The organism is Bacillus sp. TH22, from assembly GCF_016651015.1.
Taxonomy (GTDB): Bacteria; Bacillota; Bacilli; order Bacillales; family Bacillaceae_G; genus Bacillus_A; species Bacillus_A mycoides.
This window is the reverse complement of sequence record NZ_JAEKER010000001.1, coordinates 57,672-115,342: the sequence shown is the minus strand read 5'-3', so window position 1 is coordinate 115,342 and position 57,671 is coordinate 57,672. Positions and strand designations below refer to the sequence as shown.

The 57,671-nt window shown below is 34.2% G+C and carries 59 protein-coding genes, 8 pseudogenes and 1 other annotated feature (2 of these 68 cut by a window edge); of the genes and pseudogenes, 22 read left to right on the top strand and 45 right to left on the bottom strand.

Features of this window, described 5'->3' with window-relative positions; all coding sequences use genetic code 11:
* Positions 1-302, bottom strand: partial view of an ABC transporter permease subunit gene (locus JFU18_RS00635; protein ID WP_201033971.1) — the 5' end (the start) only. It extends 667 nt beyond the left edge of the window; 302 of the gene's 969 nt are visible here — the first part of the coding sequence; its start codon is at positions 300-302; its stop codon lies beyond the left edge, outside the window.
* Complete coding sequence (locus tag JFU18_RS00630) at positions 299-1,792, bottom strand: sugar ABC transporter ATP-binding protein (protein WP_201033972.1); 1,494 nt, start codon at positions 1,790-1,792, stop codon at positions 299-301. Before JFU18_RS00630 ends, JFU18_RS00635 begins: the two co-directional genes overlap by 4 nt.
* A 350-nt stretch (positions 1,793-2,142) precedes the next feature.
* Between JFU18_RS00630 and JFU18_RS00625 the strand changes: the two genes are divergently transcribed.
* From JFU18_RS00625 to lsrF, 4 genes are all read left to right on the top strand, one after another.
* Positions 2,143-3,075 (top strand): sugar-binding transcriptional regulator, encoded by a 933-nt coding sequence (locus tag JFU18_RS00625; RefSeq protein WP_201033974.1) that lies wholly within the window; start codon positions 2,143-2,145, stop codon positions 3,073-3,075.
* Complete coding sequence (gene lsrK / locus JFU18_RS00620) at positions 3,075-4,637, top strand: autoinducer-2 kinase (protein WP_201033976.1); 1,563 nt, start codon at positions 3,075-3,077, stop codon at positions 4,635-4,637. Before JFU18_RS00625 ends, lsrK begins: the two co-directional genes overlap by 1 nt.
* 177 nt (positions 4,638-4,814) lie before the next feature.
* Positions 4,815-5,177 carry a cupin domain-containing protein gene (locus JFU18_RS00615; protein WP_000909986.1) on the top strand — a complete coding sequence of 121 codons (363 nt, stop codon included), beginning with the start codon at positions 4,815-4,817 and terminating at the stop codon, positions 5,175-5,177.
* Between the two features lie 6 nt (positions 5,178-5,183).
* Positions 5,184-5,966: a 3-hydroxy-5-phosphonooxypentane-2,4-dione thiolase gene (lsrF, locus tag JFU18_RS00610; RefSeq protein ID WP_201033978.1), complete on the top strand. Its 783-nt coding sequence runs from the start codon at positions 5,184-5,186 to the stop codon at positions 5,964-5,966.
* Between the two features lie 166 nt (positions 5,967-6,132).
* On the opposite strand, the gene JFU18_RS00605 is transcribed toward lsrF, so the two are convergent.
* The gene (locus tag JFU18_RS00605) at positions 6,133-6,915 is read right to left on the bottom strand and encodes a class I SAM-dependent methyltransferase (RefSeq protein ID WP_201050186.1); all 783 of its coding nucleotides are present in this window, start codon (positions 6,913-6,915) and stop codon (positions 6,133-6,135) included.
* Between the two features lie 233 nt (positions 6,916-7,148).
* On the opposite strand from JFU18_RS00605, the gene JFU18_RS00600 reads away from it, so the two are divergent.
* Positions 7,149-7,751 (top strand): chorismate mutase, encoded by a 603-nt coding sequence (locus JFU18_RS00600; protein ID WP_201031282.1) that lies wholly within the window; start codon positions 7,149-7,151, stop codon positions 7,749-7,751.
* Positions 7,752-7,789: 38 nt separating this feature from the next.
* Here the strand turns inward: JFU18_RS00600 and JFU18_RS00595 are convergent, their stop codons facing one another.
* From JFU18_RS00595 to JFU18_RS00575, 5 genes are all read right to left on the bottom strand, one after another.
* Positions 7,790-8,497, bottom strand: coding sequence for a nucleotidyltransferase family protein (locus tag JFU18_RS00595; RefSeq protein ID WP_201033980.1), 708 nt, complete (start codon positions 8,495-8,497; stop codon positions 7,790-7,792).
* 181 nt (positions 8,498-8,678) lie between these two features.
* Positions 8,679-9,116, bottom strand: a complete 438-nt coding sequence (locus tag JFU18_RS00590) for a VOC family protein (RefSeq protein WP_078176498.1) — start codon at positions 9,114-9,116, stop codon at positions 8,679-8,681.
* A gap of 184 nt (positions 9,117-9,300) precedes the next feature.
* Positions 9,301-9,627, bottom strand: coding sequence for a heme-degrading monooxygenase HmoA (gene hmoA / locus JFU18_RS00585; RefSeq protein WP_000469495.1), 327 nt, complete (start codon positions 9,625-9,627; stop codon positions 9,301-9,303).
* A gap of 97 nt (positions 9,628-9,724) precedes the next feature.
* Positions 9,725-10,939: an MFS transporter gene (locus tag JFU18_RS00580; protein ID WP_201050185.1), complete on the bottom strand. Its 1,215-nt coding sequence runs from the start codon at positions 10,937-10,939 to the stop codon at positions 9,725-9,727.
* A gap of 57 nt (positions 10,940-10,996) precedes the next feature.
* Complete coding sequence (locus tag JFU18_RS00575) at positions 10,997-12,040, bottom strand: ArsR/SmtB family transcription factor (RefSeq protein WP_201033982.1); 1,044 nt, start codon at positions 12,038-12,040, stop codon at positions 10,997-10,999.
* A gap of 351 nt (positions 12,041-12,391) precedes the next feature.
* On the opposite strand from JFU18_RS00575, the pseudogene JFU18_RS00570 reads away from it, so the two are divergent.
* Positions 12,392-12,883 (top strand): annotated as a pseudogene (locus tag JFU18_RS00570) (DinB family protein).
* 237 nt (positions 12,884-13,120) lie between these two features.
* On the opposite strand, the gene JFU18_RS00565 reads toward JFU18_RS00570, so the two are convergent.
* A complete protein-coding gene (locus JFU18_RS00565) occupies positions 13,121-13,270 on the bottom strand; it encodes a hypothetical protein (protein WP_165497923.1) in 150 nt (49 codons plus the stop codon).
* Here JFU18_RS00565 and JFU18_RS00560 point away from each other — a divergent pair.
* The 3 genes and pseudogenes from JFU18_RS00560 to JFU18_RS00550 form a co-directional block, all read left to right on the top strand.
* A pseudogene (locus tag JFU18_RS00560) lies at positions 13,227-13,423 on the top strand (helix-turn-helix domain-containing protein); the annotation flags it as partial. The gene JFU18_RS00565 and the pseudogene JFU18_RS00560 overlap by 44 nt on opposite strands.
* Positions 13,424-13,637: 214 nt before the next feature.
* Positions 13,638-14,831, top strand: a complete 1,194-nt coding sequence (locus JFU18_RS00555; RefSeq protein WP_002084844.1) for a NupC/NupG family nucleoside CNT transporter — start codon at positions 13,638-13,640, stop codon at positions 14,829-14,831.
* Between the two features lie 326 nt (positions 14,832-15,157).
* A complete protein-coding gene (locus tag JFU18_RS00550; protein WP_088039634.1) occupies positions 15,158-15,640 on the top strand; it encodes a DUF4367 domain-containing protein in 483 nt (160 codons plus the stop codon).
* A gap of 372 nt (positions 15,641-16,012) precedes the next feature.
* Here the strand turns inward: JFU18_RS00550 and JFU18_RS00545 are convergent, their stop codons facing one another.
* Together JFU18_RS00545 and proB are read right to left on the bottom strand one after the other, a co-directional pair.
* Positions 16,013-17,260, bottom strand: a complete 1,248-nt coding sequence (locus JFU18_RS00545) for a glutamate-5-semialdehyde dehydrogenase (RefSeq protein ID WP_201033983.1) — start codon at positions 17,258-17,260, stop codon at positions 16,013-16,015.
* An 82-nt stretch (positions 17,261-17,342) separates the two neighbouring features.
* Positions 17,343-18,446 (bottom strand): glutamate 5-kinase, encoded by a 1,104-nt coding sequence (gene proB, locus JFU18_RS00540; protein ID WP_088039636.1) that lies wholly within the window; start codon positions 18,444-18,446, stop codon positions 17,343-17,345.
* A gap of 296 nt (positions 18,447-18,742) precedes the next feature.
* Positions 18,743-18,953 (bottom strand) — a binding site (T-box leader).
* 381 nt (positions 18,954-19,334) lie between these two features.
* Here proB and proC point away from each other — a divergent pair.
* Entirely contained in the window at positions 19,335-20,153 is an 819-nt protein-coding gene (gene proC, locus JFU18_RS00535) for a pyrroline-5-carboxylate reductase (RefSeq protein ID WP_201033984.1), read from the top strand.
* 477 nt (positions 20,154-20,630) lie between these two features.
* Here proC and desA read toward each other — a convergent pair whose 3' ends face one another.
* Entirely contained in the window at positions 20,631-21,662 is a 1,032-nt protein-coding gene (gene desA / locus JFU18_RS00530) for a Delta(5) desaturase DesA (protein ID WP_201031290.1), read from the bottom strand.
* Between the two features lie 599 nt (positions 21,663-22,261).
* Between desA and JFU18_RS00525 the strand changes: the two genes are divergently transcribed.
* Complete coding sequence (locus tag JFU18_RS00525) at positions 22,262-22,852, top strand: hypothetical protein (protein WP_201031291.1); 591 nt, start codon at positions 22,262-22,264, stop codon at positions 22,850-22,852.
* 169 nt (positions 22,853-23,021) lie between these two features.
* Here the strand turns inward: JFU18_RS00525 and JFU18_RS30615 are convergent.
* Positions 23,022-23,096: pseudogene (locus JFU18_RS30615) on the bottom strand (IS6 family transposase); the annotation flags it as partial.
* A 520-nt stretch (positions 23,097-23,616) separates the two neighbouring features.
* Here JFU18_RS30615 and JFU18_RS00520 point away from each other — a divergent pair.
* Entirely contained in the window at positions 23,617-24,099 is a 483-nt protein-coding gene (locus tag JFU18_RS00520; RefSeq protein WP_002013525.1) for a DUF2975 domain-containing protein, read from the top strand.
* A 10-nt stretch (positions 24,100-24,109) separates the two neighbouring features.
* Positions 24,110-24,325, top strand: a complete 216-nt coding sequence (locus JFU18_RS00515) for a helix-turn-helix domain-containing protein (RefSeq protein ID WP_000974615.1) — start codon at positions 24,110-24,112, stop codon at positions 24,323-24,325.
* A 42-nt stretch (positions 24,326-24,367) separates the two neighbouring features.
* Here JFU18_RS00515 and JFU18_RS00510 read toward each other — a convergent pair whose 3' ends face one another.
* The 11 genes and pseudogenes from JFU18_RS00510 to JFU18_RS00465 all read right to left on the bottom strand — a co-directional run bounded on the left by JFU18_RS00510 (position 24,368) and on the right by JFU18_RS00465 (position 29,234).
* Complete coding sequence (locus JFU18_RS00510) at positions 24,368-24,679, bottom strand: hypothetical protein (protein ID WP_201033985.1); 312 nt, start codon at positions 24,677-24,679, stop codon at positions 24,368-24,370.
* A 106-nt stretch (positions 24,680-24,785) separates the two neighbouring features.
* A pseudogene (locus tag JFU18_RS00505) lies at positions 24,786-24,950 on the bottom strand (DUF3887 domain-containing protein); the annotation flags it as partial.
* Positions 24,951-25,148: 198 nt separating this feature from the next.
* The gene (locus tag JFU18_RS00500) at positions 25,149-25,733 is read right to left on the bottom strand and encodes an SMI1/KNR4 family protein (protein WP_016101155.1); all 585 of its coding nucleotides are present in this window, start codon (positions 25,731-25,733) and stop codon (positions 25,149-25,151) included.
* Between the two features lie 210 nt (positions 25,734-25,943).
* The gene (locus JFU18_RS00495; protein ID WP_016101154.1) at positions 25,944-26,132 is read right to left on the bottom strand and encodes a hypothetical protein; all 189 of its coding nucleotides are present in this window, start codon (positions 26,130-26,132) and stop codon (positions 25,944-25,946) included.
* A 22-nt stretch (positions 26,133-26,154) separates the two neighbouring features.
* Positions 26,155-26,598 (bottom strand): hypothetical protein, encoded by a 444-nt coding sequence (locus JFU18_RS00490; protein WP_002032882.1) that lies wholly within the window; start codon positions 26,596-26,598, stop codon positions 26,155-26,157.
* A 23-nt stretch (positions 26,599-26,621) separates the two neighbouring features.
* On the bottom strand, positions 26,622-26,984 hold the full coding sequence (locus JFU18_RS00485; RefSeq protein ID WP_002032883.1) for a hypothetical protein: 363 nt from the start codon (positions 26,982-26,984) through the stop codon (positions 26,622-26,624).
* A gap of 42 nt (positions 26,985-27,026) precedes the next feature.
* Positions 27,027-27,296: a hypothetical protein gene (locus tag JFU18_RS00480; protein WP_002032885.1), complete on the bottom strand. Its 270-nt coding sequence runs from the start codon at positions 27,294-27,296 to the stop codon at positions 27,027-27,029.
* 321 nt (positions 27,297-27,617) lie between these two features.
* Positions 27,618-27,719 (bottom strand): annotated as a pseudogene (locus JFU18_RS30610) (DUF3887 domain-containing protein); the annotation flags it as partial.
* Entirely contained in the window at positions 27,709-28,293 is a 585-nt protein-coding gene (locus tag JFU18_RS00475; RefSeq protein WP_201033986.1) for a kinase, read from the bottom strand. The gene JFU18_RS00475 and the pseudogene JFU18_RS30610, both read right to left, overlap by 11 nt.
* Positions 28,293-28,835: a GNAT family N-acetyltransferase gene (locus tag JFU18_RS00470; RefSeq protein ID WP_002032891.1), complete on the bottom strand. Its 543-nt coding sequence runs from the start codon at positions 28,833-28,835 to the stop codon at positions 28,293-28,295. Before JFU18_RS00470 ends, JFU18_RS00475 begins: the two co-directional genes overlap by 1 nt.
* A gap of 15 nt (positions 28,836-28,850) precedes the next feature.
* Positions 28,851-29,234, bottom strand: a complete 384-nt coding sequence (locus tag JFU18_RS00465) for a VOC family protein (protein WP_002190017.1) — start codon at positions 29,232-29,234, stop codon at positions 28,851-28,853.
* 280 nt (positions 29,235-29,514) lie between these two features.
* Between JFU18_RS00465 and JFU18_RS00460 the strand changes: the two genes are divergently transcribed.
* Positions 29,515-29,763: a hypothetical protein gene (locus JFU18_RS00460; protein WP_002013535.1), complete on the top strand. Its 249-nt coding sequence runs from the start codon at positions 29,515-29,517 to the stop codon at positions 29,761-29,763.
* A 144-nt stretch (positions 29,764-29,907) separates the two neighbouring features.
* Positions 29,908-30,140: pseudogene (locus JFU18_RS30290) on the top strand (hypothetical protein).
* Positions 30,141-30,249: 109 nt separating this feature from the next.
* Here the strand turns inward: JFU18_RS30290 and JFU18_RS00455 are convergent.
* Together JFU18_RS00455 and JFU18_RS00450 are read right to left on the bottom strand one after the other, a co-directional pair.
* Entirely contained in the window at positions 30,250-30,786 is a 537-nt protein-coding gene (locus tag JFU18_RS00455) for a DUF2812 domain-containing protein (RefSeq protein WP_002137004.1), read from the bottom strand.
* A 7-nt stretch (positions 30,787-30,793) separates the two neighbouring features.
* Positions 30,794-31,111 (bottom strand): PadR family transcriptional regulator, encoded by a 318-nt coding sequence (locus JFU18_RS00450; RefSeq protein WP_000991891.1) that lies wholly within the window; start codon positions 31,109-31,111, stop codon positions 30,794-30,796.
* A gap of 204 nt (positions 31,112-31,315) precedes the next feature.
* On the opposite strand from JFU18_RS00450, the gene JFU18_RS00445 reads away from it, so the two are divergent.
* Genes JFU18_RS00445 through JFU18_RS00435 form a run of 3 tightly spaced genes read left to right on the top strand, consistent with a single transcriptional unit; the run spans position 31,316 to position 34,489 of the window.
* Positions 31,316-32,245, top strand: a complete 930-nt coding sequence (locus JFU18_RS00445) for an AAA family ATPase (RefSeq protein ID WP_061674891.1) — start codon at positions 31,316-31,318, stop codon at positions 32,243-32,245.
* A complete protein-coding gene (locus JFU18_RS00440; RefSeq protein WP_002142295.1) occupies positions 32,242-33,405 on the top strand; it encodes a DUF58 domain-containing protein in 1,164 nt (387 codons plus the stop codon). The genes JFU18_RS00445 and JFU18_RS00440 overlap by 4 nt, the downstream gene beginning before the upstream one ends.
* Positions 33,380-34,489 carry a DUF4018 domain-containing protein gene (locus JFU18_RS00435; protein WP_201033987.1) on the top strand — a complete coding sequence of 370 codons (1,110 nt, stop codon included), beginning with the start codon at positions 33,380-33,382 and terminating at the stop codon, positions 34,487-34,489. Before JFU18_RS00440 ends, JFU18_RS00435 begins: the two co-directional genes overlap by 26 nt.
* 68 nt (positions 34,490-34,557) lie before the next feature.
* On the opposite strand, the gene JFU18_RS00430 is transcribed toward JFU18_RS00435, so the two are convergent.
* Positions 34,558-36,009 (bottom strand): MFS transporter, encoded by a 1,452-nt coding sequence (locus JFU18_RS00430; protein ID WP_012261183.1) that lies wholly within the window; start codon positions 36,007-36,009, stop codon positions 34,558-34,560.
* A gap of 303 nt (positions 36,010-36,312) precedes the next feature.
* Entirely contained in the window at positions 36,313-37,530 is a 1,218-nt protein-coding gene (locus JFU18_RS00425) for an aspartate aminotransferase family protein (protein WP_137057706.1), read from the bottom strand.
* Between the two features lie 270 nt (positions 37,531-37,800).
* On the opposite strand from JFU18_RS00425, the gene JFU18_RS00420 reads away from it, so the two are divergent.
* Positions 37,801-39,180 (top strand): catalase, encoded by a 1,380-nt coding sequence (locus JFU18_RS00420; protein WP_201033988.1) that lies wholly within the window; start codon positions 37,801-37,803, stop codon positions 39,178-39,180.
* Positions 39,181-39,246: 66 nt separating this feature from the next.
* On the opposite strand, the gene JFU18_RS00415 is transcribed toward JFU18_RS00420, so the two are convergent.
* The 9 genes and pseudogenes from JFU18_RS00415 to JFU18_RS00375 all read right to left on the bottom strand — a co-directional run bounded on the left by JFU18_RS00415 (position 39,247) and on the right by JFU18_RS00375 (position 46,562).
* Positions 39,247-39,408: a hypothetical protein gene (locus JFU18_RS00415; protein ID WP_176126993.1), complete on the bottom strand. Its 162-nt coding sequence runs from the start codon at positions 39,406-39,408 to the stop codon at positions 39,247-39,249.
* On the bottom strand, positions 39,405-39,725 hold the full coding sequence (locus tag JFU18_RS00410) for a hypothetical protein (protein ID WP_002137020.1): 321 nt from the start codon (positions 39,723-39,725) through the stop codon (positions 39,405-39,407). The genes JFU18_RS00415 and JFU18_RS00410 overlap by 4 nt, the downstream gene beginning before the upstream one ends.
* 288 nt (positions 39,726-40,013) lie before the next feature.
* Positions 40,014-40,535, bottom strand: coding sequence for a hypothetical protein (locus JFU18_RS00405; RefSeq protein ID WP_085311770.1), 522 nt, complete (start codon positions 40,533-40,535; stop codon positions 40,014-40,016).
* A 117-nt stretch (positions 40,536-40,652) separates the two neighbouring features.
* Positions 40,653-42,396, bottom strand: a pseudogene (locus tag JFU18_RS00400) (adenine deaminase C-terminal domain-containing protein).
* 329 nt (positions 42,397-42,725) lie between these two features.
* Complete coding sequence (locus JFU18_RS00395) at positions 42,726-43,901, bottom strand: serine hydrolase domain-containing protein (protein ID WP_201033990.1); 1,176 nt, start codon at positions 43,899-43,901, stop codon at positions 42,726-42,728.
* 423 nt (positions 43,902-44,324) lie between these two features.
* Positions 44,325-44,831 (bottom strand): DUF3902 family protein, encoded by a 507-nt coding sequence (locus tag JFU18_RS00390; protein ID WP_201050184.1) that lies wholly within the window; start codon positions 44,829-44,831, stop codon positions 44,325-44,327.
* Positions 44,832-45,136: 305 nt separating this feature from the next.
* The gene (locus JFU18_RS00385) at positions 45,137-45,430 is read right to left on the bottom strand and encodes a putative quinol monooxygenase (RefSeq protein ID WP_000583822.1); all 294 of its coding nucleotides are present in this window, start codon (positions 45,428-45,430) and stop codon (positions 45,137-45,139) included.
* Between the two features lie 46 nt (positions 45,431-45,476).
* Positions 45,477-46,115, bottom strand: a complete 639-nt coding sequence (locus JFU18_RS00380) for a nitroreductase family protein (RefSeq protein ID WP_088292137.1) — start codon at positions 46,113-46,115, stop codon at positions 45,477-45,479.
* Between the two features lie 18 nt (positions 46,116-46,133).
* Positions 46,134-46,562, bottom strand: a complete 429-nt coding sequence (locus JFU18_RS00375) for a MarR family winged helix-turn-helix transcriptional regulator (RefSeq protein ID WP_000204168.1) — start codon at positions 46,560-46,562, stop codon at positions 46,134-46,136.
* Positions 46,563-46,825: 263 nt separating this feature from the next.
* On the opposite strand from JFU18_RS00375, the gene tet reads away from it, so the two are divergent.
* Positions 46,826-48,769, top strand: a complete 1,944-nt coding sequence (gene tet, locus JFU18_RS00370; RefSeq protein WP_201033991.1) for a tetracycline resistance ribosomal protection protein — start codon at positions 46,826-46,828, stop codon at positions 48,767-48,769.
* Between the two features lie 51 nt (positions 48,770-48,820).
* Here the strand turns inward: tet and JFU18_RS00365 are convergent, their stop codons facing one another.
* Positions 48,821-49,465, bottom strand: a complete 645-nt coding sequence (locus JFU18_RS00365) for an alpha/beta hydrolase (protein WP_201033992.1) — start codon at positions 49,463-49,465, stop codon at positions 48,821-48,823.
* Between the two features lie 21 nt (positions 49,466-49,486).
* Positions 49,487-49,954: an NUDIX hydrolase gene (locus JFU18_RS00360; RefSeq protein ID WP_061674859.1), complete on the bottom strand. Its 468-nt coding sequence runs from the start codon at positions 49,952-49,954 to the stop codon at positions 49,487-49,489.
* Positions 49,955-50,160: 206 nt separating this feature from the next.
* Here JFU18_RS00360 and JFU18_RS00355 point away from each other — a divergent pair, with 206 nt between their 5' ends.
* Positions 50,161-50,952 (top strand): DUF4240 domain-containing protein, encoded by a 792-nt coding sequence (locus JFU18_RS00355; protein ID WP_201031304.1) that lies wholly within the window; start codon positions 50,161-50,163, stop codon positions 50,950-50,952.
* Between the two features lie 59 nt (positions 50,953-51,011).
* Here JFU18_RS00355 and JFU18_RS00350 read toward each other — a convergent pair whose 3' ends face one another.
* Complete coding sequence (locus JFU18_RS00350; protein WP_201033993.1) at positions 51,012-52,049, bottom strand: SDR family oxidoreductase; 1,038 nt, start codon at positions 52,047-52,049, stop codon at positions 51,012-51,014.
* A 221-nt stretch (positions 52,050-52,270) separates the two neighbouring features.
* Here JFU18_RS00350 and JFU18_RS00345 point away from each other — a divergent pair, with 221 nt between their 5' ends.
* A complete protein-coding gene (locus JFU18_RS00345; protein WP_201033994.1) occupies positions 52,271-53,440 on the top strand; it encodes an MFS transporter in 1,170 nt (389 codons plus the stop codon).
* 199 nt (positions 53,441-53,639) lie between these two features.
* Here the strand turns inward: JFU18_RS00345 and JFU18_RS00340 are convergent, their stop codons facing one another.
* From JFU18_RS00340 to JFU18_RS00320, 5 genes and pseudogenes are all read right to left on the bottom strand, one after another.
* The gene (locus JFU18_RS00340) at positions 53,640-54,311 is read right to left on the bottom strand and encodes an ABC transporter ATP-binding protein (RefSeq protein ID WP_201033995.1); all 672 of its coding nucleotides are present in this window, start codon (positions 54,309-54,311) and stop codon (positions 53,640-53,642) included.
* Positions 54,311-55,575, bottom strand: a pseudogene (locus tag JFU18_RS00335) (ABC transporter permease). The gene JFU18_RS00340 and the pseudogene JFU18_RS00335 overlap by 1 nt, the downstream one beginning before the upstream one ends.
* Before the next feature lie 5 nt (positions 55,576-55,580).
* Positions 55,581-56,666, bottom strand: coding sequence for an FtsX-like permease family protein (locus tag JFU18_RS00330; protein ID WP_061674854.1), 1,086 nt, complete (start codon positions 56,664-56,666; stop codon positions 55,581-55,583).
* Between the two features lie 78 nt (positions 56,667-56,744).
* A complete protein-coding gene (locus tag JFU18_RS00325) occupies positions 56,745-57,113 on the bottom strand; it encodes a hypothetical protein (RefSeq protein WP_061674853.1) in 369 nt (122 codons plus the stop codon).
* 490 nt (positions 57,114-57,603) lie between these two features.
* Positions 57,604-57,671, bottom strand: the end of a protein-coding gene (locus tag JFU18_RS00320; protein ID WP_061675336.1) for a hypothetical protein. The gene runs 232 nt beyond the window's last position; only the last 68 of its 300 coding nucleotides appear in the window; the start codon falls outside the window, past its right edge — the gene reads right to left on this strand; its stop codon occupies positions 57,604-57,606.

The following is a 57,671-nucleotide window of genomic DNA, read 5'->3' as shown; positions in this document are numbered from 1 at the left end:
ATAAGAGCACCAAGTATAATTGCCGCAAATATTGAAATAAAGGCACTGTATCCATCTGTTAACAACATCCCGCAAACCGCAGCGCTTAATCCCATAATAGATCCTACTGATACATCTATGTTTTTCGTAAACAATACGAAAGATTGACCAATTGCCAAAATAACTAAAATAACGCTTGATTTCATAATTAAAGATAAAGAGCTAAACTGAACAAAACTAGGATTCATTACTCCAACGAAGGCTATGTAAAGAAGTAATAAAATAATAATAGACGTCTCATGCATTTTAAATAAACGGTTCACTCCGTTACACCTCCCTTTCCTCCGTACGCAAGGCGTGTAACTTCATCAATACAAATTTCCTTCTTCTCCAAATGAGAGACGAATCCTCCGTTTCTCATCACATAAACACGATTCGCTAATTGAGCGATTTCTTCCATATCTGAAGAAATTAATATGAGCGCAAGTCCCTTTCTCTTCAAACTTTGTATCCTTTCGTATACTTCTAATCTTGCTTTCGCATCAATACCACGGGTCGGTTCATCAAGAATAATCACTTTCGGATTACATGCAAGATATTTTGCTAGCACAACCTTCTGTTGGTTCCCACCTGATAAAGACGTCATTTTCTCATTCATATGAGGGACAACAATTCTAAACTGTTTTATATACAATTCGGATAAAGCGCTTTCTTTTTTACTATTTAAAAAGAAGCTACTCATACTGTTTAAAGATGCAGATGTTATATTTTCCTTAACAGACGCAATTGAAAAAATACCATTCCCTGCTCGATCCTCCGGTACATACACCATACCTTCCTTTATTCGCTTATGTACCGAATACTTTGTAATGGATTTCCCATCTAATAAAACAGAACCTGATTTCAAAGGCTTTAATCCACATAACGATTCAGCTAGTTCAGTCCTACCTGATCCAACGATCCCAGCAATCCCAACAACTTCTCCAGCGTGTACAGTAAATGATACATTTTGAAACGCATAGCTTGACGCATTCGTGACATCTAATAGTTTTTCCGCATGCTCTGTTTCCTCTTGTATGATCTCTTTTTTCTCCTCAAATTTATATCCTTTCGGTAATAACCCCTCCATTAACATGTCATATGTATACCTTGATACATCACCTTGACTTACAATCATTCCGTCACGTAAAATTGCTACTTTATTCGCAATTTCAAAGATTTCTGGAAAACGATGCGTAATATAAATCATGCCAATTCCTTTTTCTTTTAAACTTTTCATCAACACAAAAAGACTCTTAATTTCGTGAGTTGTTAATGTCGATGTTGGCTCATCTAAAATAAGAATCTCAGCTTCTCTTATTAATCCCCTCAATATTTCTACTAATTGTTGCTGTGCGATGGATAACGATACCCCTAGCTCACGAAGTTGAATGTTCCACCCTAAGTCTTCTAGCAACTTTTTAATTTTATTTCGAAGCTCTTTCTTTTTCGCTTTCATTCCGATACAAATGTTCTCTTCAATTGTCATATGAGGAAAGATGAGCGGCTCTTGTGGTATTAAGTAAATACCATGTTGATGCGCCTCTGCTGTGTTTGAAAACTGTTGTATTTCCCCCTTCACATAAATTTTGCCAGCATCGTATGAATACAAGCCCGTTAGTATTTTCATTAACGTTGATTTCCCGGCACCATTTCCTCCAACTAAAGCGTATATATCTCCACGCTCTAATTGTAAATTGACTTCTTTTAATACGAGTTGATCTGCAAATGATTTACTCATCTTTGTAACTTGTAATAAGGGCACGCTCTCCACATGTTGTCACCTGCCTTTATGCAGAACATTTTTTGAGAAAATGATTTTTTGTTCTACTTGTTTTGTAGCATTGTATATTTCTTTTTTCATATCTAGAACACTTTTTTCACTGGGCTATTTATCCCGCATTAACGGGCAATAAGACTCCCACCTCAAAATTCGGCTGGAGCAAAGAAGTTAGGTGGGAGATCAACTGCCCGTAAACGCCCGATTGGTGAGGGCTAATAATCAGTGGGGATGAATAACCTCCCCCACTGATTAAAGTTTCACTTTATCGCCTCAACTGGAATAAACAAAATAACGAGCACATATGTTTAAGCAGTGGTCAATTGTTGAAAGGGATGAAGAGCATGTCACAGCTGAGCTTTGAAGACAATTTGTTAACAAAAGTAGCTTGGTACTATTATAAAGATCAATTAACCCAGCAAGAAATTGCTTCACTTCTTCACATTTCAAGAAATAAAGTCGTTCGGTTGTTAGATAAAGCACGGACGGAAGGTGTCGTCACATTTCACGTAAAAGGTACTGGTTTGCACTGTTTAAGCATCGAACGTGACCTTATGAAAAAATTCCTTCTAAAAGATGCTTTCGTTATTCCAACGCCAGCAGAAGATTATGCATTTTCACTCGGAAAAGCTGCCGCACAATATTTAGAAACTCATCTGCAACAAGGAGATTTACTTGGGATTGGCTGGGGAGAGACGATAAGTAAAATGCTAGAAAACATTCATTTTGATAGCTCTATGAATCTTTCAATCGTTACTCTTACAGGAGGCGTAAATCACTATGTTCCAAGAAACCAAAGCTATTTAAACTACATGCAAGGTGATCTTCATATTATTCCTACCCCTTTTCTAACATCTACAAACGAAATGACGCAAATTATTCTATCTGAACCGAGCGTGAAAGATATGCTTCACGTCGCTTCACTCGCTCATACAGCAGTAGTTGGCATTGGCAGCTTATCTCAAGACGCCACAATTGTGAAAGAAGAAAAATTAACACTACGTGAAATGACTTATATACGTAGTCAACACGGGGCTGGAGATATTTTAGGGCAATTTTATAATACTGACGGAAAACAATTAGAACTTCCCCATCATAACCGTCTTATCGGCACACCACTCTCTGTTCTTCAAAATATGAAACATGTCGTTGGTGTAGCTGGCGGTACGGAAAAGATAGCTGCAATTTACGGCGCCTTAAAAGGAAAGTTCATTCATACATTAATTACCGATGAAGAAACTGCCCTCTCCTTATTAAGAAAGGAAGGTGACTCTTAATGTCTACTCTATTAGCTTACGACGCTGGTACAGGGAGCATTCGAGCAGTTCTTTTTGATTTAAGCGGTAATCAACTTGCTGTTAGTCAAAAAGAATGGATTCATAAATCAGATAGTCGTTACCCTGGTTCTATGAATTTTGATGTAACTGAAAACTGGCAGCTCGTTCAACAATGTACGAAAGAGGTTCTTCAAAAAAGTAATACGTCCTCCTCTTCTATTAAAGGTATTAGTGCAACGAGTATGCGTGAAGGCTTTGTTTTATACGATAAAAACGGGCAGGAAATATGGGCTTGTGCAAATGTTGATGGCCGCGCGTCAGCGGAAGTTAGTGAACTAAAACAAATTCGTTCCGAAATTGAAAAGGATTTATATAAAAAATCTGGTCAAACTTTTTCATTAGGTGCTTTACCTCGCTTACTTTGGATTAAAAAACATGAACCAGACGTGTACAGGAGCATTCATTCTTTCACGATGTTAAACGATTGGATTTTATATAAATTGTGCGGCGTACTACAAATTGATCCTTCAAACGGATGTACGTCCGGTATATTCGATTTACAAAATAGAGCTTGGGATAACTGGGTTGCTGAGCAATGCGGTCTTACTCTAGCCTTTTCTCCAAAAGTAAATGAAGCTGGTACAGTTATCGGGAATATCACAAAACGAAGTGCTGAGTTAACAGGATTACATGAAGGAACACCGGTCGTTGCTGGCGGCGGAGATGCACAAATGGCATCGCTTGGAACTGGAGTTGTAAAGCCTGAACAAACATTTATATGCGGAGGCAGTTTTTGGCAACAAGAAGTAAATATAACAAAACCAGAAACTGATCCAAATGCGGCGATTCGTGTTAATTGCCACGTCATTCCTAACCTATGGCAATACGAAACAATTGCTTTCTTCCCTGGCCTTGTTATGAGGTGGTTTCGAGATGCCTTTTGCCATGAAGAAAAACGGCTCGCTGAAAAACTCGGTGTAGATGTTTATGAATTACTAGAAGAACAAGCGAAAGAAGTTCCTGTAGGCTCACATGGCATAATCCCCACTTTTTCAAATGTAATGAATTATATTTCTTGGCGACATGCTGCACCATCCTTTTTAAATTTGAGCTTAGATGCTGATAAATGTGGGAAGAAAGAAATGTTCCGGGCAATAGAAGAAAATGCCGCCTTCGTTACATTCGGCAACTTGAAATTAATAGAGGCTCTCACAGGTAACTTTCCTTCTGAAGTGATTTTTGCTGGCGGCGCTGCTAAAGGAAAACTTTGGCCGCAAATTCTTTCAGACGTTCTTGGAATCCCAGTGAAAGTACCAGTTGTAAAAGAAGCGGCAGCTTTAGGAACTGCAATTGCTGCTGGGGTTGGTGCTGGCATATATTCATCTATGGCAGCGACTGCCGAACAGTTTGTACAGTGGGAAAAAACATTTGAGCCAGTCACTGAAAATCATGAACTATATAAGGAATTCTATGAAACATGGAAAACTGTGTATAACAGTCAGCTCGCTTTAGCCGATAAAGGGCTCACCTCACATATGTGGATTGCACCCGGTGCGCTGTAACACATTACATAAAGTGAAACTTTAATCAGTGGGGGTTTTGTTCCTCCCCCACTGATTATTAGCCTTCACCAATCGGGCGTTTACGGGCAGTTGACCTCCCCCTAACTTCTTTGCTCCAGCCAAATTTTGAAATGGGAGTTTTACTGCCCGTTAACGCGGGATAAAGGAGTGAAATGTATGTTAAAAGCGAATGAAAATGATTTCTCCTATCGCTTCGGTGATAACGGGCCTAAATATTTAATACAAGGTCCAAATATCGATCTTGGCCTAGTCGTGATTCAGCCTGGGCAAGAGTTTCAAAATCACTATCATACAACGTGCGAAGAGGTCTTCTATGCGTTAGAAGGCGAAATAGATTTCTATGTGAATAACGAGAGAGTTCCGATCAAACAAGGGGATGTCTTGCAAGTTCGACCTCATGAATCCCATTATCTTATTAACCATTCTGATAAGCCTTTTAAAGCTGTTTTTATAAAGTCACCACATTTACCAAATAAAGATACTGTACAAACTGAAAATCCAACATTAACGAAGGAGTGATTCCTAATGACTTGGGGATTTAAAAATCGATTAAACACAATTTTACCTGACGGCAGAGCGGTTATGTTAGCGATAGATCACGGCTACTTTTTAGGGCCAATTCACGGACTTGAACAACCGTTAGAAACAGTTAAAAACTTGCTTCCATATACTGATTCCCTCTTTTTAACACGAGGCGTATTAAGTTCCTGTATTCCTGAAAACTGCAACACACCAATGGTTATGCGTGTATCAGGCGGGGCAACTGTAGTAGGCAAAGATTTAGCGAATGAGACAATCGTTACACCTGTGAAAGAAGCAGTAAAACAAAATGCAATTGGCGTCGGCGTTTCTGTCTTTGTCGGATCAGACTATGAAACACAAACTGTTTCAAATCTCGCAAATGTAGTCTCTGAAGCTCACGATTACGGCCTGCCAGTACTCGGTATTACCGCCGTTGCGAAAGAACTACAAAAACGTGAAGCTCGCTTTCTAGCACTCGCCTCCCGCGTATGTGTTGAAATGGGAGCTGACATTATTAAAACGTACTACTGCGAAGGATTCGAAAAAATTACGAGCACATGCCCTGCTCCAGTCGTAATCGCGGGAGGACCAAAACTAGGTTCAATCGAAGATGCATTAAACATTACGTACAACGCTCTCCAAGAAGGCGCAATCGGAGTAGACATGGGCCGAAACATATGGCAATCCGACCATCCAACTGCGATGATTCAAGCGATTCATGGCATTGTGAAAAATAGATTGAATGTGAAAGAGGCGCTGGAACTATATAATGATGTGAAAAATTAATGTAAAAAGATGGACTATTTATTATAACGGGTTCAGTTAAGAAGAGTAAAACTTGTTTTGACACTCAAACTACACAAGGAAAAGGATGGCAAGTGCCATCCTTTTTGACATACATTGAACTTTTACTGTTTTCAAGTTTCCTTCTTCGACTAACGAGCCAAAAATTTTAATCAACCTTTAACTTTATAGCTTTTGTAGCAATAAAAGTTTTAATATGCTTATCTAATATCCTTGTTCCACCAAAATCATCCTCGTAAAAACCCGTTATAACAAAACCAGCTTCAACTTGACCATGGATTTGATTTTCTAGAGTATGTGCGTATTCTATTGTTTGATTTAAATTAATATAATCTTGAACTTCATCCTCTGGTAAATAATCCAATGTTGATGAAGGTATTGAATGTTTAACATCCAAAATACCTTTTTGTTCTTGGTTGTCATCAAAAATCCATAGTAAAGGATTTGTAAATCCAGAAATAAGAATACCCTTATTCTTTAAAACCCTTGAAATCTCATTCCATACAAGATGAACATCTTTTACAAACAAATTAGAAACAGGATTTACGACAATATCAAAATATTCATCTTCAAAATCACTAAGGTCTGACATATCTCCTTGTACTGTTTTTAAAGTTAATCCATCCCGTTCCGCTACCATTTCATCTTGTTCCAATTGCTTCTTAGATATATCAGTAACTGTTACATCTGCTCCAGCAGCAGCCAGTACTGGTGCTTGTTGCCCTCCACCTGATGCTAAACAAAGTATCTTTAATCCCTCTAATGACTTTGGAAACCAACCTCTAGGAACTGATTTTTCTGTGGTGACTGTGATTTCCCATTCACCTGATTTACTTTTTTCAATAACCTCACTACTTACAGGCTCAGTGTATCTAGAACCTTCTTCAACCTTCTTATCCCATGCATTACTGTTTTGTTGTGTAGTATCCATTATAATCATTCCTCCTAACTATCTAGTTGCATTTTAATTGTGACATTATTAACTATTTACACCCTTTTTCTATTAACCTGCCGATAGTTAATAAATGGTTTTCTATATTTATTTTAACACATAAATATCCTGTTTTTCTGAATATTTAAATTAATTGATTATATTGTAAAAAATGAGAATTGTTTCAGTTATAATAAAATATGAAAACAAAATAAAGGAAAAGAGGAATGATTATGCAACGAATGCCTTTTGAACGCCCTACTGATCATTATGATGAACGCTTATCTTCTATTGATGAAAAAATTTGCTCTTTATTAAAAGAACGGAAAGAACTTTCGAATGGGAATCCGGGTTTCCCACCAGATGAAGCCATTTCTAATTGGGCAAAGCAGAACGGGTTATATCCCGATTATTTAAATTCATTATTCTCATCTATGATGGACGAAGATGAGTTTAAACCTCGCGTCGAACCGACTAAGTTTAAAAAACATATACCCGTTTTAAAAACTTATGAACATAAAGAAACTGTGTATACTGTAACCTTTATTCGTCAATATTCTAACGCTAGTGTAATTAATTTATATAAGGAATGGGATCCAAAAAACAATACACTTAATGAGAATAATACACATAGCCTTGTTGAATTATCGATAAATGATACATACGATTGCTGGGCAGAAGGATGGACTGGAACAGATGGACATGTGAGCTACCAATTTGTAGTTTCCCCTGCTCTTCCTGATAACCCGTCTGGTATTAGCTTTTTATTTACAGAACGTAGTATGCCTTTTTCGGACAAGCATGAACGGCTTGAATTTGAAATTAAGTTAGATTAGATTAAAATAACGGACATATTATACGGTTAATATGTCCGTTATTTTTTGTTCTCTAGATTCACTAAAACCCACTCAATCACGATAATTGCCGAATGAATACGTTCCTTCGTATCCCCTAAGAACACTTTATTAAGCAAATCATCAAAATTAGTCGGTCTACTAGGTAATGCTTGAATATACCTTAAAACAGATCCAGCTGAAGGTGTTGGTTTGTTATTAATAGCCCATATTCCTTCTACAATGGTCCAAGTTGATGTGTGAACTATGTATGAAGCTTTTAACTCATCTTTTGCTTTCAAAGCAGCCTGAATTTTAATAAGCGAACTATGTAACCAATGAGAAATGCCTTTTACTTTATCACTAGAAACAGAATAATTTTCATATGTATGTTGAGCTATTTCCTTTAACCTTCTCAACTCACCGTTACTATCAAATAAAATTTCTCCTTCTAAAAAAGAGTATAATTCCATTGGATTATTTTTAAGGTTTAATTGAATTCTATTAAAATCTGCATACTTATATTCAATTAAAATACCTTCTCTCATTTCTGAATGAAAATCCTTCTTTTGTCCATTCTCTAAAAGAACATATACGTCTATATCGGATTCGGGGTATGCGTCACCTCTTGCGATAGATCCGATGAGCATTAACCCACTCACTTCATTCCTAGCGATATATTCATTTAGAATTTTATGTACTAACTCTTTATGGCTTTCATATGTAATAAATGAAAGATTTTCTAACATTTCTATCCTCCAAGTTATCGATCTATTCTTATAAGAATAGATCGATATTTCTCAGTTTCTAAAATAAGCAAACACCTTTTAAACGATATTGAATTATATTTTTTCTCATACCTTTCCATTATACACACTGCTAATTGTTACATGCCGAGCTCTATTTTATTTTCACATACTTGTAAAATGCCTAGTCAAATTGCTTACTATTAATTCTTTGTGCAATTGGGTGATCATCCTTTAGTTGCAGTAGATCCCATAAATTCCCGTATAAGTCCTTAAATACTGCAACAATTCCGTATGATTGCTCTTTCGGTTCTCTCACAAATTCTATTCCTCTTGAAATCATTTCATTATAATCTCTCCAAAAATCGTCAGTATTTAAGAAAAGAAATACTCTACCGCCTGATTGGTTACCAATAAAGGGCTCTTGTTCAGGTTTAGATGCCCTGGCTAGTAATATTGTTGTGCCGACTGAACCTGGAGGAGATACCACTACCCACCGTTTGTTTTCTTCTGGCTGATAAATATCTTCAACTAATGTGAAATTTAGTTTCTTTGTATAAAATTCTATTGCCTCATCATAGTCTTTTACTACTAATGCGATATGAACTATCGATTGAACCATTATTGTTCCTCCTAATCTTACTCACTGATCGAGTTTATATTATAACATTTCTAGTTTTAACTTATCCGTTAATTATTCTTACATCACATGCGAATCATTCTCTTTATTCAATATAAATAACCATCTATCAGTAAGCAGATAGATGGTTATTTATTCGAAAGAATATAATTAAACAAATGTATTTTTACGACTGTTGATAAGCCGATTTCGATGATTTCACATAATAAACTCCGTGCTCAACCTTAATGATATGATCTGGTTTTGGCTTACCGCGGCCCGCTCTATGTCCAGCTAAGTGCTCTTCACTCGTTTCCCAGTTCTTCCATGCTTCTTCCGATTCCCAGCGAATCATAACTACAACTTCTTCATCTCCGCGTCTTACTTTTTTAACGAGAACACTTAAGTCGATGAATCCTTCAAATTTTTCAATAATGCCTTCTCCTGTGAAACGCTCTACAACTATATTAGATGTACCTTCTTTTACTGTAAATGTCTTCGTTTCGATAAACATATATTCCACTCCCTCTTTGTAATACGAATACTAGTATTCTTCTATTATAATTGATTATGATAATTGTTTTCAATTATAAAGTTTCAAATCTTTAGAATTATGCTGACTTCTCCTCAATTGCCTCATCTAAAAATTTGAAATACGGAACCAATATTCCTATTAAAGAAGTGAAACATATAATCGAGCCAATGATAAAGTATAGTACTCTCACTCCCCACATTTCACTCAGTATTCCCCCTAATAACACACCTAATGGCATTGCCAATCGTATGAAAAATAATCGCACTGAAAATACTTTTCCTATCATATTACTTGGGACAGTTTGTTGGCATATCGTCGTGTTATGAACATTGAAAAATGCAATACATATACCGACAATTACCTCGATTACAATCGCAATAATAATACTATTATTTAAACCTAGTGAAATGTAAGTAAGGCCCCCTACGAATAATCCTCCAAGCATAAGTAATCTACGGCTCCTATACTTCACTTTCCCAACTAATATGGAACCAACTACATAGCCAAGTGGGAATCCTGCCATAAAATAACCGTATTCAGCATACCCTGCCGATAGTTCATCTTTAATATAAGGAAGATTCGTAACCATCGTTACTCCTACTCCAAATTGAACGAATGTTAGAAAGATACCAAGCCAAACGATAACTGGTTTTGTGAAAAAGTATGTAAAGCCGTGAAGAAACTCTTCTAGCCACGTTTTTGGAAGTTCTTGCTTTATCCTCTTTTCTGTAATGAAAAGTAATAATCCTCCACTTATAAATAGACAAACGCACACAAAAAATAATGTAAGCTTCATTCCAATAAAATGAATGACGATACCACCTAATACTGGCGCTAGAAACATCATAAGACGATTCATTCCATCTATATATGCATTTGCATCTTGAAGCTGCTCTTTATTCACAACAGTTGGTGTAATCGCTTGGCTCGCAGGGGTATAAAGAGGCGTAATGAGACCAACTATAATTTGGACAACGTAAATGTGCCAAACTTCTATACTGCTAGTAACTAGCATCGCCAAAGGCAGTAAGAAAACAGATGCCCGCATCCATTGCGAAAAAATCATAATCCACTTTCTGCTCCATTTATCAATATATGGCCCGCTTATAAGTTGCAGTATGAGTGACGGGATAAAATATAGTAACCACATGCTACTTAATGCTGTTTTTGATCCTGTTAATTCATAAACGAGAATTGAATTACATAACGTCCCGAAAGCCCCGCCTAATTCTGAAATTGCACTGCCAATCCACATAAAAAAGAATGAACGATTTTTCAATACACTATTCACTATAGCTCACCAACTTTTCTATTAAATTCCTCCCTTTATGTACATTCCCGTTGTATATTATCTATTCAAAAATGCATCTAATTCTTTCGCTAACGACTGTACTACTTTCTTTCTCAATACATATTTTCCGTCATGAATATCTACTAACTTTGCTGAACGTAACAATTTCAAATGATGATGTACTGTCGATTTTCCTAGTTGTAATCTTTCCGTTATTTCTTGCAATGTACGTTCTTTTTCAAACAACATTTTTACAATTCGTAATCTCGCTTCATCCCCGAGCGCCTTATGTTTATGAACTAAAAAATAACTCGGTTCATACGGATCTTCCGGATGTATACTTTCATTTGCGACCGGATAATGAAACACTTTCGTATCTTCAATATCAGCTTCTATGTTCCACGGTCTGTATGTAATTTGCGGGATAAGAAGTACGTGATGCACACTTGGCTCTGGCATATATGTAACGCCACCTGTAGCCCACTCGACAAACTCTTCCGGTTTCATCTTTTTATTCATTTCATTTTTCGCTTCATAATCTCGCTTTAATATAGAGAGCAGTTGCTCCTCTTCTTTCTTAATAACACCCTCATACCATCCTGTCATAACCGCGATTAAATGACCCTTTAGTTCTTGTACATCTGCATCACATATAAAGCCAATATAAGTAGAGAAAAACTGGTGATCATGTGCCAGTTCCTTTAATTCATGTATTGCAGTTACGTCTCCATTTGCTGCTAAACGTCTTTTTCCTTGATGCATTTCTCCTAAAAACGGTAAGCACACATATTTAAAATCTACTTCCGATAACGAATTGATATTGTGAACAAACTGAGATAAATCCGTAAAATCTCCATCATACAGTAACTGTAGCAACGCTTTCCACGTATTATGCTTCTCAACAAATTGTAAATGTTCTATCATTTCATGTGATAAAGATTGTCTTATTTCTTCCCATTCGCTTTGAGATTTTTCAAGCGTGTCGATTAACCTCTTATGAGTAATTGCCGCAATGCCAAGTGCGCATTCGAAAAGTATCGAATACTTCATTTGAACGTTGTATGTTTCCCTTTTTCTACTCGTCACGTGAAAGACTTCCATTTTATCCCCTCCTTATTTGCTATGTATTAAATTCTATATTCATCGAATTATACCTTCTAAATTTTTAGAATTTTAAAACTCTCTGAAACTTTATATTGCTACAAGTTTTTAAATTTAAGCTGCAGTTAATTTTCTTGTTCAACTATGAGGCAGGTTTATTGAAGAGAAAGGAGAATTTATTACGTTTATAAAAATGATTTGGAAAGCATAAGTTTATTTCTGCAATTACTACAACGGCGCCGTATTGTTCTTTTAAAAACTTCCAAACATCAATCAGATGATAAGTAGGTACGTTTCTAATTTCTCTAACACTTGTTGTTGGTCTATCTCATAGTTAAGGAGGCTATACGAATGAGTAAAAAAGAAATATTACAAAATGGAGTCAAGCAAGTTTTTTACGAAGAAGAATGGTACCCACCGATATCAGAAGCGTTAAAGAATCTTACTGCTGCACAAGCATGTTGGTACCCAGAAGGAACGGCCAGTAATACGATTTGGGAAAATGCAAACCATTTACTAACCTTTAAAGAGCGTTTACTTTCCCGCTTACATCAGGATGACACATTTGTTGCTCCACAAAATAATGATGACACGTTTGTCCAAGGTGGACCTAATGATGATGAAGCGTGGCAACAAATAGTGAAGCGAACGCTTTAAGTACATGATGCCTTACAATCTTCATTAACATCCCTTCAAGAAACAGAACTGGATCAACCAAGTCCTTCTCTACCAGTTTGGCAACAATATCTGAATATCCTATTGCATGATGCTTATCATACAGGTCAAATTATACAACTTCGTAAACTCCAAGGTTCATGGCCATCTCATCGTTCATATTTATAAGCAATGGTTAAAGATGATAGACAAGCATATGATTCTACATTTAGCAAAATAAGCACGCAAAAAAGCAAATGAGATTCTAACTCTCATTTGCCTTTTTGCATGCTGGAGAAACGTCCTGCAATGATTTATTAAGCTTAATTAAAATTCAACAAAGAATGTTCAATGGATAAAGTAAAACTTTAATTAGGCATTTACGGGCCATTATCTCCCGCCTAACTTCCTTGCATTCCCCGCTTATTAATTCATTTGTGCATCGTTCAATAGCCCAATTATTTCACTCAACATTTCTTCTGTAAAAGCACCTGCGCTAAAGTTCACTAATGCTCGTAATGGCATATCGTCCATCATTTCAGAAGCATCACTATCCCATCTAGCAGAAATAGTCACATTAAACCTTAGTTATCTATCTTCCCTTTTCAAAAAGGAAGTTAGAATTTCTCTAAATGAATATATTCAGCGTGCCAAAGTCACTTTACAAAGATCTTTAAAAAATATACTGGTATTTCACCTAAACAATTTAAAAATGGATGCAGCTATTAATTGTCCTTCGTTCTACCAATAGATTTATTTTGTTGCTTTACATTATTAATACATATCCTTTATAAAGCGAAAAAACATTAATTTTTAGTACATAAATTGAAATAGACTAATCCCAAACATAATTTACATTCTTCATAACTTCTGATCATAATCCAAATTTGGAAGAATAGGGGCTTTTTTATATACAAATAATAAGCCTCAAGGAGTTGTTGACATGCATTTCATATTAAATATGTTAGGGATTTTCGTTGTAATATTAATCGTTTTCCTATGTTCGCCTAATAAAAGAAAAATAAAATGGAGACCAATTGTTATTCTAATAATATTGGAGCTTTTTATTACGTGGTTTATGTTAGGCACGAAATTGGGCAGTATTATCATTAATAAAATTGCGTCATTTTTCAGTTGGCTACTATCATGTGCGAATGAAGGAATTCGATTTGTATTTCCTTCAGCTATGGAAAATCAAACAGTTGATTTCTTCTTTAGCGCCTTACTTCCTATCATTTTTGTTATCACTTTCTTTGATATTCTTTCGTATTTTGGAATCTTAACTTGGATTATTGATAAAGTTGGTGCAATCATTTCAAAGATTTCTCGTTTACCAAAGTTAGAAAGCTTCTTTTCCATTCAAATGATGTTTTTAGGAAATACGGAAGCACTTGCAGTTGTTCGTGATCAATTATCTGTGTTAAAAGAAAATCGTTTGTTGACTTTTGGAATTATGAGTATGAGTAGCGTCAGCGGATCCATTCTTGGTGCTTATCTATCAATGGTTCCAGCAACATATATTTTCAGCGCTATTCCTTTAAACTGTATTAACGCATTAATCTTAGCTAATGTTTTAAATCCTGTAGAAGTTACTAAAGAAGAGGATGTTATTTATTCACCTTCAAAAAATGAAAAAAAAGATTTCTTTTCTACTATTTCAAACAGTATGTTAGTTGGGATGAATATGGTTATTGTTATTTTAGCGATGGTAATTGGGTATGTAGCATTAACAGCATGTTTAAATGGTATTTTGAGCTTTTTTGTAACAGGTTTAACAATTCAAAAAATCTTCTCGATTATCTTTAGCCCCTTTGCTTTTTTACTCGGTTTATCAGGAAAAGATGCTATGTATGTAGCTGAATTAATGGGGATAAAAATAACAACGAATGAATTTGTTGCAATGATGGATTTAAAATCAAACCTAAAGTCTTTACAGCCACATACAATTGCAGTTGCAACTACATTTCTAGCTTCTTTTGCAAACTTTAGTACAGTAGGTATGATTTATGGAACATACAATTCTTTATTTGGCGGGGAAAAATCATCAATAATCGGTAAAAATGTTTGGAAGCTTCTTGTTAGCGGAATGGCTGTTTCCTTATTAAGCGCTATGCTCGTTGGGCTATTTGTATGGTAAATAATCTTTAAAATAAAAGACACTCACTATATGTTAAAGATATATAACTACAATTAAGTATTATAATTAAAAGCCTCTATCAAAAATTACTAAGTAACTTTTGATAGAGGCTCCTTTTATTTAGGTCGCTCTATATTCATCCAAAAAATTGAATACTACTTTACAGGGTTCCTTCTTTTTCCTCTCTACCGATAATGATGCGTTAACTGAATATGTATGAAATATACATGATTCCTCGTTAAACAAAAGAGACAGGTTATTTAATAAAAAATAATAGTTTGGAAATACTACCTGTCAGAAAATCAAATTAGAATCGAGGTAATAAATTGATAGCTCCATTTCGTTTATTCATTACCTTAATACTTTTAATTAGTTACCCAATGACAATCATTGCTAAAGAAATTAAGTATAATCACAACAGCACTACTATTCCAGAAATACAGAAAAAAGTTAATTTCACTATTTTATCTCCAAAAAAGATTCCAGATGATTGGACATTAGATACAAAAACATCTCCTTGGATAAGCCTACATTATATGGATAGCAAGGATACAAAGCTAATGGTTGCTATTCACTTGAGTAGGAGAATTCCATTATCTGATAAAGACTTCACCCATGCTGAACAAATTGTGATTAACGGAAATAAAGGTTATTTTTCAGCATGGGGAAATAGTGGAACATTGGACAAGAATGGAGAACTCATTACAGGTGGTTTACTCTGTTGGACACAAGCTGGAACATATGTAAAAATGCAAAGTACAAGATTACCAAAGGAAAAAATGCTAGAAATCGCAAGGTCAATGAATTAACGTTATTTACTTGTAGAGCAATAATAAGTATTGAATAAATTAAATACAATAACTTCCTATATCGAAAATTATGTAAATAAGCTGTCCATATGGGCAGCTTATTGTATTTTTGTCTTAGCTTGTTTTTTCAAAATGCGCCGATCCTCCTTTACTACGTCTACAATTTTGACAATTTACCAAGTAAAATGGCATTGTCTTTTTTAGTTTTTTGTTTTCTTCATCCACGACCTTTTACTAAGCTAAGCATTCATTTTTTAGGTAAGTTCCTTAAACTACCTTTTATTACCAATTTAAAATTATGCATAAAAAAAGGACATTAGGAACATCGTCCCTTACTGTCCTTACTCATATATAAAACTAATTGCGTGTCTTTTATCTTCGAATCTGACCATTTCCACGAATCACATATTTTGTAGAAGTTAATGCAGGTAGCCCCATTGGTCCCCTTACGTGTAGCTTTTGTGTACTAATGCCAATTTCTGCACCGAATCCGAATTCAGATCCATCTGTAAAACGAGTCGATGCATTATGGTAGAGTGCTGCGGCATCAACAGATGTGAAAAACTTACTGACGTTTTCCTCGTTCTCTGTAATAATCGCTTCGGAATGCATGGATCCATACGTATTTATATGATGAATCGCTTCTTCTGTAGTGGAAACCACTTTAACTGCCAGTGTGAGAGATAAAAACTCTGTTTCCCAATCTTCTTCTGAAGCTAATGCAATAGAAGAATCAATTGCCAATGATTTACTATCTCCACGTAGCCCCACACCTCTTTCCTTCAAAGAAGAAAACAGCTCGCTACCAAATTGCTGCGCCCACTTCTCATGAAGTACAATCGTTTCTATTGCATTACATACAGATGGACGCTGCGTTTTTGCGTTTATAATAATATCAAATGCCATTTGTTTATCCGCTGTTTCATCAATGAAAATATGACAATTTCCCGCACCTGTTTCAAGTACTGGAACAGATGCTTCTCTCACTACAGTATCTATTAACTGCTTGCCGCCTCTTGGGATAAGAACATCTAAGTACTCATTCAATGTAAACAACTGCTTTGCACTATCTCGCGTTGTATCTTCTATGAGCTGTACACTTTCTGGAGGCAAGCTTGTTTGTTTGAGCGCTCGGTGAATAACGCTAACGATGGCTTTGTTAGAATTGATAGCAGAAGAACTACCACGTAATATGACTGCGTTTCCTGTTTTCAAACAAATCGTAGCAGCATCTACCGTTACATTCGGTCTTGCCTCGTAAATCATTCCGACAACACCAAGTGGTACGCGCATCTCCTGAATAAACAGTCCATTTGGTCGTTCCCATGCACTAACACATTCTCCAACAGGATCACGTAAATCAATTAGTTGCTTAATACCTTCAGTCATATCAATGATACGCTGTTCATTGAGCATAAGACGATCAAGAAGAGAATCAGAAAATCCTTTTGCCTTCCCTTCTTCAATATCCCGTTTGTTTTCCTCTAAAATATAAGCTGTTTCTACTATCATCTGATCAGCAATCGCAGCAAGTGCTTCGTTTTTTTGACTCGTAGATTTAAGAACAAGTTCTCGAGCAACCTCTTTTGCTCTTTTTCCCTTTGCCAATACTTCATTCATTTTATTTCCTCCTTTTTAAAGGTTACAGTTTGAGAGCCCTTTAACACCAGTATCTAAATCTTTCTTGTACTAGAATTAAAGCTTACAATGAAACCCAGTGATCTCTATGGATGACTTCATAATTATGCCTTTCGCCTCTTGCTTGAATATCTTGGCTTTGCATACCTTTTAAATTCCTTAGTTCCTCTGCGCTATATGTGCATTGTCCTTTTCCTATTACGCGCCCTTGTTGCGTAATTACTTCCACGACTTCATCCACTTGGAAAAATCCAGACACACTAGTAACACCAGCAGGAAGTAAACTCTTTCCATGTTGAATGATGGCAGTGGCTGCCCCCGCATCTACTTCAATTTGTCCGCTAACAAGCGAATGCAAGGCGATCCATTGCTTGTTCATCTTAATCACTTTTTGAGGAGCATTCCCGATATATGTTCCATCACCTTTGCCCTTCATAACATCTAAAAACTTCTCCTGTCCACATCCCGTTCCGATAAATACACTCACTCCAAGAGATAGTGCCGTCTTTGCAGCATCGATTTTTGATTTCATACCGCCAGTCCCAAGTTTTGAGCCAGCATCTCCTGCAAGAGAAGCAATTTCTTCCGTTACCTCAGGAAGGAAATGATATTTTTTCGCATCCGCATTTTTCTGAGGATTTTGGTCATATAAACCGTTCACATCGGTAAAAATCATGAGCATATCTGCCGAAACAAGTCCGCTTACTAAAGCTGACAGCATATCATTATCACCGAACGTTAGCTCTTCTAAAGAAATGGAATCATTTTCATTGATTATAGGAAGAGCAGAACGGTTTAGTAGCTCTCCTAAAGTAGCGTAAGCGTTACTGTATTGTTCTTTTCTAGAAAAATCACTTCTCGTTAGTAAAAGTTGTGCAGTAACGATACCATATTTACGGAATTCCTCCGTGTATGCCTGCATTAATAAACTTTGCCCGACAGCCGCAGCAGCCTGTTTCCCTTTAATTGTCACAGGTCTGCTAGGATACCCTAGAGCAGAAAAACCTGCAGCGACTGCCCCGGATGTAATTAGTAAAACTTCATGCCCTTCCTCTTTCAATCGAGCCAATGCGGCAACGTGATCTGAAAGTTGTTCTTTAGAAATGCCTCCGTGACTATCTGCCAAGGAACTACTCCCAATCTTTACAACAATTCGTTGTTTTTTCACTTTTGTATCCCCCAAGTCTAAAATCAAAGTTTTTATAAAGTGAAACTTTAATCAGTGGGGGTTTTGTTCATCCCCCACTGATTATTAGTTGAACCAATCGGGCATTTATGGGCAGTTGATCTCCCACCTACCTTCTTTGCTCCACCTGAATTTTGAGGTGGGAGTTTTACTGCCCGTTAATGCGGGATAAATTTCACTTCTATTCATACAGCTTACAGCGGCTTCTATTCTTATCAGTGCTGCACCTAGCCTATTAAAGAGCAAAATAAAAATGACCACTTCGCCCTTAATAAAATAAAAAGGACGAAACGGTCATTGTTCCGCGGTACCACCTTAATTGATATACACAGATATCCACTTGGCGCCTATAACGCAGGCGTACGCCTAAACTTTCATTTAAGACTCAGGGATAGGTTCGATACATTCTATACGAGGAATCTTTCAGCCGGTGAATTCCACTCTCTTTCGCAAGAAGACATATGTACTATTTCCCTTCAACGATTTTCCATTTGATTTTTTATATTATGCTATATATTTCGTTTTTGTGTCAAGAGGTATTTTGCAAAATGAATAGAGCGACAAGCTTTAAGTATGAAATTATGTACACATTTATGAATATCACCATATCTAGAAAAAGTTGATATAACTATACCTATTCTCCAACATGCTTTTAAACGTTACCAAATAGTAAATAACATAAAATATTAAATAATTGAGAATGCACTTGTTTAGTACAGAATAAAATTGATTTCTTTATTTTTTGTATTGCAAAAAAGAACGTATTCTCTTAGAATGTTTCTTTATATTGCACTTGGATGTTATTGTTATTTTAGAATAATAATTTGAAACCGATATAATTTATGATAAAAGGAGCCAGATTGAGTTATTATGGACAAACAAATTGGATTCATCGGATGCGGAAATATGGGGATGGCTATAATTGGCGGGATGATAAACAAAAATATAGTGTCTTCAAATAAAATCATTTGTTCAGATTTAAACACTACTAATTTAAAACATGCTAGTGAAAAATATGGACTAACTACAACTACTGACAACAATGAAGTAGCTAAAAATGCTGATATTTTGATTTTATCAATTAAACCAGACCTATACGCATCAATAATTAACGAAATAAAAGAAGTAATCAAAAACGATGTTATCGTCGTAACGATCGCTGCAGGAAAAAGCATTAAAAGTACTGAAGATGCTTTTGATAAAAAGTTGAAGGTTGTACGAGTAATGCCTAATACACCTGCTCTTGTTGGAGAAGGAATGTCTGCGCTATGTCCTAATGAAATGGTGACGGAAAAAGATTTAGAAGATGTATTAATCCTTTTCAATAGTTTTGGTCAAACAGAGATCGTAAGCGAAAAATTAATGGATGTTGTAACATCTGTAAGTGGTTCTTCGCCAGCATATGTATATATGATTATAGAAGCGATGGCAGATGCTGCTGTACTAGATGGTATGCCACGAAATCAAGCATATAAATTCGCAGCTCAAGCTGTATTAGGCTCTGCAAAAATGGTACTAGAAACAGGAATGCATCCAGGTGCATTGAAAGATATGGTTTGTTCCCCAGGCGGAACGACAATAGAAGCTGTAGCAACATTAGAGGAAAAAGGCTTACGAACAGCCATCATTTCAGCTATGCAGCGTTGTACACAAAAGTCTGTTGAACTATCTAGGCAAACTAAAAAGTAACAACTGCAAAAAAGACCAGATTAGCTGAATACACAAATCTTTAAACAGCTTTACACTTTATGCACATGTGGTTTACATACTCCCCTGTTTCCACTAAAAGATAAACGGACAAATTCATGAATAATTGAGTTTGTCCGTTTTGTATTTTATTATCTCAAAATAACTTAATGACTCTTATTGTTATTTATTTTGCAGATTAAGATACTCTTGTTATTACGTTAACATCATTTTCATGTCTATTGAAATATTCTCAGGGACTAAGCATAATATCCATTAAAAAAGGTTGTGGTATCAATCGTCTCAAATTATTAACATAATAATTTTATCATCTTCTTATATTAATACCTACTATTTCCTAATCCACCTCCATTACAATTTAAATCATTCAAGTTTTCTCCATATCGTGCATCTACTAGTTAAACAAAAACTCCCCTTAAATCGAAAATGATTAAGGGGAGTCAGTCATATTTGATGAAGTTATAGTTTTGATTTTACTGGAATAGAAACATTGTTTTTCACTAATTTTTTAACGTCTTTAAAGGTAACAAAATTGTTGTTTTGCTCATCCCAAAGACGGAAACGGATTGACCGCAAGCTTGTAGCAAGAGTAATCGTTGGTACATTTTTTAAAGGAAGCGTATTATTGTGTGCCTCTTCTAGTTTATAGTTAGGTACTCTTGGACTTAAATGGTGAACATGATGAAATCCAATATTACCAGTTAGAAATTGCAGGATTTTGGGAAGTTTATAAAACGAACTTCCTTCCACTGCCGCTTTCACATATTCCCAATCTTTATCTTCTTCAAAATAAGAATCCTCGAATGTGTGCTGTACGTAAAACAGCCAAATACCTATTGAACCTGCTATTAAGAATATAGAACCGTGTACTAAAAGAAACGATTGCCATCCGATTGCCCAGCAAAGTAACCCTACTAAAGCAACAATTAAAACATTCGTCAAATAGGTGTTCATGCGTTCCTTCTTTCTAGCACCTTTTCTGTTAAATCTATTTTTAAGTAGAAAAACATAAATCGGACCTAACCCAAACATAACGAATGGGTTGCGATATAAACGATATGCTAAACGGAGTCTAAATGGCGCTGCTAAATATTCATTCACTGTAAGCGTCCAAATATCTCCTGTACCTCGCTTATCCAAATTACCACTTGTAGCGTGATGAACGGAATGCTCATGCCCCCATTGATCAAACGGGAATAAAGTTAAAACACCCATACATGTCCCTACTATTCTATTTACACGACGGCTTTTAAAGAAAGAATGATGGGTACAATCATGAAAAATAATGAAAACCCGTGTCATAAATCCAGCGGCTAACAGAGATGGAACTAATGCTAACCAATAAGAAACGGACAAACTTTTATAAGCAAGGTACCATAAGATAATAAATGGCACTACCGTATTGATGATTTGCCAAACACTTTTTTTTGCCGTTGATTTTTCAAAAGGAGCAACTTGTTTTTTTAAATTTTTAGTATTTTGTAATGTCATTTTTTCTAATTCCTTTCCTTTATGTTGCTAATTCGTATTATAACACATTATTAGTAGCAGGTGTTATACGCAGGTATAATAAATATTTTATACTATGAAAATCTCTTTTTTCTTACTCATTCCTTACAAATTGCTTACGTCCAGAATAGCTTCTATTATAGGATAGAAGGAGCATTTGTGCCGGAAATTCCGAAATTTTTCCCAATAAATATATTAATTAAAAAGAAACACAGAGTTTTTTCACTTCTGTACTGCCCCGTTTCCACAATAAGAAGTGAGCATATCATAAGTCGGTGAACGTAATGTTCACTTGTTGCAACTGATTTTATCGGAACTGGATCTATTTCATGAAACAAATCAAATTACATTTAAAATAAAAAACTAGTCTATTTTGAAAACTTCCTTCACTTTTATTTAACTGTTATTCTATATAAAATATAAAAATTTAATGTCGTTTATTTAATTTTAAATATATGATATATTCAAAATGTTAATCATACAAAGTTAATAAAATGAAAACAAGGGAAATTTATGAAAAAACGCATTTTATATTCATACTAAAATCACATAGTTTTTAGTATAGAAAGGAGCTTCAAAATTTGAATAAGAATTTAACCAAAATTACATTAATAAGCGGTATCGCTCTTATACTTTATCATTTTTTTAAATGGTATTTAGTTGAATTCCTTACCCCATTTGTTATGCCATTTCTTTCAATAATAGTTCATGGATTGTTTTTCTTAATATTAATTTTCACAATCATACATCTTATCAAATACAAAAATTGGAAACCGTTAATTATTCAATTAATCATAATAATTACTTGGATATGTATACCATTTAATGAGATTTATATAAATTTAGATTTTATTATCTATAAAGAAGACCGTGAAAAAGTTATAGCACTTATAGAACATAAAGAGTTAACTCCTAATGTTCATTATGATAGTAGACAAATTCATTTACCTAAACAGTTTGCATCCACTTCCAAAAACGGTGGGGATGTAATTATTCAACAAAATAAAAATGGTATTTCTGTTTTCTTTTTTACTTATCGTGGTATATTAGATAATTTTTCAGGATTTATTTATACACCAAATGATACTAGACCAAACAAATACGACTTTAATAATGAATATAAAGAAATCACAAAAATAGAAAAAAACTGGTATTATGTCACATCATATTAAAGAACACAAAAATTTTCTTTTAATTATATTAAAAACATACCGTATTTATAGAAAGGGAATGCTTGTATACTATATACTGATCTGTACTGCATTCCCTAATTAGGCCCGAAACGGATTCTTGTCGTATTAGCTCATTCAAGGTGATGCAATTTTTTTACAAGTGATACATCTTTTTTATCATATACGTCGCTTTAACACCACTCAATATAGAGGTTGCTGTTTCAAATGACTCGAACCCTAACATAGGAGTAGCATCACACATCCATCAACTTAAGAATTTTCTCAGTTTGGATTATTTGTTTTTCTCAGCTTGATTGTGACAGGGCACTGCCAACAAAAAGCGATTTTCGTAAGCTAAGCGATCTTTTATATAAAAAAGCCGATTTCTTGTAATCTAAAGGATAATCGGCTTTTTACTATTCATTTATTTGTAGTAGTTGAAGAAATTCTAAAGGTATAATCATATTAATTATTATCTATAAAGTGAAACTTTAATCAGAGGGGGTTTTTTCCATCCCCACTGATTATTAGCCTTCACCAATCGGGTTTTTACGGGCAGCCCGACTCCCACAAATAGCGGGATAAGAACGACTTAATCGTTACTTTTAACATAACATCATTTACAGAAAGAAGGAATGATTATCTTCATTAAAATACAAAATTGGTTTAACAATAAAAACAAGATTATAATAAATAAAAATTTATTGTTAAACGATAAATTTCATGTTAGATTAAATAGATAATTAATAAATGAGGTGCTTTATATGAAACAAGGATCAACACTCTTTTTAAAGACAGCTATTATTCTGATTGGAATCCCTGTTCTTGCTTTATGTATATTTTTAGTTCCTAACATAGGGAAATATGCAGCGGAATTGTTCCCGGATATTGCATTTATAAAATATCTTGTTTTAATCAATCTATATGCAACGGTGCTACCTTTTTATTTTGCTCTGTATCAAGCTTTTAAACTTGTAAGCTTCATTGACAAGGGTAACGCTTTCTCGAAATTATCTGTTAGAGCTTTAAAAAAGATAAAAAACTGCGCAGTAACAATCAGTATTTTATATGTGGTAGGTATGCCACTCTTCTATCTTGTAGCGGAAAGAGATGATGCACCAGGTATTATTATACTTGGCATGCTCCTAATCTTTGCTTCAATGGTTATCGCAGTCTTTGCTGCCGTTCTCCAAAGACTTTTAAAAGATGCGATAGATATAAAATCAGAAAATGATTTAACGGTCTGAGGTGAATAACATGGCAATAATAATTAATATTGATGTAATGTTAGCTAAAAGAAAAATGAGTGTAACAGAGCTTTCGGAGAAGGTTGGAATTACAATGGCTAACCTTTCTATATTAAAAAATGGAAAAGCAAAAGCAATTAGAATTACAACTTTAGATGCTATTTGTAAAGCATTAGAATGCCAACCTGGGGATATTTTAGAATATCAACCTGAAGATACCGAATAAAAAAGAGTCCTTCTATTAATGAAGGACTCTTTTTATTGCTCATTACGGCGCAAAATTTATTTGACCAGTAAACAATAAGATAATCGCGATAATCCAAAATATAAAAAATGATGAGGACAGTATTAATGAAATAATAGCTATCCCCTTTTTCTCTGTTTGTTTCGTCATTGTGATTATTGAAAGGATAATACCTACACCTGTAAGAGCAATCGTTACATAATCTCCAACTATATTTCCCGCATTCGCTATTCTCGTCGGAGTTATAAAAACGAATAAAAAACACATAATTCCGATGAGTAAAGATAAATAGCTTATTATACTGTACTTCTTTTTGGGAACTATTTCGGTTTTCATAATACCCACCCCTTTTATATAGCTATGTGTTCATATTAGCACAAATAACCATAATTTGGTTATAATTAAAAAACAGATACAGTGGAAACTTCCACTGTATCTGTTTTTATTTAATATATAAACCTGCTATTTCCTCTTTATCATTATAAGTTATGATAAAGGTACGTTGTTCTTTACTATATTTTGCTACAAGAACAACAGTATATAAACCATCTTTTTCTTCAATCGACTTTTTTTCAATCTTTTCGAATATACCAGCTTTTTCAATTACATGTAAAGTGATAATAATGTTATTTAATTCTGATTTAAAAATATAAGAGCCTCGCTACAAATCATATTGTAGTAAGACTCTTTAAAGTTGTTTAATTTCTAACCTTTTAAATGAGTTTGTAGACAAATATAAATAATAAATTTGTTTAAATCTTGTTCAACTAAAGCTCCCATTAGTTGAAGTGTAATTCTTCACAAATTATTGAGATTCTTCTTCTAGAAAATTAAAATCACCATCAATAAGATCCTGTAAATACTCATCAAAGCTGTTTGCAATCACTTCATATTCATCAGGGTCGTGCAAAAAACGAATTATTTGACCACATACACCTTCATCAGAAGGGTTAAAATCAATATAGAGTCTTGATGTTCCACCATTGTTCATACAGTCTGAAAAATGAATATAAGTGCCAGGGAGAAGTCCTTTTGGATTTATCTTAGAATCAACAGTATCCTCGTCATCTTGGTATTCTAAAAGATAAGAGACGTCTTCTTCTTCTTTTGAACTTTCGAGCATCTGCTGTGTAGAAAGCAAATAATATGGATACTCTTCAACATCTGAGCCTAAAATACATACCGCAACTTTGTTTTCTCCATATTTCCGCCAATATGTACCATCAATATTTTCAAGTAAAGAGATTAGTGATTCTGGACAATTTGGATATTCTGACCTTAATGTATCAATATCATCTTTTGTAGCACCGTACGCTTTATTTAGTGCCTCGAGATCATCTGTTGATAATGCTGCTCTCAAGCCGTTTAAAAATTTGTTTACCAAATCCATTATTTCGTCCTCCCAATAATAAAATATAAAATTTTTTTATTAGTCTATATACCTAACATAAATAAGATTATTCACTTTTATCGAAAGCCTCATTTCATCTTTTTGTTCAAGCAAATGTAAGCAGATAATCCCATTGTAATTATTGATAGGGTGAGTTGAGCATATTTTCCCACTTGAAATATGTACGTAAATATCAAAATTAGGTCATTTTCACTCTACTATGATAAAACCTTCTAACTCGAATGCCATTGATGGTTCACTATTTACTTGTGTATGTAAGTTACCTTCTTCGTCTATTACTACAACTGTGTCTATTAACCCATCTGCACTTAATATATCACCTAATTTTAAGTCTTGACCCTTTACCGTTTTGATACCTAGTTCTATATTTGGAATCATGTTCCTACCATCCTATTAGAAATTAGAAATTATAATTTAAAAATGGTAACTTTACACTAGTGTCTACTTCTCCTGTATACAACTCTACAAATACATTTGAAGTTTCATGCGGTATATAGATTGTTGTGACTTTCTCGTCAATATGTACGTAAGCAATTACTTCCATGTATTCATCACAGTCTTTCATAGGTACAAAGGTTAGACAAGGAGATACCCCTAAAGGTACTTCTTTCTTATCTATAAATTCCTTACACATGACAGTCTTCTCTACTTGATATGTAGTTATATGTACATTGTCTACTTCTGTTATTTTTACATTAGTCGGTATCTCTATCCCTAATAGATTACACCAACTGTTTAAGATGGACCTTTTCTCTGTACTTAATATAATGTCACCTTCACCATTTAAAACAAAAAGAGACTCCTTTTGGTCTCTCCCTACTTTTACCTGTTTCATCTCAATCATATTGCATACTCCTTTGTGAAATATTAGTTGAAGTATTGTTTCAGTAACTCACTACCTGTTTTAAGTCTTGTATAATATTGTCCATCTTTCTTCTCGAATTCACCGTTGTTAGCAAATTCTTTCTTTACACTTTCTAAGTTCGATGAATCAATAATACCAAACACATCGCCTATTTCAAAGTTACCTTCTTCATTTATACACTCTTCTAATAAGTAGTATTTGTCTTCTTCTAAAGGAACTATCTTACCTTTTGTAATCGAATACAGATGTTTTGTTTCCTCTACCTGTACCGTAATAAAAATCCAACCAACTCTTACAATGGTACATGGCGTTAACCCCTCAAATGTAAGTGCAACTACTTTTTGGTCTTTCTTGAATTTCCCCATCCTTGGTACCCCTTTAAATAGATTTATTTCTCCTAAAGTCTACTATTTTATAGCGTAACCATAGTCTCTCAAACATCTATCTGCCCTAAGTAATACATCTCTAAGAGTTTCCTTTTCTGTATATCCTAGTTCACTAATCTTTTTTTTTGCATATTCTAGTTCACTATCAATCGTATTCCAGTATACTTTACCGTATTTCGTTACAGTTTCTACATGAATATCCTCAACATAAGCTTCGTGTCGTTCCATTACATCTTTACCGTTTTCTCTATATCCTAAATACTTATAGAATGCACCTACCCCTAGTACCACTTACCTTAGTAAAACCTGCTCTTGCACTACCTATATGGAATGGCATGTTCTACCCCTCTTTTATTTTAATATGATATTATAGCGTTCTCTTTGTTGTGAACTCATAAACTGCCCTACAAATTGTAGTTCATGCCAGTTAAACTCTTTCATGGCAACATAGATGACAGTTAACTTATTGTCTACCATTCCATAATATACCCATTCTTGCTTTGCCTTTGAAAAATTATGCTTTTCTACCCTTTGTAATAAATTGAATTTTTTTTATAGAGCTAACCTGCATGGTTAGCTCTATAAGAATTAAACAACTTTATTATCTCTTAACATTACAGGAGTAAGATCTTTCATTTTCTCCTCTGATAATGCGGTTTTCATCTTGCTATCAAATTTTTCATGCATTTCTTGATACTTAGCTTCATTTTGTAATTACTAAATCCGCTCTCTCCCTCGGCAATTCCACTTCCAAATAATACTCCTCAGCCTTCCAATACCTACTTTGAAACTTTGGAAGGTTCTTCTGCGTTTCCGGACTTTCACGTAGAAACCTTGTCTCTCTTGAACAATCCAAATACACCATATAATGAAAAAAATCTCTCCATTCTTTTCGCTGCAGAAAAACTCCTTCTACAATTATTACACCTACTAAAGGAAGCTGTATTTCTTTCATTTCACATGAGTCTGTTCCATCATGATAAAAAGGTAATTCTAATTCAATAGCGCTTTGTAACTTTTGAAAAAGGTTTCGCAGCAAGCAATCGATATCCCATTGAAAGTTGCAATACTCATACCACTCTGCAAATCCAGTATTATATCGCTTGTTACGCTCGGTTATGTGATCATCAATATGAAAAATATGAAACGGGATTCCATTTCGTTTCATATTTTCTTCTAATTTTTTAACCAACGTTGTTTTACCCGAACGACTTAGTCCGTCTATACCTAATATAAATCGCTCATCTTTATGGTCCTTAATAACCTTCATTATCTCATTTGTGCTCATTACTTTTGCCAATCTTCTTTTAATAATGAATAAACGACCGTGTCATGAGCAACATCATTTTGAATCATATATTTTCGAAGTAATCCTTCTTCTTGAAATCCGGATTTTTTTAATAAATTACGGGAAGCTTCATTTTCTATATATACGACAGCTGCAATTCTTATAAAATGCAACGTTTCAAATCCGTAAGCTAGCATTGCTTGCAGTGCTTCGGTTGCGTATCCTTGTCCCCAATATGTATCATCTAGCTCATAACCAATTTCAGCTCGTTTATGATGCTTGTTAATTAAATGAAACCCACACGTACCAATTAATTGATCCGTTCCTTTCTTCTCTATTCCCCAGCGAAATACACTTCCCTCTTCATTACGCTTTCTAAACGTTTGAATAGTTGTTTTCGCTTGCTCAATATTTTCGAAAGAGTCCATTCCAAAATAACGAATAACGGATTCTTTTGAAAAATAATGGAACATCGCTTCTGCATCTAATAGTGTAAGTTCTCTTAATAGTAAACGTTCTGTTTCTAATTTTGGAAACCCCATCCTCTTTTTCTCCTTCTATTCTAATGAACTACAAATTTCAATATAATTACCGTCTGGATCGGCAATGTACGCAATTGTTTGTCCCCACGGTTTTATGATTGGCTCAACTAGAACTTTAACCCCTTGTTCTTTTAATTTCTCAATCGTTTCCTTAACATCATCTACAACAAACCCTAACTCAAAATGAGAAGATTGTAGTACACCTTCTGTAAGAGGTAGTCCCGTTAACTCCTTAACATCCTCTCGTGTATTCATCGCTAAAATTGTTGCTCCTGTTTCAAATTCAATATATGTACCGTGCTCTGCTCTTATTGGCAATCTTAAAATTTCTTTATAAAACTGAAGACATTGCTCAAACTTTTCTACATATAAAATAATGTATTTCATTTTTAAGTTCATAATTATTCCCCCTTAACCTTCACCTCTAAAAATTCGACAAATGTTTTTAAAAACCTTGTACCTTATTGAGATGAGCACAAAAAAATGAGGCCGATTTCTCGGCCCCCACTTATTGGCATAAAACAGGAGATTTGGTTTGGACATAACCAGTTCTTACATTTATTATATTTTATTTTTTCTGAATTTTAAATATAATAAACACCTATTTATATTGAGAAAGTTTTTTTACTTGCATAAAATCATACCGCTTAAGAAATGCTACAAATGGAGGTGTATACATATGGAACCAATGCTATGTCCAAGCTGTAAAACGAACCGAACGCGCTTTAATATTCTTGAGCAACAAGTAAAACCAGTAAAATTAAATCCACAAACAGGTCATGTAGAAGAAGAATACACAAATGAAACGATGAACGCTTTTCATATGGCTTATCAAGGACCTACTTACCGCGTCCAATGTGCTGTATGCGGGCTTGTTGAAAACCCAGAACAATTTATAAAACCTGCGCAAAATCAGTCTTTCTCATAAAATCATTACTATCCCTTATAGAAATAGATTTTTCTTTAAGGGATTTTTCCTTTTAATGAGGTAGTACAAAACGTATTTCTTCCTTATTATATTTTAAACTCCATACTCTTCTGGTAATATTTACATAAGAGATTAGTTTGCCACATGATCATACTCTACTTTTGGATTTTCGATTGGAAGAAGATAACAACTCCTTACGGTCTAGCTATATGGATTGTTTCTACTGTTTGCGGCTTTTTACTTTATTACCACTTTAAACATCAAAACTCTAATAAAATAGTATTAATCAGTAGTTCATTATTATTAATCATTTCTTCATCATTTATGATTTTTTAGGTATTATTACTAGTATTATCTTCTATACCTTAAATATATAGTCTTTTATTATGTAAAAAAGAGTGAACAAAATAAAATTACATAGAAATGAAAGAAGATGATTCCCGTATAATATCTACGAAATCATCTTCTTTTAAAATCCACTCTTTATTATAATATTTCGCTTTTCAATTTCTTAATTTTCCAAGAGATCCTTATAAAGAAATAAACATACATACAACTAACAAGCCCCATCATAACTTTCGCCCACATTGGCACTATTGATTCTGTTGAATTTAAAAATGTGTTAAACATTAACGGTAACATAGCTATTGAAATAAATGCAAAAAATTGTAATAACTCCTTCATTTTTTGCACCTTCGTGTCCTTCTCTGAATATATGTCAGGTAACTCATTTTCCTCTTCTACTTCTTTACAAAAATAATTCCATCTTGTAAAACTCGTTACGCGTTTCCAACCAGACATTTCATATATTTCGAAGTACTCTTGTTGTTTTTCTTTTGAATCTCTATAAACCAATCTAAAATCCGCTTTATATATTACATCTTTCGGCTCGGTTTTCTTAAACGTATACATCATATTATATTTTTGTAACGCCCAGCCTTGCTGATGCATCTTTCGTAAAAAAACTTCTTCTTTTTCTAAATTCCATGCCGTAAAAAATTTAAATACCTTCTTTGTCTCCATCTTCCATTCACTCCCCTAATATACTGTTTCCATTTCTTACAGATCTCTGTAACCTGTTATACTCTAGCTCTAACACTTCTCTCCCAAACGGTGTTAACTCATAGCACTTCTTTCTGTCTGTAGAGGCAACTTCAACAATCAATTTCTCTTTTAATAACTTCGTAGTATTCCCATATAAAGTACCAGGACCGAGCTTTACTTCCCCATTTGTCATCTCTTCTACCATTTGCATAATTCCATAACCATGCATTGGCTTTACAAGTGACAACAATATGTAATATGTCGCCTCAGTTAATGGAATGTATTTTTGCGCTTTCGCATTCATTATAACTACCTCCGATACATCGCTTCATGATATATCGACTCGCGATACATCGTATAACGATATTGTATAATCATATTCCAAAATATGCAAGTGTAATATTAAAATTAAATATCCATTTCTTTGAATTAAAAAATCATATCAATTTTCTGAATAATTTGTTAAAATATAGAAATATCCGCTTTTATTTTGAAAGGAATGATACATATGATAACTAAATTGAAAGAAAACATAGGATCTGTTTTTGTCGGTAAGGAAAATGTAATTGATTTACTCCTCGTTTCACTGCTTGCTGATGGACATGTACTGCTTGAAGACGTACCTGGTACTGGAAAAACATTACTAGCAAAAACAATTTCTAAAAGCATTGGTGGTAATTTTTCTCGCGTTCAATTTACCCCTGATGTACTTCCGAGTGATGTAACAGGTATTGAATATTTCAATCCAAAAACTAGTGAATTCGAATTAAGACTTGGACCAGTTATGACAAACATATTACTTGCAGATGAAATTAACCGTGCGATGCCGAGAACACAATCTAGTTTGTTAGAAGCGATGGAAGAACGACAAGTAACGCTTGAAAAGCAGTCTACTCCTCTTCCGAAACCGTTCTTTGTTATTGCGACGCAAAACCCGATTGAATCACAAGGAACTTTCCCTCTTCCAGATGCACAACTTGATCGTTTTTTAATGACGATTTCAATTGGTTATCCGTCTCCTGAAGATGAATTAAAAATGATGCGCCGTTTTCGTAACAATGCACCGTTAGAAAGCGTCACATCTGTCATTTCTTTAGAAGACATTTTAGAAGCACAGAAACAAGTGAAAGAAATTTTCGTATCAGAACCGTTAGAACATTACATTATTAAGCTTGCTCACGCTACAAGAAATCATGATTACATTGCTAACGGTGTAAGCCCGCGTGCTACATTAGCTTTAGTACGTGCCGTTCAAGCATTAGCCTTTTTACGCGGGAGAGAATATTGCACGCCTGAAGATATACAATTTTTAGTTCCTTCTGTTTGGAATCACCGTATCGTCTTGTCAATGGAAGGAGCTTTACGTACGACAAAAAATGAATTAATGCAAAGGATTTTAAAAGAAGTAGACGTACCTGTGGAGATTGAACAAGCATGAATGGACAGCGCGTTGTAACTGTACCTTTATTTTTTCAGCTCCATATTATTCAATTAACTGTGCCAGGCGCTATACTATTTACGTTTTTTCTGCCGCAACGAATTATTATGTTTCTCTTTTTCTTCTACTATTTATTTGCGATTTTTATTTATAAATATGTCGCTTACATAGAGAAAAAGTTTCAAGTAATAAACGAGAAACAAACAACTCGGCTTTTCCCTGATGAATCTGGACAGTTTTTTATTCATTTAAAAAATGGGGCAAATATACCACTCGTTAATGGTGTTTGTTATTTTCATTTAGATTCTTCCCTTATACCGCATAAAGATCAAGGGATTGAACAAATATCAAAAACGTTATTTTCTTTCCCATTTTCACAACCTGCTCATTCGGCACAAAAATGGGATTTAACATTAACCGCAACGAAGCGTGGTGTCTTTCAAATTGAACAATTTGAATGTGTTTTAAAAGATCCTTTTCATCTTTTAACTGTACATTTACCTGTTTTCGATAAGTTAAAGACTGAAATTATTGTGTACCCTTCTCCTAAAGAGATAGCCGGTTTACAAGAACTTCAGCAACTATTAACAGGTTCGTATCGAACGAATTTCTCTTTTTACAATGATGAAACATCCATTATCGGTGTTAAACGATATGAACGTGAATCTTTCCGCTCTATTCATTGGAAAGCATCTGCTAAAATGCAGGCGTTACAAGCGAAGCAATATGAACCTGTAAAAAATTATAGTTGGACAATTTGTCTTTCTTTAGCTGCTGATCGTGGGTTTGGTTGGAAAGAAAATGTAGAAGACCTTATTTCTTTTACAACATACATTTGTCAATACGCAACGCAGCATCAAATTCCGTTTGAGTTATTTATTAGTGTTTTAGCAGAAACTGGTGCATTACATTTACCATTAAACGAAGGACAAACACATTACGGGAAGGCTTTAGAGGAATTAGCACGTATTTCAGATGATAGTACGTTACTTCCGAAACAAGGATTTCTTCATTATGTAACGAGAAAAAGGGAACGCTCATCTACAATGATATACATTGGTTTGCAGAAAAAGGAGCTCCCTCTTCTATCTCAGCCTACGTTCCTCATTAATAATGAAGGGATGGTGGAAAAGCTTGAAAACTTGGCTCTATCACGTTAATGACTTTATTCTGCTCCTCCTCCTTTCGTTATTAACAGAAAGGGACGAACTAGTTGGTATTGCTATATTTTTTGTGACCGGTTATGTAGGAGTATTTTTTATTCATAAATTTATGAATAAAAAAACAACAGGTTTTGTACTACTGTTAGTTATTCAAATAATCGGTTGTTCTTTATTTTTACCTTTCTCTATTTTAGGCACAATATTATTACCACTGTTTTTCTTTATCGTACACTCTGTTGGACCGGGATATCCAGTACAAAAATCGTTAGGCGGTATTGTATGGTTTGTCGTTTCAGCTATATTTTATGCCCCCTTTCCGCCATTGTGGAAATTGTTACTATTAACTTTACACATTATGATTACATTTTGGTTAACAGGTTCCAATCGTAATCAACAGCTATTACGTTTCACTTCTATTATTACGATTGGAATAATTAGCGCTTTACTTATTCCGGTATTTCCTTATATTCGGCTTCTTTTTTCTTATATCATACAAGTAGTTGCCTTAGGATTTGGTTATGCTTTAAATCCATTGTTCTCGGCAGCTGCATTAAAAGATACAGACGACTTTTGGTCGAATAAAGGAAATTTAAAAGATCCTCAAATTAAAGAGGAATTGGGGCAACGTCCTTTTGATCCAACTCTCATAAATAGCATTACAATAATAGCCTGTACAGCCATCGCTATTTACGTCGTTTGGAAAATAGTAAAAAAACGAAAACATTTAAGTTTACCAAATATGCCTGTCTTTGAATCTACAATCATTACTGATAAAGAAGGCATTAGCCAAAAACGCTTCAAACGAAATAAACCACCAAATAACGAAATTCGGAAAGAAATTTTCAAACTCGAGAGCAAGCTATCTCCTCCTTTAAACCGAGAACGAGGAGAAACTGTTGAAGCTTGGCTAGAGAGAATTAATGATGAAGAAGAGGTAAATATTCAGAGTCATATTATTATAGACGCGTATAATGCAGTGCGTTATTCAAATGGTGAAAACACTGTACTTCTGCATGAATTTAAGGAAGAGGTTCATAAGCTTTATGCGTATCAGAAGAGTTTGAAGAAGAAGAGAAAATGATGTATACAAAAAGACTCCTATTAAACTAGGAGTCTTTTTGTGTAAAAGTCCACGTTGCTTTTCACAAATTATGCTTTTTTTCCTGCTTCAATTTCTAAAGATTCTTCATGCCACCAAAGTGTTTCTTCAGGATCCTCTTTAGCAATTTGATGTGCTTCTTTTTTCGATTCTACAGTAGGGTAAGAACCTTTTAGTGCACGTCCTGATGTTGTGACAAACAGTACACTAAACACAATTAATCCAATTACACTTACACCTGTTAAATAAAATGCTGGTGCCAGTGGATTACCAGTAGCATGAACTAAGTATGAACATACGAGCGGTGTTGTACCACCGAATATAGATACAGAAATATTAAAGGAGATAGAAAGCGCACGATAACGTACATCGGTGAAAAAGAGTGCTGGTAATAACGAAGGCAATGTTCCTTCATATACACTAAGGAAGAAACCTAAAATGAAAATACCCGCAAACATGGCTACAATATGTCCGTTACCAATTAATAAAAATGCTGGAATTGAACATAATGCTAAACCAAGTAAGCCAATTTGTACTACTCGTTTATTACCTACTTTATCACTTAATTTACCGAAATAAAGTGCCAGTGGAATCATAAGTGCCATCGTAATTGAAATAATTAATAAGCCCGTTGTTTCTTTGACTTTTAGTACTTGTGTTAAATAAGAAGGAATATACGAAAGGATCATATAGTTTGTAATGTTAAAGAAGGCAACAATTACTGTGCTTAATAAGAAGTCTTTTTTGTGATATTTTAATATATCCATAAATGAAAATTGTTCGTTGTCTTCAGATTCCTCTTGTGCTTTTTCCATCTCTTGAAAGATTGGAGATTCATCTAAATGACGTCGTAAATATAAACCGACCAAACCAATTGGTGCAGCAATTAAGAAAGGAATACGCCATCCCCAGCTGAGCATTTGCTCATCTGTTAATAATAACGTCAAAATGGTAACAATTACCGAGGCAGCAATGTAACCTGAGAGTGTTCCAATTTCAAGACCACTACCGAGTATACCACGCTTTTTATCTGGAGAAGATTCTGCGATATAAACCATTGCTCCTGAATATTCGCCGCCTGTAGAGAAGCCTTGAATCATTCGAGCAATTAAAAGTAGTATTGGTGCCCATACACCAATTTGTTCATAGGTTGGTAGTAATGCGATGAATAATGTAGAAAGTGCCATTAAAATAATAGTTGTACTTAAAACAATCTTTCGGCCGTATTTATCTCCTATTCTACCAAAGAAAATACCTCCGATTGGTCGAACGAGAAAGGCCGCCGCAAATGTACCAAATGTTAGTACAAGTTGCAAACCACTATTATCCACACCTGAGAAGAATAATTGACTTAATATTACCGCTAAATACGCGTATAATCCAAAGTCAAACCACTCCATTGCATTCCCAATGCCAGTAGCAATAACTGCTTTTTTCGCTTGTTTAGAATTGACAATATTAACGTCTTGAGGTTCAAAATTCAAATCATTATTTTGTTGCATATAGTAAAACAGCCCCTTATTTAATTTAACTTCTTTAAGCACACCTTCTCTTACTAGAATAAATTCAATACGAAGCACTTAAGGAAAAGCAACGTCTCCTTATCTGTTATTATTGTTTCACATAATTAATTATTTGTCCAACGAGATGCTTCCTAGATTAAGTAATTTACTATTTTAAAAAGCTGAAGAAGGCGCTATACGAGTACCTTTTTCAGCTTTTTATTTTAATATCTAAATTTATTTTTTCCACCCCTATTTTCTTCCTATTTGAATTAAAAATAAGGTGCTTTTTTATAAAGTTTTTTAAACACTCGCTATAGCTGATAAGCTATGAATACAGGAGATAAACTCATAAATAAATGCATCAATTTCTTCTTTAGTAATTATATATGGAGGAAGTAAACGGATGATGTTCCCTTGTGTAACATCAACTAACATTCCTTTCTCCATTAGCTCCACCTGTAATTTCTTAACATTTTCATTCTTATCATTCAAACTAATTCCAAACATCATTCCAGCATGACGTACTTCCTGAATATAATAAGAATTTTCTTTCTGAATTTCTTGCAATTTATCATTTAGATAGTGTGATGTTTCATACGCTTCTTGCATTAAACCATCGTCAATCAATGTATTTAAAACCGTTAACCCTAAAGCCGTTCCCATTGAAGAATGAGCAAACGTTGTGCCGTGATCTCCTGGTGCAAATACATCACATAACTTTTCACCTACAATAATTCCGCCAAGCGGTATCCCGCCTCCTGCTCCCTTACCAATTTGAATAATATCCGGTGTAATATTGAAATTTTGATAAGCAAATAGTTTACCAGTTCTCCCCATACCACTTTGAACTTCATCAACGATAAGAATGACATTATATTTATCACATAAGTTTTGAACACCATGTAAATATTCACCCGATAAAGGGTATATCCCCCCGCTACCTAATACAGGCTCTAGCATAATCGCAATTGGATTTTCTTTAACAATTGTTTCTTCTAATTGCTCTATATTCTCGCGCTCTACTTCATATACAGGAATCGATGTTTTAGGGAAATTTTGATATACACTTTCTTGTCTCGTAAAATGAAGTGCCCCTAACGTACGCCCGTGGAAGCTATTCTTCAGCACTACGATTCCTTCACGTTCCTCATGCGTATTCGCTCTATATTTATCAATTAATTTCAACGTTGTTTCTGTCGCTTCCGTACCAGAGTTTGTAAAAAAGACTTTTCCATTTTTTAAAGAGCAATCAACTAATTTCTTTGCATACTCAATCGCAACTGGGTTTAAAAAATGAAATGGGAGATGCAGAGATTTCGTAACTTGTTCCATTGTCGTTTGCACGATTTTCAGGTGATTATACCCTAATACGTTCACTCCGACACCAGAAAATAAGTCTACATACTCTTTACCATCCACATCATAAAGCTTGCACCCTTCTCCTCTTTCTATTGCAACCTTCGTACGACAATACGTAGGCATCATATATTCTTTATCTAATTGAAACCAATCCGACATTTTAAATTCCTCCTAGTTATTTTCCCTGTTTATTTATGTTCATTCTCTATAAAGTCATGTATAAATTCATTTTTAAGATTGTAATTTTAATAGTAATTTTCTTCCCGATATTCATTTTTCCATAATTTCTTCTATTTCAACAGGTCCACTACATACACGTTTTTTTCATCTAGCGGTCTGTTACTATTTTGAACTTTGCGTGTCATACATAATCAAGGCTATAAAATCATATTTAGTAACAATGGAAAAAAAGATTTGGAGGCTATATCGATGGATGAAAACTATGATAAACAGAGACAATCTTTACTAGGAAAAGGCTTTAATGAAAATGGAGAACGTAATGAACAAGCTAAACTTCACTCTCAAACAGTTGGTTCACGTGGACCTATTTTAAAGCAAGATAATGTACTGCACGAGGCGTTACAAGAATTTATTCACGAAAAAATTTTAGAAAGACCTGTTCATGCAAAAGGATTTGGTGCATTCGGTTATTTTCAAACGATATATCCGATGTCTGAACATACAAAACTAAGCTTTTTACAAAATTCTAATGAGAAAATTCCTGTTATGGTTCGATTTTCATTAGCTGTTAGTACGAAAGGAACACCTGATACTTCTAGAAATGTACGAGGTTTTGCTACAAAATTTTATACAAAAGAAGGCGTATTTGATCTTTTATGTAATCACCTTCCTGTCTTTTCTGTTCGTGATCCGATGCGTTTCCCTGAAACTATTAATGCGTTATTGCCTTCACCTAAAAATAACTTAATAGACCCTGATAGATTTTGGGATTTTGTTGCTAGAGCACCCGAATCCATTCACTTTGTTGTCCGTTTATACTCTGATGCTGGTACGGCAAAAAGTCTTCGCCACATCCCAGGACATAGTGTAAATACATATGTTTGGAGAAATGCTCAAGGTTATCGAAAGTATGTAAAGTATCATTGGTATCCATTTGAAGGTGTGCAATTCATTACTAGTGAGGAAGCAAATAAACTAGCTGCCGAAAACCCTGATTATAGCGGGAAAGATTTATACGATGCAATTGAGGCTGGTAAAGCAGTGGAATATGGTTTATATGTCCAGCTCATGGATCCTAAAGATGAAACACACCTTTCTTATGACCCTTTAGATGATACAAAAGTATGGGATGAAAAGGAGTATCCTCTTATACCAGTAGGCAAAATGGTATTAAATAAAAATCCTGAAAACTATAAAGAACAAGTAGAAAAAGTCGCTTTCTCCCCTTCTAATTTACTAGACGGTGCAGAACTATCAGATGATAAAATGCTACAAGGTCGTGCTAACATTTATAGTGATTCTCAAAGAAGAAGAATTGGACCCGAATTTCGTAAATTAGCGATCAACCAACAGCAAGATTGGACACCTGCTAATCAAGCAACTAGCGGTGACGGAAGATACGTTGAAGGAAAACTTGAAAGAGCTTCTATAACTAAGAAAGACGACTTTGGGCAGCCTGGTGAATATTATGCGAAGTTATCACAAATTGAAAAAGAACATCTTGCCGAAAACTTAGCTAGTGATTTGAAAGTTATCTCCAATGATATAAGAAAGGTAGTTTTAGGGTATTTCCATGAAGTGTCAGCTGATTTAGCAAAGAGGATTGAGAGTACGATGCAAAGGCTTTAATAATAAAAAAAACGTCATTTTCAATGATGAAAATGACGTTTTTTATGGCGAACTTATTTGTGATTTCTATGATAAATTCAGGCTATCATGTGAAGATTTTGTGTATGTCGGAATTACCGGTGCAGGTGTATCTCCTCGATTTGCATATTGAATAAATTGGGACCCACCAAAAGCGACTGTTCCAATAAATACAATGCCCATTAAAAATATTTTGACTTTTTTTATCATTTTAATGCCCCTTTTTCCATTGATTTTTTTTGTGACACTGTACTTTGATAAAAATATTCACTAGCTTTTCGATAATTATTTTCTTCATGAAATCTTATTGCAAGTTTTTCAGTATATTCATAAACAGCATCTAATAGATTATTCTGTTCAAAATATTGAATACCTTCAATTACAACCTTCTCTAGTTCATTTGTATTTGATAATTTATTCATTTGTTCAAGGATTAAAAATCTATGGAGGTATTCTTTATTATCAATTTCCTTACTGACATTTATTCCGCGATTAATAAGCTCTTCTGCACGCAGAGTTTCTCCCAACTTAAAGTGTGCTTCAGCCTCTGAAAAAAGTGCACGTACATGATTTCCTCATTTGTATTTGTCATCACACTCTTCCCCCTCTTTCTTGTATAATAACTATATTTTATCTCAACCTAATACTAAGCGACTTATATAATATTTGATAAATATATTTTAGAAAATTCAGTTAATTAAACTTTGAAATTCTGTTTAAAACAAAGACAAGCAACCATATTTACAAAACTAATATGATTGCTTGCTTTTTATCATTTATTAACAAAAACTATTCCCTTCAAGATTTTCATTACATCATTTTATATTATGATATTCATTTCTCTTTTCCAGATAATCCTTTTCACATTGTAACGGCTTGTATTCCACGATTTTCCCTTGCTTCTTTTTCGTTTCGGTAACAATCCATTCCCCTTTTTCAAGGTTTAGGCGTTTCATTACATTAGTATCGTCTATTTCTTTATAAAGTAAAAATGCTTCTTGCGCCTTCACAAATAATCTAGGCTCTCCCCTATATCCACCACTATCATAAACTTTAGTTAGCGAATTATAATAAGAATCATTTTCCCTTCCGCCATACATCAAATGCGCAGCCTCTAGGTCTCTTTTACTAATTTCCCAAAAACTATTTTCATCAATCTTTAAATCAAATGTAGATATAATGTCATTCATAATGTTTTTCACATACTTTTCATCACGAATTTTACTTTCTTCCAGACAATCTGAAGATAACCTTGGTGCATTTGACTGAGAATGTACCACATGCTGTATAGATACGCACAAAATAAATACACTTAAAACATACAATAGTTTTTTCATATTTAAGTATCACCTCAAATGATTTAGATACTATATTATTTGTTTTTGAGGTAATTCTATTCTTATGCTGTAAATAATAAATCCCCTATAAAATTGATTTTTATAGGGGATTTATATTTAACATTTAATCGACGTAGCAAGTACCTTACCACTTTTCACATCATATAAACCAACTGGTGTCACTCTAATGAAAGGTAGATGAGTCGCTGAAAAGAATAGTATTGTGAAAGTCTGGATCGTTAAAAGAATAACCTCGCTCTTGCAGTAATTCCACCATTTTTTTCTCTTTCTGTATTAATTCACTCATTTTCAAATTAGACATAATCCCGAGCAATGGTAATGCAATTTCGTGTAACACTTCATTTCTTTCAGCTATTACCATTCCCCCGCCAAGCTCTTTTACTCTATGAAAAGCTGTAAGCATATCTTCTTTCCTTTTTCCAATAAGAATGATGTCACCTGTACCGGAATAAGAGCTAGCAAGACCTCCTAATCCATTCGCAAAACCTTTCACAACTGTATTCACTCGCCACGTCCCGTCACGAGCAATCATCATAAGGAAACATTCATCATGCTCAATAGAAAGTTCTTCACCGTTTAAGTCGATTTCAGTTACATATGGTTTTGAAATAACATCATTTAATAATTTTATACCTGTTGTTTCAGAAAAAATCATATCTTCTTTCTTTAAAGACCAGTCTAATGATAATGGAGTTACTTTGAATTTACTCCAGTCTATATGTAATGATGCATTTTTGTTTATTCCGTCACGCTTCATCCATTTCCCCTTTGCAATTACACTTATTGGAATCGGATTTTCTTTACTTTCCAAAATATTAATATTTGCAATTCTTCCTGTCGCGATCGCGCCGTGTAAATGCTCCATATTATAATAACAAGCAATGTTATAGCTTGCCATATTATAGGCATCAATTACTGGTATTCCTTGCTTTATCGCGATTTCTATCATCCTATTCGTCATTCCGTTTTCATAAAATGACGGATGTGAACCATCTGTTGTGAACATGAATCTATCAAATTGCTTGACACCTAATTCCAGCAATTCTTTCAGTAAAACTTCTAAATCTGGACGTATGGAAGAATTCCTAAGAGAAACCGTGTAACCTTGCATAAGACGAGCGAAAGCTTCCTGCCCTGTCATCGCTTCATGATCGCAATCAGTACCTAGTAACTTTAACTTCGCTAACGTTGATTCAGACGCACCGGGAAAATGACCTTCTACTTTTTTCTGTAAGTGCTTTGTTTCCTGTACCCAATTTAACATCTCATCATCGCCATTTAATAGTTTTGGCCATGCTGTTAACTCGCCGCCCTGAAGAACATCTTCATGCTTCAGCCACTCCATTATTTCTTCACTATTAAATAAAGATTCCCCATTTTGTAGTTCAGTCTGTCCATCAAAACGACACCACCAATACATACTTGCCGGAATCTTTTCAAATTCATCTAATAAACGAAATGCTTCTTCACGTTGTAAGGTAAAAAATAAAGTTAAATTATCATTAATAAAAGTTGTTGTCCCAAACTGCATCGCATGAGTCGCTAAAGTTTCTGGATTATACAATTGATATGGATGTGCATGCGGTTCAATGTAACTAGGAACTACATACTTTCCATCACAATCAATCACTTCACATTCGTGTAGTTGCTCTGGTAGTTTTTCTCCTACATATATAATGCGGTCATCATAGATCCAAATATTTGCTTGCACCCACTTGCGCATATAGGAATTTAAATATGTTGCATTCTTGAATAAAATGTGCGGGCTTCTTGTGCCATCTATTACTTCAACATGTTCTCGTAATTGTGTGTTACTCCATCTAAACTGATTTTGTCCCAATGTATTTCACTCCACATCAATTTACTTTTATTTATTAAAACAAAAATAATTAACTAACTAAAGTATTATCCATTCATAACTCCCCTGTATATCCCCTATACCCTTTATTATATGGAATAATTACAAAAATAACAATTTTCAAAATTCATAATATATCTCTTTGATCCAAAATAAAAAAGATATCATGCAACTGACATCTTTTTTATACTAGACTATAAGATTGGATTACACTTGTATCCGTATTTATGTTCTACATATACTTGATTGCTGCCATACCATGAATGCTAATACTGTCCTTTAAAGCAGTATCTCATTCGCTTTCTTTTCATCTATTTCTTAAATTCAATTTGCATCATTTTATTAAACTGCGTATTAATATCAATCGCACCTAAAGAGTTAATACTAATAGCCAATGTATGTTTGCCTCCCATTACTCCGCCAACAAAAGTTGTAAATCCAGGAATTGCCCCTCCGTGACCCCAAATTGAAACACCGTTTGAAAGTTTCGTCTCATAGATCCCAAGGCCATATCCATCACCAACACCTTTTCCTTCTATAGGAACTGTAGTAAGCATTTCTTTTAGCTCACGTTCTTTCAGTAACTTACCACCAAGTAAAAATGAAAAGAATTTGTTTAAATCGTCCGCATTAGAAATCATATCTCCAGCTGAATTAGCTAAACTCGGATTATAATAAGTCATGTCTTTCAATTCACTTGTTTCGTCTATTTTCATATACCCACGAGCATGATCCTTTCCTGGAATAACGGGTGAATTCCCTGGTAAAAACGTATTTGACAGATCCAAAGGTTCAATAATTCGCTTTTCAATTTCTTCCGCATAACTATTTCCAGTTATTTTTTCAATAAGCATTCCCAATATTACGTATCCTGTGTTTGAATACAGCCATCCCTTACCTGGTGAAAAATCTGGAGGTAGAGAAAGTCCTATTTTCACTATTTCTTCTGCTGTAAACGTTTTTCTCGAATTCATTATGTCAGCATCTTTTGACTTTAAGTATTCAGCTATACCACTCGTATGATTCAAAAGTTGACGTATCGTAATTTGATTGCCATCATACCCATTACCTTGAATGAGACCCGGTAGCCACTTTTCAATTGGATCGTCAAGTTGCACGCGATTTTCTCCTACTAATTGAAGAACAGTCGTAGCGGTAAAAGTCTTCGTCACACTCCCAATCCGAAAACGATAATCCGATTTCATTGTTTTCTTTGTATTTAAATCCGCGACGCCAGCAGTATAACTACTAATCTTTCCATTGTTAGACGTCTTCGCTAATATTCCTGGGGTTCCAAGCTGTACTGTTTCCTGCATTACTTGTTTCCAACCATTCCGATTCTTTTGATCATGTGATTGTGACGGACTAGATAAATTTTGAACAGACTCTGCTTTCACAGTAAAACCTGGTGTGAATAGAGTAGTACCCGCTAATAAAATTGCTAAACTTGCTAAACTTGCTAACTTAATTGAATTACATTTTTTCATAAGGCTCCCTCTTCTCTATTAATATCGGATTAATTCAAGTTATACTTTAATCCTATATGATAAAACTCTCTTTTTCTTATCCATTTCTTACGAAATACTTACGTTCAAATTTTGATACGATAAACTGAGAAAGAGCTATGCATGAAAATAAAAAGGGCATATAAAATAAGGACAGCCACTTAACTGCCCTTATTTTCATTTCACCTCGTCTTTATTATTTTTAAGATGATTCATTAATTGTGTTCGTTTCAAAGGTACATATATGTTTGTTCCAGTAACATATCTTTTTCCCAATCGAATTATCTTATAAATTTAAGGAGTTTATATTAAGATTAACAATAAAAAAGAACGTGTTTTCAATTTATCAAAACACGTTCTCTTACATACTTAAAACCCTATATCAACTTTTCATTTCATTCACTTTTACCACCCTGCACTAGCATTCATACCATTTCCAATAATAGTAAGAAATAGTGGCCACAATACTGGTCCTAACGTAAGAAGTAAATTTAGAAGTATAAGTAATCTATATACCCCGGGGAAATTTTGATCTTTACGATTTACAAATATTAAAATAACTAATAATATTATGGTCGTTAAAAATAAAAGTAGAGTTAGCAACCAATACCAAACCATTAAACTGAGACTCCATGGTGTTAATAGCTCGTGTATTATACCAAATATGATTCCTAATACTCCAAAACTAAAGGTAGTAACTGTTGATTTTATAAGCACTATATTTAATGTTTTTTCGTATGTATTTTTACAATATAAATCTATTAAAGTGTATAAAGATAAATATGCCATTAATACACCTACCCAAGACAATAACCAGTCTCCGCCTCCTCTAAATAACATGAACAGCAACCGACACATCCCTACTGCAGAAAAAGTAAAGGAAATAAGTATGCTTTTCAATACCGGTTTCATTATATTTTCACACCCTTAAAAATAAATTATAAGTTTTTACTAAACTCATGTAATTTTTTATTAACATGCTACCCATTAATCGTTTAGCTCTAACGTATCCTTTTTTCATTCTATATTAATAAAACAAAGATATACTCATGAACAATTAAAGAAGCAATACTCTACAAAGAGTTCCATATAGCTTGTATATTCTTTTTCCATTGGTAGAGATATTAAAAAATTAAGTATACATTAACATGCAATTAAATATAAGTAAATAAAAAAGATGACCTCAGCATACGCCAAAGTCATCTTCTATAACCATATTATTTTACTAGTTCACCGCTATAAACCTTTATATCAAGCGGAGCAGTTAAAAACTGTGATGCTTTACTAACGAAAGATGTGAAGTGTTCACTCGTATTATGACTCGCAACTGCTGCTTCATCTTTCCATACTTCTACCATCGTATAAACACTTTCTTTTTCAGTATCTTTATATAAATCGTAAGATACATTTCCACTTTCTTCTCTTGAACCATGAAGTAGTGGCTGAATTTCTTCTAAAAATGATTGTTGTTTTGCTGGATCTACTTGAAATATTGCGTGAATAATAATCATGGTGTTTCCCCTCTCATATCTCACTTATTTCTGTTTTGTTATAAAATTACTTCCACTCAGCAACTTTTTCAATTGGAAGACGTACTGATGGATAACCACTGTCAGCAGCTTTTCCGATTGAAATTAACATAACTGGTACGTGACGCTCTTTGTCTAATCCGAAAGCTTCTGCGATTTGGTCTTTTTCAAATCCACCAATTGGGCAAGTATCATAGCCGTGAGCACGTGCTGCTAACATAAATTGCATCGCTACAAGACCACCGTCAATTAGTACAGTATCTTTCATTACTTCTGGTGTAACCATTGAGAAGTAACCTGAAAGTTTTTTCATTTGATCTTCTTTTACTTCAGCTGGCATAAGTCCGCGCTCTACTGCTGTACCGTAAATTTCTTCTGCGTTATCAAAGTTGTTTAAGTCACCAAATACAGCAATCATCGCTGAAGATGTTTCTACTTGAGATTGATTGAATTTCGCTAGTGGCGCAAGTGTTGCTTTTGCTTCGTCACTTTCAATAACAAGGAATCTCCATGGTTGCATGTTTACTGAAGATGGTGCAAGTGTTGCTTCTGTAAGAATTTCAGTCATTTCTTCTTTGCTAATTTTCACTGAAGAATCGTACTTACGGATTGAACGGCGTCCTGTTAAAATTTCGTTAAAATCATTTGTTTTTACTGAGTTAGTCATAGTTGTATTCTCCCTTTTTTAAAGTTCTTTTATATTTTCTTGAATGCGGTCTAACATCGTTAAAAGATTGTCGCGTTCTTCTTCACTTAATCCTTTAAATGCTGAAGTAGCGAAGCGCTCTTTTTCCTCTTGATACACTTGAATTTTATTTCGTCCCTCTTCTGTAAGAGAAACTAACGTAATTCTGTTATCATCTGGATTTTTACGTCTTGTAATCATTCCGTTTGCTTCCAGCTGTTTTAAATGCCTCGTAATCGCGGCATTATCAATATTCACTTCTTGCTGAAGTGCTTTTTGACTAATTTCATCTACTTCATATAACTGAAGTATGAGCTCTAATCTAGACTGACTCATACCCGTACACCCTTCAAATTTTGAACTTACTTCTTTGTTTAGAAAGTGTAATTTATATAAAATTATTGCTTCTTTTGAGCATGAACTTGTCAAACTACCCCTCCTTTACATCCAATACAAAAAACATTTGATGCATCAATAGTTGATATGTCAATTAATATAATCTATATCGATTTAGAATGCAAGCATTTTGTTTTTTTTATTTTTTCCAAATTAAGGCGCTTTGTCGCGTTACAAAAAATGTAAATTACATTATAATAGTAATAATTTAAATGACTGGAGAGTGATTGTAATGCGGCAATACACAAATAGAAATGAGGAAATGAAAATGGAAAATGAAATGAGGATATTTATATATGACAACAATAAATATAGGGATTGTCGCGCACGTAGATGCTGGCAAGACGAGTTTGACTGAACGTATTCTTTATGAAACGAATGTGATTAAAGAAGTTGGCCGAGTAGATAGTGGCAATACGCAAACTGACTCAATGGAATTAGAAAGACAACGCGGAATTACGATTAAAGCATCTGTCGTTTCTTTCTTTATTGATGATTTAAAAGTAAATGTTATTGATACACCTGGACATGCTGATTTTATCGCTGAAGTGGAGCGATCATTCCGTGTTTTAGACGGTGCCATTTTAGTTATATCTGCCGTTGAAGGTGTGCAAGCACAAACGAAGATTTTAATGCGGACATTACAGAAATTAAACATACCTACTATATTATTTGTTAATAAAATAGACCGTAGTGGCGCAAATACTGAAAAAGTTGTGAAACAAATAAAAGAGCTTCTTTCAAATGAAGCATCCCCCTTCTATTCTGTAGAAAACGAAGGTACAAAGGAAGTACGGATTATTGAATATAAATCCTATGACGATTGTATTGAACGATTAGCACCATTTAACGAATCATTGCTTGAGTCATATGTAAATAACGAAATAATACCGGATGCACTATTAAGAAAAGAACTCGAAAAGCAAATACAGCAAGCAAATGTGTTTCCTATCTTTTTTGGTTCAGCAATGACAGGTATAGGAGTAACTGAATTACTTAAAAATATTTCAGCCTTAATTCCAGCTACTAAATCGGCACAAGATGAAATATTATCCGGTGTTGTTTTTAAAATTGAACGTGAATCTTCTGGCGAAAAGATTGCTTACGTAAGACTATTTTCTGGTTGTTTACACGTTAGAAAATATGTTGATATACAGCGTGGAGAGTCTCTACCACATAAGGAAAAGATTAAAAAAATGTGCATGTTTCATAATGGAGATGCCGTTCAATCTTCTACTGTTCAAAGCGGAGAGTTTTGCAAAGTGTGGGGACTTACGAATATTAAAATTGGTGATATTATCGGTAAGCGGACGGATTATATAAAGGATCTTCACTTTGCCGAACCACAAATGGAAGCTGCTATTGAAGCAGTGCCTAAAGAACGAATTCATGATTTATACGCTGCACTTATGGAGCTATGCGAAGAAGATCCTCTCATTAAGGTTTGGAAAGACAATGTCCATAATGAACTATACATTCGCCTTTTCGGTGAAGTGCAAAAAGAAGTTATTGAAACAACACTTTATGAAAAATACCGTCTACAAGTTACCTTTTCAAACACGCGAGTTGTATGTATTGAAAAACCAATTGACTTAGGGAATAGCGTTGAAGTAATGGGTGAAAAAGAGAATCCTTTTTACGCAACAATTGGGTTCAAAGTTGAACGTGGCGCGCTTAACTCTGGCATAACGTATAACTTAGGTGTTGAACTTGGATCACTACCTTTAGCATTTCATAAAGCGATTGAAGATACAGTATTTCAAACGTTAAAACAAGGTTTATTTGGATGGGAAGTTACGGACATTATCGTCACATTAACACATACCGGCTATGCCAGTCCTGTTACAACAGCGAGTGACTTTAGAAATTTAACACCGCTCGTATTAATGGATGCTTTAAAACAAGCCAAAACATGTGTATTTGAACCAATAAATGAATTTGAATTAACTGTTCCAGAGCACGCAATTAGTACCGCAATGTATAAACTAGCTGCTATCCCAGCAACTTTTGCAGAGCCTACGTTGCATAATGATTCTTACCATTTAACAGGATCATTACCTGTTGCAAAAACAGAGGATTTTAAACGAATGCTCCATTCATTTACTGAAGGAGAAGGTATCTTTATAACAAAGCCAACTGGTTTCACAAAGCTGACGGCTCCCTTCCCTACTCGAAAACGTGTTGACTTTAATCCGCTAAATCGGAAAGATTATTTACTTCATGTGTTGAAGGCTTATTAAATAAAAAAGAGGTGCAAATTGCACCTCTTTTTGCCTGTATTGAAACTTAAATTAATTTGTCCTAACAACTTCTTTAAGTTTTTCTATTACTTTCGCTATAGCTTCAATTGAATTTTCCGTTTCAAATTCCCCAATATTTACAGAATGATTTGCGTTCTTCACAACCTCGATTTTTAAATTCGATTGATCTAATTGCTCAATTTGACCTGCATTGTATTGATGATCTTTATCCCCAATTACTAAAATCCCTTCGTGACGACTATGTAAGATCGAATCAAAAATCGAATCAACAGTTAGTAATGGTGTAAGCAATATCATTTTTGAATGTGCAAATTCTTCTCTCTTCAATAAATCATTCGCAATTGGGATTGTTCCGAGTGATTTTCCTAAAAACATCGAATCGTTGTATTGTCCATTTCTTAGCACTTCATTAATGATAGGATTAATATCATCCACCATTACTTTCGTTACTTCTTCCATTGGTTTTTCCATTAATTGTCTATCGTAGGAATAATGAATATGTACTACATCTATTTTATTTTCAAGCATAAGCATCGTTGCATAATAAAATAACGGCTTGTCATAATTGTAGCCTGAACCTGAGAACATAAAACAAATTGTATTAGAACCTTTTTCGATATGTGTGTAACGAATGACTTTATCATCTATATGTATCTCTTTTTTAGTCCCCTTCACCGTTTTTCCCTCCAAACACGCTTACTTTTGTAACACGATATGTTCTGTATGAACTGATACATCCTTTACTTTATCTTTTATAAACGCTGGCTGTAAGTTATATGCATCTAACTCTTCTACCGGCACCCACTTAAATAAATATTTTCTACCTTCTTCTTCAAGAATATATTGATCCGCCCCATTTGCAGGTAATTCATGCAATTCTACTTCATAATAAAAACTAATCTCATGAAACTTTCGCTCAGAAAGTGTAAAGAAGTTTTCTACTGACCATATTAATCTCTTCACTTCAATAGGTACGCCTAGTTCTTCCGCAAGCTCTCGTTTTAACGCATCTTCACTATTTTCTAGCATTTTCACTCTTCCGCCTGGTACGTACCAATACTCTTCACCTTCATCTTGAAGGATAAGTATTTTACTACCTTGTTTACAAATTGCTCCGACTCGATAATTAAAACATGTTTCCTCTACTTTAAACGTAAGATCCATCCTGAATGCCCCCTATATATTATTTAAATATCAAATCATTACAAAACTATTATGTATGTGCTATACAAATAAGATTACTAAATTTTTCTATTGCATTCAATGATTTTCGAACTTTCCGAAAACTACACTTACCTTTTTGTCATTACAGGTATTTATACATATGTTACAATCACAATGCATACTAGAAAAGCAATATGGGGGTACGAATGGAAACGTTATTAATCCAGCAAACTGAGAAATCAAATAAGTTTTGGAAAATCGTTGTGAAAGATAGAGACTACGTTGTGTTTTACGGAAAAATTGGCACAGCTGGTAGTGTGAAAGCGAAAGAATTTGAAACAGAAGAAGAATGCATAAAAGAAGCTAACAAACTAATCGCTTCCAAACGAAAAAAAGGATATACCGACCCTATTCTATGGGAAGATTACATAAAAGAAAAAACGATAACAGAAGAAGAATTTTGGGAGATAATCGCTCGTGCAAAAACGAAAGGCGAAGACCAAGAAGAACAAATAGAATGGCTCACTTCTCACCTTGCTAAACGTACAGTACATGAAATTGTAGCTTTTGATACACATATGCATCGTACTTTAAAAGCTTCCTATACGCCTCACTTATGGGCAGCTGCTTATATAATTATGGGCGGTTGTTCAGATGATAGTTTTGATTACTTCCGCGGGTGGTTATTATATCAAGGAAAAGAAACATACGAAGCGTGTATTGAAGATCCAGAACGGTTAATTCCTGTATTAGAAAATTTGAGTGAGTATGACGTACCAAATATTGAAGAACTTTCATTATACTTTGGATACACTGTATATGCAGAAAAAACCGGGGATGAAAATGATACTTACTTTACACTTTATCATGTCTTATCTAATGAAAAATTCGACGATATAGATATCGAGTTTGACTGGAATGAAGATGACGAAGACGGTTTGAAAAAGATGTTTCCTAAGTTATGGGAAATATATGGGGAAGAACCAATTGAATGGTAGATAAATATTAGGACTCTGTTTAACCAATAGACAGAGTCCTGTTTTCATAGAATCCTTATTTACACTCTCTTTGTTTCATTCCACTTATCTAACAGCTCCTTTTCTCTTTCAATTGAAATACCTGCTTTTAATTCCCATTCGTCCACACTCTTCATCCACTCATATACATCTGTAACTGTATGTTCTAATTTCCTAAAAGTAAGCCCTTCTTTCACAGCATTATCAATACTTATAGAAAACCCACCTTTCCACGGCTTCGTTTCACCTTCCAATGAAAAAGTTTCTGGAAGCCATAAAGGTATCTCTGTCCAAGGCTGCACTTTATGTTCATTCATAAACGATTCATCAACCCAAACGAATGCAGCATCACTATTCGTACCCTTTTTACACATATTTAATAGCTCTTCCATCGTCAATTCATAATTTGGACCTGTAACATTGAATGTACCTGCTTTATTGGTTTCTGCCATGTTTAGTCCCCAGTTTGCCACGTCTTTTATATCAACTATCTGCACTGGACGCTCTTTTCTTCCTGGAACTAACACTTCTCCTCCCTTTACTACACGCCCAATCCAGTATGGAAGCCGATCTGTATAATCAAACATCCCTGAAAGAAGTCCTGCTCTTACATGTAAAACACGCCCCGGCCAATAATTCTCTGCTTCTTTTTCACATAATACTTTAAGCGCACCGTAATACTCATAAGGAGATATTTCACCATTCTCTACAGCTTTTACCTTATCACTTGGTGGTTCAGGTAGTAATTTATAATCTTCTTTTATGTGATACGGAATCCAATCTTTATATACGGAAAGGCTTGAGATGAATGTATAATGCTTTATATTATCTTTAAGTACTTCTCCTACATTCCTAATGTGATGAGGAGAAAATCCACACGTATCTATGACCATATCCCATTTTCGATTTTCTAAACTTGAAATATCATCATTTCTGTCACCGATTAACTGCTCTACTTCAGGAAAAATCTCTTTATTCGTTCCGCGATTAAATAATGTAACTTCATGCCCTCTTTTTAAAGCCTCTTCTACGAAAGCTCTCCCTAAAAAACGTGTACCACCTATAATTAGAATCTTCATGTTTCTCCCCCATTCATGATTAAAAATCCTTTCTTTTGTTAAACGATTTTTTGTTGTGAAAAGTTACGGGATAATTCGTTTTTTCGGAATAAGATATTATTTCTCAATTTATAAAATTACTATAAATTCTTTTTTATGATTGAGCTTGCTCTTTAAATAATAGAATGGTAACCTTTCATACTGAAGTACATTATTAAAAAATTATTAAAGAGAGGTGTTTTATGAACAAACGTGTTTATTTACTGACGATTGTTTCTTTTGTCGTCGGTCTAGTAGAGATGATTTTCGGCGGTATTCTTCCTTTAGTCGCAAATGATCTCGGTATTTCCTTAGGGCAAGCAGGGATGTTAATCTCCGTTTTTTCTTTAACTTTTGCCGTATCAGGGCCCTTGCTGCTTTCTGCAACATCAAAGATTGAACGAAAACGACTCATGCTTTTGACTTTATCTGTGGCGTTGTTTGCCAATATGATAACTGTCTTAAGCACAAGTTACACTTTACTTTTAGTTACTAGAATCATTTCGGCAATGTGCGCAGCACTTTTAATTTCCCTTTGTTTAACAATCGCGTCCAATATTAGTTCAGAAGCTTACCGTGCTCGTGCGATTAGTTTAGTATTAATGGGTGTTAGTGCTTCTCTCGTCTTAGGTGTTCCTTTTGGATTAATGCTCGGTAACGCCTTTGGATGGCGCGCTCCATTTGTCTTTATTGTCATTTTAACTGCAATTTCAATTGTATGTATCCAATTATTATTAGGAAAAATGGAACCGAAACCAAGTATATCGATTCAAGCACAACTACAAACATTAAAAAACAAAAAAATCATACGCATTCAACTTACGTCTGTTTTATTCTTTGGAGGCCATTTAACACTATATGCCTACCTTACTCCTTTCTTACAAGGAACACTTGGTCTTGATGGAAACTGGCTAAGCGTAATGTATTTGATTGTCGGTATCGCTGCTATCATCGGCGGAGGTATAGGTGGATTGTTGTCAGATCGTATAGGTCCTAAGAAAACGATCATTACTGTAATTCCTGTATTTGCAATATCCATTTCCATTCTTCCTTTTACAACATTTAACACAGCACTTTTCCTTATCGTTATGATAGTTTGGAGTATGCTGAGCTGGGCACTTCAACCAGCTATTCAAAGCTATTTAATCGTATCTGCACCTCATACATCGGACATTCAGCAAAGTCTAAACAATTCAGCAGTCCATGTAGGAATGGCGTTTGGCTCGACAATTGGTGGTATTGCAATTGAACGTATCGGTATTGAAGCGAATGCTGTAATAGGTGGCATGCTAGTAATAATGGCTTTATTTGCTAGTCTTGCTTCCATGCAAAAGAAAAAACAAAAAGTGAATACAAAATCAAAAGTAATTTAAACTTATTATGAGGCTTACAGCAGGCATTGGAGTTCAGGTTTGTTATCTCCAGTGGATGTCAATGAGCACAAGAGCAAACTCGTTCTTGTACTGATTAACATTGGCTGTATGAAATGCCTCCATACATTACAAGAAATTTCTCTATTCCTGAAACTTAATAGCATTATCCCCTTTTCCTTAACTCTCATTACTTCTACATTTAACTCCGCACAACTTCCCCATCAACTAACTCAATTATTCTATTGCACTGATTCGCTACTTCAATATCATGCGTTACAATAATAATCGTTCTTCCTTCTTCATTTAGTTGTAATAGCAGATCCATAATTTCTTCTCCTGTTTTTCTATCTAAATTCCCTGTCGGTTCATCAGCCAAAATTATTTCTGGTTCGCCTACTAACGCTCTAGCAATTGCGACTCGCTGCTGTTGTCCACCTGAAAGCTCGTCCGGTGTTTTATGCGTATGTTCTTTTAAACCTACTTTTTCTAAATAGAACTTCGCCTTATTTTCTCTTTCACGTTGCTTTAGCTTTCTATATGTGAGTGGTAGTGCTACATTATCCAGTACAGTATGTTCTTTTAACAACGCAAAATATTGAAAAACAAATCCAATCATTTCATTTCTTGTTTTATGAACTTTATTTGCTCTAATTTCAGTTAATGTTTTTTCATTTAACGTATATTCACCCTCATTTGGCAAATCAATTAACCCTATAACATTTAATAGCGTACTTTTCCCCGATCCTGATCGACCCATTATCGCTATAATTTCGCCCTTATTTATCGTTAAGTTTATACCGTTTAATGCGAACGTATTGTGATTCTTGTTGCTATACACCTTCTTAATGTCTTTCAATACAATTAAACTCATTATTCCATCCCACCTATTAATGTTTTCGGTTCAAGCTTTCTAATAAATAAGAAGACAATGAAATTTGAGACAATGATGATAAGAAGTAAGAATAGGAATACTAAGCATAATATTGGTAGATTTAATTTAAAGTCTAATACAGACGCCACATTTAGATCTTTTGCTGTTTGTAGAAGAGCCCCATATCTCAATAAAAAGTATGCTAGCGACATCCCCATGCCAGCTATTCCTACACAAGTGTTTTCTAAAACAATTTGAATAAAAACTCCAATTTTACTGTCTCCAAGAACCAATTTTATACCAAATTCCCTTTTCCTCATCAAAATGGAGACTATGGTGGTTACAACAATTCCCGCTATTGAAAATAATATAAATAGAATTCCTACTATAAGTTGTGGAATTTCAGAATAGCTATTAACAGTAACATCTTTATTTATTTCTTCCCCTAAATTTTTTAGATATAACGTAACGTCGTTTCCTTTAAGTTGAATCGTTTCTTGTAGTTTTTTTATATCAGCATCTTTTCGTAAAGTTAATATGGTGCTTTGATGTAACCTTAAAAACATTGATTCATATTCTCCATACCTTTCAGACGGCATAGGCAGTATCATTGCTTTATCCAACTTCAAATATGTATTCGTTGAATTATTATTTACAATGAATTTATTTTCTGGTAAAAAACCAATAATCCTATATTGATCATTAATTGTATCCCCCACCTGAAAATATTCCTTAAAGTAAGAACCAACTAAAACATTCATTCTCTCTTCACTTTTTTTTGAAAATCTTGGTGTGAAAAACCATTTCCAGTTTTTAAAGGAAAATTAAGTAATCTATAGTAGTTTTCATCTACTATAATTGTATTGATAGTGGGTCTTTCATCGTGAAATGTTTTATTTTTCAAATCAGCAAGCATACTATTTTTGAGTAATCTATTACTTGATTCTAGTTCTATTATCCTCTCTTCGTATGTACCATACGAAATCACATCTTTATTTTGTTGGAGTTTATTATAAATCTCTTGAATTTGCTCTTTATTAAATTGATCGCTTCTTAACCTATCTGTGGCCATATCAAAAGAAATTAAGTATGTGTTGTTCAAATCTAACACTGAACTGGAATTGTCGTTAAGATAATATAAATTATAAAATACATTAATAGAGCTCGTTATAGTTGATAATCCAAACGTAAATTGTATTAGTAGAAGCAGTGAAAATAGAAATCTCTTTTTTAAAGCTATTAAAGCGCTTTTTATTCTCATCATATTTTTTACTCCTTTAAGGCTTTAGCAGATTCACTTTTTAGCACATAGACGAATGGTATTAAAGAGGTGATGAAAGATATAGAAAGAGCGATAAACACACTCATTACAATATGAAAAAAATCTAAACTAATATTATAGCTTGTATATTCTACAATACTTTTACTCAGAGTGCTTAAAATCCATTGTATACCTATTGCACAAGCCGCTGCAGTGATTGCACATATGAATAATTGGCTAAATATAAATATAAACAGATTCAAACTACTTGCTCCCAAAGCTTTCCTTAGAGATAGATTCTTTCTCTTCGTATAAACCCAAAAATAACTTACAATTATGCAGTTAATTAAAGCTATGAAGAGAAGTCTATATGGAAAACTTAGTAGTTCTTCCACTGCTTGACTTGAGTTTTTTTCTTTCTCATAATTCTCTTTTTCATTTATCACTTTGGTATTTGTATCTGTTCTATTCTGCTTAACATGCTGAATGAAAGTATCTATCTCCTTTTTAGGATCTTCTTTAGACCTAACTAACATTTGAAATGTGTTTTCATTTTGTATACTTCGTTTCACCTCATCTGGCATGTCGTTTAGAGATACGTAAATTTTATAATTGTATTCATATCCAGTATTTGCTCCACTCACACCTTTAACTGTATATTCCTTACTAAATAATTTTACTATTGCAGAATCCTTATAAACTTTCTTTCCCACAATTACATTATTCTCTTCACCTTGTTTCATGTTAGAACCTTTTAGCAATGGCGGAGACCAGTTCATATTAATAAGACCGATGATAGTCACTTGACCGATATCTGGAATAGTAGTGCGGATATCATTTGTAATAACGCTAGAGTTTATAAAATCTGATTCTGCTAACTCTTGAAATTCTTTAAAATTTAATTCTCCCATACCAGTTAGCTGAATGGAGTAGTAATAATTAAAATAACCATTTTTACTATCATAAAATTTCTCATCATAATAATCTCGAGTTGATATAGCTATAAGTATCGGCAATATCGTTAATACAAACCCAATAAATAACATAATGAATATTTTTTTGTTCACTGCTATTTCTTTTAATACTAAATTCATATATCCTCCGAATTTTAAAAACCGTGAAAGAGGTATAGGTCCTTTTTTTCACGGTTTTTATTATTGTTTGTATAGTTCTTACTTAATTGTCATGACCTTCGATGTGTACGCACTATCGCCGACCATTATCCATTCATGGGATGAGTTACCGCTGCTTACTGGTCCGCTTGATGTAAAATTAACATTTACACGATCAGAACTTGAAGCATTAGGCAATTGTCTAAAACCTGAGGATCCATCATTAAAACGAGCACTTACAGTCATCTTGTAATAATGAGGTTCATTTGTTTTCGCCGTATAAGCAGATGCAGAAGCTTTAGCTCCGGAACCCACCCATGATGCACTTGAATCCCAGCTGATTGAGGCAAACGAAACTGAAGAAACCGCACCTACTGCACAAGCTGTTATACCTAGAGTAGCTAATGTCTTTTTCATTAGACTTTTCATATATACCTAATCCCCCTTGTTTAAAATAGTCACTTAAATATTTAAGTATTTTTAGGCCGTGACCTAATTATATAAGAAAAAACAACAACGGAGTAAGAATATTCTTTAAATTAACATTATTTACATAATTTTTACATTCATTCCAGAAAAACGTCATGAAATCTAAGTTAAGATATTTTTAAAATTGACCCTTGATTTTCATACACTAAGATTTTTCCTAATCCTGATTTATTTCTCTCTGTATCTTCAAATGAGCAACTTCCAGGTCATTAATACCCGAATAATATACCCTGGATTATTTTGTAATAAAAAAACATTCTGTAATTATCCGGAAAATTTAATTTTCAATACTTCCTTAGCACCTTATTAATATTAATTTTTAGTTGCTCATGTCCACTCATTAATCTATAGTGTACATCTAATCTAAACCATACATATTTAAACAAATAATACTCCTACCAGATTGGCAAGAGCGTTTATTTCTCAACCTCTATTTACTTTTATACATTTGAATTGAAATTATAGAAATTAAACTGAGCAACCCCATAAATAAACAAG

Excerpts from the sequence above, each read along its gene's own strand:
- JFU18_RS00330 (WP_061674854.1), bottom strand. The coding sequence starts at position 56,666 with ATGAATTTAGTATTAAAAGAAATAGCAGTGAACAAAAAAATATTCATT.
- lsrK (WP_201033976.1), top strand. The coding sequence starts at position 3,075 with ATGTCTACTCTATTAGCTTACGACGCTGGTACAGGGAGCATTCGAGCA.
- JFU18_RS00440 (WP_002142295.1), top strand. The coding sequence starts at position 32,242 with ATGAATGGACAGCGCGTTGTAACTGTACCTTTATTTTTTCAGCTCCAT.
- JFU18_RS00625 (WP_201033974.1), top strand. The coding sequence starts at position 2,143 with ATGTCACAGCTGAGCTTTGAAGACAATTTGTTAACAAAAGTAGCTTGG.
- proC (WP_201033984.1), top strand. The coding sequence starts at position 19,335 with ATGGACAAACAAATTGGATTCATCGGATGCGGAAATATGGGGATGGCT.
- JFU18_RS00555 (WP_002084844.1), top strand. The coding sequence starts at position 13,638 with ATGCATTTCATATTAAATATGTTAGGGATTTTCGTTGTAATATTAATC.
- JFU18_RS00615 (WP_000909986.1), top strand. The coding sequence starts at position 4,815 with ATGTTAAAAGCGAATGAAAATGATTTCTCCTATCGCTTCGGTGATAAC.
- JFU18_RS00485 (WP_002032883.1), bottom strand. The coding sequence starts at position 26,984 with ATGGGGAAATTCAAGAAAGACCAAAAAGTAGTTGCACTTACATTTGAG.
- JFU18_RS00595 (WP_201033980.1), bottom strand. The coding sequence starts at position 8,497 with ATGTTAGAAAATCTTTCATTTATTACATATGAAAGCCATAAAGAGTTA.
- JFU18_RS00390 (WP_201050184.1), bottom strand. The coding sequence starts at position 44,831 with ATGAAACCGGTATTGAAAAGCATACTTATTTCCTTTACTTTTTCTGCA.
- JFU18_RS00380 (WP_088292137.1), bottom strand. The coding sequence starts at position 46,115 with ATGACTAACTCAGTAAAAACAAATGATTTTAACGAAATTTTAACAGGA.
- JFU18_RS00490 (WP_002032882.1), bottom strand. The coding sequence starts at position 26,598 with ATGATTGAGATGAAACAGGTAAAAGTAGGGAGAGACCAAAAGGAGTCT.
- JFU18_RS00465 (WP_002190017.1), bottom strand. The coding sequence starts at position 29,234 with ATGAACTTAAAAATGAAATACATTATTTTATATGTAGAAAAGTTTGAG.
- JFU18_RS00590 (WP_078176498.1), bottom strand. The coding sequence starts at position 9,116 with ATGGTTCAATCGATAGTTCATATCGCATTAGTAGTAAAAGACTATGAT.
- JFU18_RS00460 (WP_002013535.1), top strand. The coding sequence starts at position 29,515 with ATGGAACCAATGCTATGTCCAAGCTGTAAAACGAACCGAACGCGCTTT.
- JFU18_RS00450 (WP_000991891.1), bottom strand. The coding sequence starts at position 31,111 with ATGAATGCGAAAGCGCAAAAATACATTCCATTAACTGAGGCGACATAT.
- JFU18_RS00475 (WP_201033986.1), bottom strand. The coding sequence starts at position 28,293 with ATGAGCACAAATGAGATAATGAAGGTTATTAAGGACCATAAAGATGAG.
- JFU18_RS00515 (WP_000974615.1), top strand. The coding sequence starts at position 24,110 with ATGGCAATAATAATTAATATTGATGTAATGTTAGCTAAAAGAAAAATG.
- JFU18_RS00575 (WP_201033982.1), bottom strand. The coding sequence starts at position 12,040 with ATGGAAGTCTTTCACGTGACGAGTAGAAAAAGGGAAACATACAACGTT.
- hmoA (WP_000469495.1), bottom strand. The coding sequence starts at position 9,627 with ATGTTTATCGAAACGAAGACATTTACAGTAAAAGAAGGTACATCTAAT.
- JFU18_RS00420 (WP_201033988.1), top strand. The coding sequence starts at position 37,801 with ATGGATGAAAACTATGATAAACAGAGACAATCTTTACTAGGAAAAGGC.
- JFU18_RS00415 (WP_176126993.1), bottom strand. The coding sequence starts at position 39,408 with ATGATAAAAAAAGTCAAAATATTTTTAATGGGCATTGTATTTATTGGA.
- JFU18_RS00355 (WP_201031304.1), top strand. The coding sequence starts at position 50,161 with ATGGAAACGTTATTAATCCAGCAAACTGAGAAATCAAATAAGTTTTGG.
- JFU18_RS00600 (WP_201031282.1), top strand. The coding sequence starts at position 7,149 with ATGCAACGAATGCCTTTTGAACGCCCTACTGATCATTATGATGAACGC.
- JFU18_RS00345 (WP_201033994.1), top strand. The coding sequence starts at position 52,271 with ATGAACAAACGTGTTTATTTACTGACGATTGTTTCTTTTGTCGTCGGT.
- JFU18_RS00340 (WP_201033995.1), bottom strand. The coding sequence starts at position 54,311 with ATGAGTTTAATTGTATTGAAAGACATTAAGAAGGTGTATAGCAACAAG.
- JFU18_RS00385 (WP_000583822.1), bottom strand. The coding sequence starts at position 45,430 with ATGATTATTATTCACGCAATATTTCAAGTAGATCCAGCAAAACAACAA.
- JFU18_RS00395 (WP_201033990.1), bottom strand. The coding sequence starts at position 43,901 with ATGAAAAAATGTAATTCAATTAAGTTAGCAAGTTTAGCAAGTTTAGCA.
- JFU18_RS00445 (WP_061674891.1), top strand. The coding sequence starts at position 31,316 with ATGATAACTAAATTGAAAGAAAACATAGGATCTGTTTTTGTCGGTAAG.
- JFU18_RS00500 (WP_016101155.1), bottom strand. The coding sequence starts at position 25,733 with ATGGATTTGGTAAACAAATTTTTAAACGGCTTGAGAGCAGCATTATCA.
- JFU18_RS00605 (WP_201050186.1), bottom strand. The coding sequence starts at position 6,915 with ATGGATACTACACAACAAAACAGTAATGCATGGGATAAGAAGGTTGAA.
- lsrF (WP_201033978.1), top strand. The coding sequence starts at position 5,184 with ATGACTTGGGGATTTAAAAATCGATTAAACACAATTTTACCTGACGGC.
- JFU18_RS00520 (WP_002013525.1), top strand. The coding sequence starts at position 23,617 with ATGAAACAAGGATCAACACTCTTTTTAAAGACAGCTATTATTCTGATT.
- JFU18_RS00510 (WP_201033985.1), bottom strand. The coding sequence starts at position 24,679 with ATGAAAACCGAAATAGTTCCCAAAAAGAAGTACAGTATAATAAGCTAT.
- JFU18_RS00360 (WP_061674859.1), bottom strand. The coding sequence starts at position 49,954 with ATGGATCTTACGTTTAAAGTAGAGGAAACATGTTTTAATTATCGAGTC.
- JFU18_RS00470 (WP_002032891.1), bottom strand. The coding sequence starts at position 28,835 with ATGGGGTTTCCAAAATTAGAAACAGAACGTTTACTATTAAGAGAACTT.
- tet (WP_201033991.1), top strand. The coding sequence starts at position 46,826 with ATGACAACAATAAATATAGGGATTGTCGCGCACGTAGATGCTGGCAAG.
- JFU18_RS00430 (WP_012261183.1), bottom strand. The coding sequence starts at position 36,009 with ATGCAACAAAATAATGATTTGAATTTTGAACCTCAAGACGTTAATATT.
- JFU18_RS00350 (WP_201033993.1), bottom strand. The coding sequence starts at position 52,049 with ATGAAGATTCTAATTATAGGTGGTACACGTTTTTTAGGGAGAGCTTTC.
- JFU18_RS00495 (WP_016101154.1), bottom strand. The coding sequence starts at position 26,132 with ATGATTCCAAATATAGAACTAGGTATCAAAACGGTAAAGGGTCAAGAC.
- JFU18_RS00425 (WP_137057706.1), bottom strand. The coding sequence starts at position 37,530 with ATGTCGGATTGGTTTCAATTAGATAAAGAATATATGATGCCTACGTAT.
- desA (WP_201031290.1), bottom strand. The coding sequence starts at position 21,662 with ATGACATTACAAAATACTAAAAATTTAAAAAAACAAGTTGCTCCTTTT.
- JFU18_RS00405 (WP_085311770.1), bottom strand. The coding sequence starts at position 40,535 with ATGAAAAAACTATTGTATGTTTTAAGTGTATTTATTTTGTGCGTATCT.
- JFU18_RS00455 (WP_002137004.1), bottom strand. The coding sequence starts at position 30,786 with ATGGAGACAAAGAAGGTATTTAAATTTTTTACGGCATGGAATTTAGAA.
- JFU18_RS00545 (WP_201033983.1), bottom strand. The coding sequence starts at position 17,260 with ATGAATGAAGTATTGGCAAAGGGAAAAAGAGCAAAAGAGGTTGCTCGA.
- JFU18_RS00325 (WP_061674853.1), bottom strand. The coding sequence starts at position 57,113 with ATGAAAAGTCTAATGAAAAAGACATTAGCTACTCTAGGTATAACAGCT.